Origin of the sequence: Acidovorax sp. SUPP2539 (genome assembly GCF_030158975.1) — a bacterium.
Lineage (GTDB): Bacteria > Pseudomonadota > Gammaproteobacteria > Burkholderiales > Burkholderiaceae_C > Paracidovorax.
The window spans coordinates 507,623-563,019 of record NZ_BQXJ01000004.1; the positions used below are offsets into that span (position 1 = coordinate 507,623).

Below are 55,397 nucleotides of genomic sequence, written 5' to 3' on the forward strand. Positions count from 1 at the left end.
CGAGGTAGAGCGCACGATCCAGATCCTGTGCCGGCGCCGCAAGAACAACCCGCTGCTGGTGGGCGAAGCCGGCGTGGGCAAGACGGCCATCGCCGAGGGCCTGGCCTGGCGCATCACGCAGAACGACGTGCCGGAGATCCTGGCCGAGGCGGTCGTGTATTCGCTCGACATGGGCGCCTTGCTGGCGGGCACCAAGTACCGTGGTGATTTCGAGCAGCGCCTGAAGGGTGTGCTCAAGTCGCTCAAGGACAAGCCCAACGCGGTGCTGTTCATCGACGAAATCCACACTCTGATCGGCGCCGGTGCGGCCTCGGGCGGCACGCTGGACGCTTCCAACCTGCTCAAGCCGGCGCTCTCCAGCGGCCAGCTCAAATGCATCGGCGCGACCACGTTCACCGAATACCGCGGCATCTTCGAAAAAGACGCGGCCCTGTCGCGCCGTTTTCAGAAGGTCGACGTGGTGGAGCCGACCGTGCAGGAAACGGTGGACATCCTCAAGGGCCTCAAGTCGCGTTTCGAAGAGCACCACAGCGTGAAGTACGCTGCGGCGGCACTGCAAGCGGCGGCCGAGCTGTCGGCCAAGTACATCAACGACCGTCACCTGCCCGACAAGGCGATCGACGTGATCGACGAAGCCGGCGCGGCGCAGCGCATCCAGGTCGCCAGCAAGCGCAAGAAGACCATCGGCAAGGCCGAGATCGAGGAAATCGTGGCGAAAATCGCGCGCATTCCGCCCGCGAACGTGTCCAACGACGACCGCAGCAAGCTGCAGACCATCGAGCGCGACCTCAAGAGCGTGGTGTTCGGCCAGGACAAGGCGCTGGAGGTGCTCGCTTCCGCTGTGAAGATGGCGCGTTCGGGCCTGGGCAAGGGCGACAAGCCGATCGGCTCGTTCCTGTTCAGCGGCCCCACCGGCGTCGGCAAGACCGAAGCGGCCAAGCAGCTCGCCTACATCATGGGCATCGAGTTGATCCGCTTCGACATGTCCGAGTACATGGAGCGCCATGCGGTGAGCCGCCTGATCGGTGCGCCTCCGGGCTATGTCGGGTTCGACCAGGGTGGGTTGCTGACCGAGGCGGTCACGAAGAAGCCGCACTCCGTGCTGCTGCTCGACGAGATCGAAAAGGCGCATCCGGACATCTTCAACGTGCTGCTGCAGGTGATGGATCACGGCACGTTGACCGACAACAACGGGCGCAAGGCCGACTTCCGCAACGTCATCATCATCATGACGACGAACGCGGGTGCCGAGACCATGAACAAGGCCACCATCGGGTTCACGAACCCGCGGCAGGCGGGCGACGAAATGGGCGACATCAAGCGCCTGTTCACGCCTGAGTTCCGCAACCGGCTGGATGCCATCGTGAACTTCAAGGCGCTGGACGAGCAGATCATCCTGCGCGTGGTGGACAAGTTCCTGCTGCAACTCGAAACCCAGCTGAGCGAGAAGAAGGTGGAGGTGACCTTCACCGACACGCTGCGCAAGCACCTGGCCAAGAAGGGCTTCGATCCGCTGATGGGCGCCCGCCCGATGCAGCGCCTGATCCAGGACACCATCCGCCGTGCCCTGGCCGACGAACTGCTCTTCGGCCGCCTGACCGAAGGTGGCCGTCTCACGGTGGACATCGAGGTGAAGACGGACGAAAAAGGCGTGGAAACGCCCGAGGTGCTGCTGGACATCCAGCCGCTGCCCAAGCGGGAGCGCTCGGCGAAATCCGAGCCGGCCGAGCCGGAAGAGGCCACGGCAGACTGATCGGCCGATGGATTACCCGGCCGCCCATGGTGGCCGCCTGATGTGAAAAAAGCCCGCGTTCGCCGCGGGCTTTTTCTTTTCCACCCTTGCTCTGGCTTGCAGGCCGCTCAGGGCAAGGTCATGCGGCGCCGGCCCGCATCACGGCGCCATCAGCCGCTGCAGCAACTCCAAGGTGGGATAGCCGTCGGCCACCACGCCGATGCTCTGCTGGAACTGGCGCAGGCCGGCGCGCGTGGCGGGTCCCATCACGCCGTCCGCCGTGCCGGCGGAAAACCCGCGCTGGTTCAATGCTGTCTGCAGGTCTTTCACCTGGCTGCGCGACAGGGGTTGGAAATCCCGCGGCCAGGGGGCCACCACGCCCGTGCCGCCCTCGATCTGCCGCGCCAGCAGGCCCACCGCCAGGGCGTAGTTCACCGAGTTGTTGTAGCGCAGGATGCTGCGGAAGTTGTCGCCCACCAGGAAGGCTGGCCCGCGCGCACCCGCGGGGGCGATGACATACGCCGCACCCAGGTCGGGCAGGGGTTGCCGGTCGATGGCCACCACCCCTTCCGCGGTCCACTGCGCGGACGACTGGCGCACGGTGTTCTCGGCGCGGGCGTGATCGAAACCCGGCGGCAGCTGCACCTCGATACCCCAGGGCTGTCCGCTGCGCCAGCCGGAGCTGGCCAGGTAGTTGGCGGTGGACGACGCCACATCGGGGATGCTGCCCCAGATGTCGCGGCGGCCGTCGCCGTCGGCGTCGACCGCGTAGGCGAGGAACACGGATGGCAGGAACTGCGTGTGGCCCATGGCGCCCGCCCACGATCCGATCATGCGGTCGGCCGCGATGTCACCCTGGTCCAGGATGCGCAGCGCCGCCAGCAGTTCGTTGCGGGCCCATTGGGCGCGGCGGCCCTCGAACCCCAGCGTGGCCAGCGCATCGACGGCACGGAAGGTGCCGAAATTGCCGCCGTAGTTGCTCTCCATGCCCCAGATGGCGGTGACGATCGAGGCCGGCACGCCGTACCGCGCAGCGGCGGCTTCCAGGGGCACCGCGTATTCGGCCCGCTTGGCCTGGCCCTGGGCGATGCGCTGGGCAGAAACAGCACTGTCCAGGTAGGCCCATGGGGTGCGCGTGAACTCGGGCTGCGCGCGGTCCAGCTCGATCACCCGCTGTTGCAACTGCGCGCCGGCCAGGGCCGTCTGCACGGTGTCGGGCCGGATGCCCGCCGCCAGTGCTTCCTGGGTGAATGCCGCGATCCAGGCCGTGAAATCGGCCTGTTCGGCCGCAGCGGCTTCTTCGGGGCTGACCGCAGGCGCCGCGGTGTCCTGGACCAGGGGAGGGGGCGGGGCAGAGGAGATCGCAGCCGGTGGGGGCACTGCGGGCTGCGGAGGCGGCACGGCGGGAGCGGCGTGGGCCGGGGCCGGGGCCGCTTCCGGAGGCTGGGCGCGCGGCGCCGATGCACAGCCTGCGAGGGTCGCCGCAGCGGCCAGGGGAACCAGCCAGTGGGCTGCGCGGGTTCTGGTGGAGGGGCGGAGGGGCGATGGGGGGGCAAGGCGTCGTTGCATCCCTTATTGTCCCGCGCCCCGGCATACTTGCGGGCTTCGGTGTTACCGGCTGCACGATTTCATGCATACCTTTTTCTGGCACGACTACGAAACCTTTGGCGCCAACACGCGCCGTGACCGCCCCGCCCAGTTCGCGGGCATCCGCACCGATGCGGACCTGAACGAAATCGGCGAACCGCTGATGGTCTATTGCCAGCCCGCGCCCGATTACCTGCCTGACCCGGTGTCGTGCCTCATCACCGGCATCACGCCGCAGGTCGCGTTGGAGCGTGGCCTGCCGGAGCACGCATTCGCCGCGCGCATCGAGGCCGAGCTGGCGCTGCCCGGCACCATCGGCGTCGGCTACAACACCATCCGGTTCGACGACGAGATCACGCGCTTCATGTTCTGGCGCAACCTGATGGACCCCTATGCCCGGGAATGGCAGAACCAGTGCGGCCGGTGGGATCTGCTCGACGTGGTGCGCATGGCCTACGCGCTGCGCCCGGATGGCATCATCTGGCCGAAGAAGGAAGACGGCTCCCCCAGCTTCAAGCTGGAGCACCTGTCCAAAGCCAATGGCCTGGCGCACGAGGCCGCGCACGATGCGCTCTCCGACGTGCGCGCCACCATCGCCCTGGCCCGGCTGATCCGCGACCGGCAGCCCAAGCTGTTCGAGTTCGCCCTGGGGCTGCATAAAAAAGACCGCGTGGCCGCCGAATTGCGCCTGCCCGCCACGGCCGACACCGCACGGCCTTTTTTGCACATCTCGGGCATGTTTCCTGCCGAGCGCGGCTGCGTCGCGGTGATGTGGCCGCTCGCCAGCCACCCCACCAACAAGAACGAACTGATCGCCTGGGACCTGGCCCACGATCCGTCCGAACTGGCCCTGCTGGGCGCCGATGCGATCCGCGAGCGGCTGTTCAGCCGGGCGGATGCGTTGCCCGAAGGCGTGACGCGCCTGCCCATCAAGACCGTGCACCTGAACAAGTCGCCGATGGTGGTGGGCAACGTCAACACGTTGACGCCCCAGATGGCCCAGCGCTGGTCCGTCGATCTGGAGCGGGCCGCCGGCCATGCCGAGGTGGCGCGCGCCTTGCCCGACATGAGCGCCATCTGGGCCAGCGTGTTCGCGCGGCCGCAGGAAGCCGCACCGGACGTGGACCAGGACCTGTACGGCGGCTTCGTCGGCAACGAGGACCGTCGCCGGCTGAACCGCCTGCGTGCCCTGCCGCCCCAGGAACTCGCCTTGGCCAAGACGGGCTTCGACGACGAGCGGCTCGAAGAGCTGGTGTGGCGCTACCGTGCGCGCAATTTCCCGCATACGCTGGACGGGGCCGACCAGGAGCGCTGGGAGGGCCACCGCGTGGCCTGTCTGATGGAAGGGGCAGGCGGCGCGCTCACCTTCGACGAATTGTTCGCCAAGCTGGACGAACTGGGCGTCGAGGCGGACGAGCGGGGCGAGGAAATTCTGGGCGCGCTGTACGACTACGCGGAAAGCATCGCGCCCGCGATGTAGCGGGAGGCTTTGATGTCCACGACTCCGTCCCCTTTGAATAGCACCACCACGCCAAACCCGGCCGAGGCCATGGCCGCCACCGCCGAGGCCGGCGTGCAGGCGCTGGCGGAGTTCATGGCGGCGCACCCGCGGGTGTTCGTGCTCACCGGGGCGGGCTGCAGCACGGCGGCGGGCATTCCCGATTACCGCGATGGCAATGGCGACTGGAAGCGGCCGCCGCCCCTCACGTTCCAGGCCTTCATGGGCGACGAGGCCACGCGCCGGCGCTACTGGGCGCGCAGCTTCATCGGCTGGCGTGTGATGGGGCGGGCGCGCCCTGCACCGGCGCACCATGCGCTCGCCGCGCTGGAAGCGGCCGGCCGGGTGGAACTGCTGCTCACGCAGAACGTGGACGGCCTGCACACGACTGCGGGGAGCCTTCGCACCATTGATCTGCATGGCCGCATCGACACCGTGCGCTGCATGGCCTGCGAAGCCCGTTTGCCACGCGCCGAGCTGCAAGACGAGTTGCTGCGCCGCAATCCCGATTGGGCCGCGCTGCATGCGCATGCGGCGCCCGATGGCGATGCCGACCTGGAAGACCAGGACTTCAGCGCGTTCGATGTGCCGCCGTGCCCGCGCTGCGGCGCCGGCCCGCTCAAGCCCGATGTGGTGTTCTTCGGCGAAAGCGTGCCGCGCGATCGCGTGCAAGCCGCCCGCGATGCGCTGCTGCGCGCCGACGCCATGCTGGTCGCCGGCTCGTCGCTCATGGTGTATTCGGGCTTTCGCTTCGTGCAGATGGCGGTGGACGCGGGCAAGCCTGTGGCGGCCGTCAACTGGGGCCGCACGCGGGCCGATCCGCTGCTGTCGCTCAAGGTCGAGCAGGATGTCGGAACGGCGCTGGGCGCGGTGGCCCGGGCGCTGGCTGAAGGGGCTGCCGGTCTACTTTGATCAAGGGCTGCATGCTGCATGGGAGCGCGCGGATTGGGGTCTTCAGGATGATCCGAGGGCGCCGCCAGGGCTTTGGAAACATCCTGGCCCTGCCATTGGTGTAAGGTGCCAGTCGCCCAAGCAACACCCTGGCGCCATGCAGCGCCGGGCGATGACAGAGCCCCAAGGAGACAGCATGCAGACGAACGCATCCCTCGGTGCGCCCGGCCCGACGCCGGGCGAGGTGGCCGCTTCGGCGGCGCAGCGGATCACGCAGGCGCACGAGCGCTCCACTGCCTTCGGCCTGCGGCGGCACGAGTCGGCGGACCTGCGGCCCCTGGATGCCGAAGCCCTGGCCTGGATGGTGGCCCGCAACGAAGCGCTGTTCGCCCACGCCCGCCCCGTGATGGAAACGCTGTCGGCCCAGATCGCTGGCACGCAGAGCATGGTGCTGCTGACCGATGCGCAGGGCGTGGTGCTGCACGCCCTGGGCGACGATGAGTTCCTGGACCGGGCGAGCCGGGTCGCACTGCGCCCCGGTGCGGCGTGGTCCGAGCGCAGCAAGGGCACCAACGCCATCGGCACGGCCCTGGCGCTGGGCGAGGCGCTGCAGGTCAACGGCAATGAGCACTTTCTGCAGGCCAACCATTTCCTGACCTGCTCCTGCGCGCCCATCCTCGACCCGCACGGGCATGTGATCGGCGCGCTCGACGTGAGCGGCGACCACCGCAGCCAGAGCGCCCACACCATGGCGCTGGTGCGCATGTCGGCCAAGATGGTGGAGAACCACCTGTTCGGCAAGATGTTCGAAGACGCCGTGCGGCTGCGCTTCCATGCACGGCCGGAGTTCCTCGGCACGCTGGTGGAGGGGCTGGCCGCGTTCACGCCGGACGGGAGATTCCTCGCTGCCAACCGCAGCGGGCAGTTCCAGCTGGGCATGTCGGCCAATGCGTTGCAGGCGCACACGTTCTCTTCGCTGTTCGGCATGCCCATGGCGGCGCTGCTGGCGCATGCCCGCCAGGCCGTTCAGGAGCCGCTGCGCCTGCAGCTACCGGGCGGCGTGGCGGTGCAGGCACTGGTGGAGTGTCGGCCGCGTGCCGGCACGCTGCTGCCCTGGGTCGATCCGGGCAGCGGGCCAGATCGGCCCGATAAGGCCGGGGCGCCAGCGGCGACTTGGCCAGGGGAGGGCGATGCACCGGGCGCGCCGCCCGCCCGTCCGCGCCCGGCCAAGCTGGCCCGGCTGTCCAGCCTGCGCTACCTGGACACGGGCGATGCCCAGCTCGCCCAGGTGATCGACCGGGTCACGCGGCTGCTGGGCAGCGACGTGTCCACGCTGATCCTGGGCGAGACCGGCACGGGCAAAGAGCTGCTGGCCCGCGCCATCCACCAGGACGGGCCACGGCAGGGCGGCCCTTTCGTGGCGGTCAATTGCGCGTCGATTCCCGAGACGCTGATCGAGTCCGAGCTGTTCGGCTACGACGAGGGTGCCTTCACCGGTGCACGGCGCAAGGGCCATCCCGGCAAGATCGTGCAGGCCCATGGCGGCACGCTGTTCCTCGACGAGATCGGCGACATGCCGCTGTCGATGCAGGCGCGCCTGCTGCGCGTGCTGCAGGAGCGCAGCGTTTCGCCGCTGGGCGCCGCGCGGCAGGTGCCGGTGGATGTGGCCGTGGTCTGCGCCACGCACCGAAACCTGCGCGAGATGATGGCGCAGGGCACTTTCCGCGATGACCTGTATTACCGGCTGAACGGGCTCGTGGTGCGGCTGCCCGCGCTGCGCGAGCGCACCGACCTGGCCGTGATCGTCGAGCGCATCCTGCGTGCGCAGGCCGACGCCCCCGCCAGCGCGGTGCCGCGCGTCGCGCCCGAGGCCATGGCGCTGTTCGCCGCGCATGCCTGGCCGGGCAACTTGCGCCAGTTGAGCAGTGTGCTGCGCACCGCGGCGCTGATGGCGCGGGGCGAGGCCGGGGTGATCCAGCGGGTGCATTTGCCCGAGGATTTCCTGGAGGACTGCGATCTGCTGCTGGCGCATGCCAACGGCACTGCAGGCAATGCAGGAGGGCCTGCCCCGACCCAGGCCCAGGCCTTGCCGGGCGAGCACTCGGTTGCACACAGCCCTGTCGCCGTGCCGCGCCTGGGCGATACCACCGCAGCGGCCCTGGCGCAGGCACTCGCGGCCCATGGCGGCAACGTATCGGCCGCAGCGCGTGCGTTGGGCGTGTCGCGCAACACCGTGTACCGGCACCTCAGAGCGGCGCAGGCCGCGATCAGCCCCTGAGGTCCCTACGCCGGCGGTCCTAGCGCGCTGACAGCCTCCCATTCTGCGTCGCTGTACAGCCGCGATCGCGTCAGGAAGCGCAGGCCCGTGGGCCGTTCCAGCGAGAACATGCCGCCGTTGCCGGGCACCGCATCGATGATGAGGTGCGTGTGCTCCCAATAGGCGAACTGCGAGCGGCTCATGTAGAAGGGCGTGCCCGCGATCTCGCCCAGCAGCACGTCCGAATCGCCCAGCAGAAACTCCCCCAGCGCGAAGCACATCGGCGCGCTGCCGTCGCAGCACCCTCCCGACTGGTGGAACATGAGCGGGCCGTGCTGGGCGACCAGGCGCTCGATGAGCGCGACGGCCGCTGGCGTGGCCGAGACGCGGCCCACGGAATCGGTTTCCGGGGGCGGTGTGGAGGGGGCGGCCGGCGTGTTCATGGGGATCAGGCCGCAGCCATGTCCAGCACGATGCGCCCCTGGATCTGCCCCTGGCGCATGCGGTCGAACACGTCGTTGATGTTCTCGAGCTTCTCCGTGGCCACGGTGGCCTTCACCTGGCCGCGGGCGGCGAAGTCGAGCGACTCCTGCAGGTCGAGCCGCGTGCCCACGATGGAGCCGCGCACCGTCACGCCGCGCAGCACCATGTCGAAGATCGGCAGGGGAAAGTTGCCGGGCGGCAGGCCGTTGAGCGCCACCGTGCCGCCGCGCCGCACCATGCCCAGGGCCTGCTCGAAGGCCTTGGGCGACACGGCGGTCACCAGCGCGCCGTGGGCGCCGCCGATCTCTTTTTGCAGGTGGGCGGCGGGGTCGGTGGTCTTGGCGTTCACGGTCACGCTCGCACCCAGCTGCCTGGCGAGGTCGAGCTTGTCGTCCTCCACGTCCACGGCCGCCACGTTCAGGCCCATGGCCTTGGCGTACTGCACGGCCATGTGGCCCAGGCCGCCGATGCCCGAGATGACGACCCAGTCGCCGGGCTTGGTGTCGGTCACCTTGAGGCCCTTGTACACCGTCACACCCGCGCACAGCACCGGCGCGATGTCCACGAAGCCGATGTCCTTGGGCAGGTGGCCCACGAAGTTCGGGTCGGCCAGGGCGTAGTCGGCGAAGCCGCCGTTGACCGAATAGCCGGTGTTGCTCTGCGACTCGCACAGCGTCTCCCAGCCGCCCATGCAATGCGTGCAGTAGCCGCACGCCGAGTGCAGCCAGGGCACGCCCACGCGGTCGCCTTCCTTCACGTGCTTGACGTTCTTGCCGACGCCGGCCACGAAGCCCACGCCTTCATGGCCCGGGATGAACGGCGGGTTCGGCTTGACGGGCCAGTCGCCTTCGGCGGCGTGCAGGTCGGTGTGGCACACGCCGGAGGCCTCGATCTTCACGAGGATCTGGTCGTCCGAAGGCGTGGGCACGGGCACTTCCTCGATGGTGAGCGGCTGGCCGAATGTGCGAACGACAGCGGCCTTCATGGTCTTGGAGGTCATGGGTGGGGAAATCCTTTCGTCTGCAGCGGATGTGCAGTGGGTTCAACGGGGTGTCGGGCCTTCACGGTAGGCCCGACACCCGGTGGCTGGGCTGATGCAGATCAAGCGATCAGAAGAAGCCCAGCGGCGCCTGCGAGTAGCTCACCAGCAGGTTCTTGGTCTGCTGGTAGTGGTCCAGCATCATCTTGTGGTTCTCGCGGCCGATGCCCGATTGCTTGTAGCCGCCGAAGGCCGCGTGCGCGGGATACTGGTGGTAGCAGTTGGTCCACACGCGCCCGGCCTGGATGCCCTTGCCCATGCGGAAGGCGCGTGCGCCGTCGCGGCTCCACACGCCGGCGCCCAGGCCGTAGAGCGTGTCGTTGGCGATCTCCAGCGCCTCTTCCTCGGTCTTGAAGGTGGTCACCGACAGCACGGGGCCGAAGATCTCCTCCTGGAAGATGCGCATCTTGTTGTGGCCCTTGAACACCGTGGGCTTCACGTAGTAGCCGCCGGCCAGGTCGCCGTCCAGTTGGTTGCGCTCGCCGCCGATCAGGCACTGCGCGCCTTCCTGCTTGCCCAGATCCAGGTACGAGAGGATCTTTTCGAGCTGCTCCTGCGAGGCCTGCGCGCCGATCATGGTGGCCTTGTCCAGCGGGTGGCCCTGCTTGATGGCCGCCACGCGTTTCAAGGCGCGTTCCATGAACCTGTCGTAGATCGATTCCTGCACCAGCGCGCGGCTGGGGCAGGTGCACACCTCGCCCTGGTTGAGCGCGAACATCGCAAAGCCTTCCAGCGCCTTGTCGAAGAAGCCATCGTCGGCCGCCATCACGTCTTCGAAGAACACGTTGGGGCTCTTGCCGCCCAGCTCCAGCGTCACGGGGATGATGTTCTGGCTGGCGTACTGCATGATGAGCCGGCCCGTGGTGGTCTCGCCCGTGAAGGCTATTTTTGCGATGCGCGGGCTGCTGGCCAGCGGTTTGCCGGCTTCGAGGCCAAACCCATTCACCACGTTGACCACGCCGGGCGGCAGCAGGTCGCCCACCAGTTCCAGCAGCACGAGGATGGAGGCGGGCGTCTGCTCGGCGGGCTTGAGCACCACGCAGTTGCCGGCGGCCAGGGCCGGGGCGAGCTTCCATACCGCCATGAGGATCGGGAAGTTCCACGGAATGATCTGCCCCACCACGCCCAGCGGCTCGTGGAAGTGGTAGGCCATGGTTTCGTGGTCGATCTCGCTGATGCCGCCTTCCTGCGCGCGGATGCAGCCGGCGAAGTAGCGGAAGTGGTCGATGGCCAGGGGAATGTCGGCGGCCATGGTCTCGCGCAGCGGCTTGCCGTTGTCCAGCGTCTCGGCCACCGCGATGGTGAGCAGGTTGGCTTCCATGCGGTCGGCGATCTTCAGCAGGGCGTTCGCCCGGTCGGTGGTGGAGGTCTTGCCCCAGGCAGCCTTGGCCTTGTGGGCAGCATCCAGTGCGGCGTTGATGTCCTTGTCGTTGGAGCGGGGGATGGAGGTGAACACTTGGCCGTTGATGGGCGAGGTGTTCTCGAAATACTGGCCGTCGATGGGCGGCACCCACTGCCCGCCGATGTAGTTGCCGTACTGCTTCTTGTAAGGGTTGGCGATGCCGAGGCTGGCGATTTCTGCCATGTTCATGGTGCATGTCTCCTGTGGTCGGTTGGGGTGTTCCACGCCACCGGGGCGGCGCGGGCCTCTTTGTTGGCGCAATGCACGTGCCAGCCTGGTCAGGGCAGGCAAGCCGTCAAAATGGATAGCAGGAAAGCCAAGCGGGGAAAGCGGTGGTGGCCGATTTCTCTTCGATTCGTTCAAAGCCGTATAGAACGCGGTTGCGCGCCGTGACGCAACGGGTGTTCCGTTGCGGAACAGTTCGCGGGTCGATGTGGAACACCTCCGAGCCCCGCACAATGGGCGTATTTCTCCCTCCCGACCGCTGCACGCCTCTCCGATGAAAAAGCCGCCTTCCGCTCCCGTGAGTGCCTTCGCCCAGGAACTCCCCGGTGTCTTCGCGCCTTGGGGTTCCGTCCGGTTGCGGCGCATGTTCGGCGGCTGGGGCGTTTTTCACGAAGGCCGCATGCTGGCGCTGGTGGTGAACGATGCGCTGTACCTCAAGGCCGACGCGCTCACCGCGCCGGTGTTCGACGCCCGTGGCCTGCAGCCTTTCGTCTATGAGCGCCATGGCCGGCCGGTGGCGCTGTCGTACCGGCAGGCCCCGGCGGAGATGTACGAAGGCCCGGCCGAAGCGGTGGAGTGGGCCGGCCGGGCCTGGGAGGCCGCCCTGCGGTCGGCTTCCCGGCCGGGGCCGGCGGCAAGCCGCAGGCCGGGTGGTTCGGTGGACAAAAAGGGGCGGTGAGCCACCGCGCCGTTCGGCGCTATTGATTTGATAGCTACCAGGGCAATCAAAATCCCGGCATGGGCTCTTTTTCGCCTCAAAGGTGGCGGTAACCGCGGCGGCGCGGGGTCGCGGGTGTATAACCGATGCCCTCCGGGTCGGGCGCCCGTGCAGCGCCTGCGGGCGCGGGGGGCATTCGCCCCATGCCGTCGCCCGGCCCATCCAACCAATCGATCAATCAACGACGCGGGACGCCTGGAGCGCCGCAAACCAAGGAATCGTCACGATGGGCGCGCAGTGGAAAGCAAAGGGCAAGGCACAGGTCGCGGATGCCAAGGGCAAGCTGTTCGGCAAGCTGGTCAAGGAAATCATGGTCGCGGCGCGAGGCGGCGCCGATCCGGCGGGCAATGCGCGGCTGCGCCTGGTGGTGGAGCAGGCCCGCAAGGTGTCCATGCCCAAGGACACCCTGGAGCGCGCCATCAAGAAGGGCTCGGGCCTGTCCGGCGACGCGGTCAATTACGAGCGCGTGATCTATGAAGGCTTCGCCCCGCACCAGGTGGCGGTGATGGTGGAGTGCCTCACTGACAACGTGAACCGCACGGCGCCGGAAATGCGGGTGCTCTTTCGCAAGGGCCAACTGGGCACGTCCGGCTCCGTGGCCTGGGACTTCCACCATGTGGGCATCATCGAGGCCGAGCCGGCGTCTGCCGATGCGGACCCCGAAATGGCCGCCATCGAGGCGGGTGCTCAGGATTTCGAGCCCGGCGAGGAAGAGGGCAACACTACCTTCTGGACCGATCCCACCGACTTGGACCTGGTGTGCCGCGCGCTGCCGGCGCAGGGGTTCACGGTGCTGTCGGCCAAGCTGGGCTACCGGCCCAAGAACCCGGTGAACCCGGCCAATCTCAGCGCGGAGCAACTGGAAGAGGTTGAATCGTTCCTGGCCGCCATCGACGGCAACGACGACGTGCAGAACGTGTTCGTGGCGCTGGCGGGCTGAGTGCCTCCGGCACGCCTGCCTTCCCAAAAAGAAAGCCGCCCCGGCCGTGAGGCCGGGGCGGCTTTTTCAATGCGCCAGGAGACGCTTCAGAAGTCCAGGATGTTGGACTGCACCACGGTCGGAATGTGCGACTGCACGAACGACTGGATGGTGCTGCAGGGCAGGAAGAACGGCCGCTGGGTGATCGTCACGGTGCAGGTCTGGCCGTTCACAGAAAACGTGCCAGCCACCGTACCCAGTGGCGTGCCCACCGAAAAGCTGCCACCCGCGGGACCGCCCGAGATGACGCCGCCATTCTGGTGAATGAGGGCGGCGATCTTGACAAACAGGTCCTGGGCACTGCCCGTGAAGCTCACATTGAAAGGGCTGCATGAAGCCATGGTTTTTCTCCTGCGTAATGAAAAATGGCCGAATTGGTTTGATTTTTGATTCGGCCCCTCCCTTGGTGGCAAATCAGCAGCGGCCCACCACCGTGCCGCTGTAAATGGGATTGCCGTTGAGGTAAATGGTGACTTTCAGACCCGTGGGAATGAGAGAGCCGCAAGTCTGGGCGCACGCCTTCAGTTGGCCGCCGACGGGAATGCGGATCGGAGAGGTAATGCACAGGTTGCCGTAGATCGGCACCGAGAAGCAGATCTGGTTGGTGGCCGGGTTGTAGCTGGCGCCCACGCAGACGGACAGCTTCAGGGCTTCCACGCCTTCCAGGTTGGGACCGGCGGCAGCGTTGCTGAGCAGTGCAGGTGCGTGGCTGCTGCCCTCGGCGAAACCCACGGCCGTGAAGTTCGGCACATGGGTCGAGTCGTCTTGGGCGCCGTTTTGGTTGCAATTACAGTCGGACATTATGTTTCCTAGAGGGTTTGTTTTCTCTGAACAAAATACCGGCTTCAGCAAGATTGCGTGGCCGGTTGCTTTCTCATGACGCCCCTCGATTATTTTTTTAATGGCGTTTTTAACGCCGCTTAAAAATCCCCCTCGGTTGCGATTCATGAGTGGGCGGATTTTGTTCTTCGCCCCCTTTTATTGCCCTTAAAGCGGCCTTGGAAAACCTGAAGCGTTCTGAAACAATCTTGGTGTAGAGTGAGAGACCCGCCGGGGAGGCTGGGTTGTTAGAGGCGACAAGAACTTGCGGGCCATGACCACTGAATTCACGTTTTCCCACTTCACGCTGAGGGTCCACGAGCGCCAGTTGCTGGCCCACGGTAAGCCTGTCCTGCTGGGAGCCCGCGCTTTCGACGTGCTGTGCGCCCTGGTCCACAAAGCCGGCGCGCTGGTGACCAAATCGGAGCTGTTCAACCTCGTCTGGCCGGGCATGGTGGTGGAGGAAAACAACCTGCAGGTGCATGTCTCCTCGCTGCGCAAGCTGCTGGGCTCCGACTTGATCATGACCATACCGGGGCAGGGCTACCGGTTCGTCGCGCGCGTCGCGCCGGTGGCCATTGGCACCCAGGTGCCCGAGCCGCTGCCGGCCGCGGTGGTGTCCAGCGCCTCCCGCTCGGTAGCGGTGCTGCCGTTCGGCGTGGCGGGTGGTCTGGCCGAAGACGGCTACCTGGCCGACGGCATGGCCGAAGACATCATCAACCGCCTGTCCCGCTCGCGCTGGCTGTACGTGATCGCCCGCAGTTCCTCGGTGAGCTACCGGCATCCGTTGCCGCCCAATGGCACCATAAGCCAGGAACTGGGCGTGCGCTACCTCGTGTCAGGCCTGATCCGGTTCAACGGCAACCGGTTGCGCGTGACCGCGGAGCTGATCGACGGGCCGCGCAATGAAACCATCTGGGCGCAAAGCTTCGACCGGCCGGTGGACGACCTCTTTCAGGTGCAGGACGAGATATCGGCCGCCATCGTGAGCGCCATCGAGCCGGTGTACCTGCGGCGCGAGGAATGGGTCAGCAGCCAGACCACGCCCCGCGACCGCGAGCATTGGGAACTGCTGATGCGCGCGCGCTGGCATTTCTGGCGCTCCACGCGCGACCACATGGAGAAGGCGGAGTACTTCGCGCAAAAGGCGCTGGACACCAAGCCCGACGATCCCCCGACCCTGGCCCTGCTGGCATTCATCCTAATGTCACGGGTGTGGGCCGGCTGGTCCGAATCCGCCCGCATGGACATCGCCGAAGCCAACCGCCATGCCCTGCAGGCGGTGAGCCACGACGACACCGACGCCTTCGCCCATTTCACGCTGGGCACGGTGCTTTCGTTCTCGCGCAATTTTCCGCAGGCGATTTCCGAGCAGGAGCACGCCCTGTCGATCTATCCGCAGTTCGCCGCGGCGGCGGGCGAACTGGGGCGCCTGCTGGCGTTTTGCGGGCGCACGCAGGAGGCCGCGAGCTACGCATTGCAGGCCTGCGAGGCCAGCCCGCTCGATCCCCACCTGAGCCTGTGGATCCGCACACGGGCGCTGGCGAGCTTCATCGAGGGCGATTACCAGGCCGCGCTGGGCTTCGCCCTGCAGGCGCTGTCCAAGCGCCCGGACTGGTTCTTCAACCACTATCTGCTGGCTGCGTGCCAGGTCGCGTCCGGCCGCCCGGAGGACGGGCAGCAGACCCTGCGGCAGGCCCAGAAGTTCGGCCCGTACTCCCTGCAGGCGTTGAAGGCCGGCCACCCCTTCGTGCATGACGAGCATCTGAACCATTACACCGACTGCCTGCGCCAGGCGGGCTGGAGCGAGTGAGCCGCGCATCCACCCGGTCGTCCACGAGAAACCCAACCATCGGCAATCCAAAAGAGAGAGGGAAACGGTATGTCTGAAGCGAATGCACCCCAGAAAATCGCCATCCTGGGGGGCGGCCTGGCCGCCCTGACGGCGGCCTACGAACTGACCAGCCAACCCGGCTGGCAGGAGAAATACGCCATCACGGTGTACCAGATGGGCTGGCGGCTCGGCGGCAAGTGCGCCACCAAGCGGGGGCCCAACAACCGCATCGAGGAGCACGGCATCCACGGGTTCCTGGGCAGCTACTACAACGCGCTGCCGATCATGGCCGACTGCTACAAGGCCCTGGGCCGCCCGGCGGACGCCAAGCTGGCCACGTTCGAGCAGGCCTTCATTCCCGAGAGCTTCGTGCTGATGTGGGAGTTCGAGAACGGCGGCTTCAAGCGCTGGCCCATGACCGTGCCGACCAATTCGCTGACCCCGGACGATGCCTCGTCGCTGCAGACCATCCGCCAGTGGATCGGTGGGCTGATCGAGACCACCCAGGGCCTGATCGACCCCGAGGCCACGCCCGGCCTGAGCGAGATCCACAAGCTGGAGCTGCGCGCCGGCCAGGACATCCTGGAACGCCTGCAGACCGCGATCCTCGACGAGAACGCCGAGCTGGGCACCAGCCACCCCGCGCTCGATGAGGTGTGGGGCTGGCTGCACGCGCGGCTCAAAAGCCTGATCGACGAGAACGACGACCTGCGGCGCCTGTACATCCTGCTCGAATACCTGATGGCCATCGTGCGCGGCGTGCTGGCCGACCGCATCATCGAGCGCGGCTTCGACGCGGTGGACAACGAGAATTTCAGCGACTGGCTGGCGCGCCACGGCGCTTCGGTGATGACGGTGTCGTCCCCGCTCGCGCTCAACACGGTCAACCTGTCCTACCAGTACCCGCAGGGCGACACGGCCCGCACCGCCAGCATGGCGGCAGGTGCCTACCTGCACTGGTCGCTGCGCAGCTATGCGTACATGGGCGCGTTCGCCTGGCTGTTCGCGGCGGGCACGGGCGAGACGGTGATCGCGCCGCTGTACCTGGTGCTGCGCCAGCGCGGCGTGCAGTTCGAGTTCTTCCACAAGGTCGAGAACCTCGCGCTGTCGGCGGACGGCCAATCGGTGGCTGCCGTGGAGATGGGCGTGCAGGCCACCCTGGTGAAGCCGGATGCGCCCTACGAGCCGCTCGTGCCGGTCGAGGGCCTGCCATCCTGGCCGTCCGGCCCCTGCTACGACCAGCTGGTGGAGGGCGATGCGCTGCGCGAGCAGGACATCGACCTGGAGTCGTACTGGACGCCCTGGAAGAACGTGGGCCAGAAGACCCTGAAGGCCGGCGAAGATTTCGACCAGGTGATGCTGGCCATCGCGGTGGGCGCCGTGCCCTACCTGTGCAAGGAGCTGCTGGCCGCGCGTCCCGAATGGCGCGCGATGGTCGAGAAGGTGCCCACTGTGCAGACGCAGACCATGCAGGTCTGGCTGAACCGCAGCACCACCGACCTGGGCTGGGACATTCCCCTCAAGAACCCCACCGACACGGTGATCGGCGCCACATACATGAACCCGCTGGATGGGCAGGTGGACTTCACCCACCTGCTGCAGTGGGAATCGTGGCCGGCCAGCCAGATGCCCAAATCGCTGTGGTACTTCTCGGGCGCCATGGCCGACTACGAGCCGCCGCCGCCCCTGACCGACACCGGCTACCCCGCACGGGCCCACGCCCGGGTGAAGGCCCAGTGCATCCAGTACCTGCAGGTGTGCATGGGACCGCTGCTGCCGAAATCCACGACCAACGTGGTCTCGCCGCCGGGCGACCCGACGGGCATGGATTTCAGCCTGCTGCAGGACCACGACCCGGCCAATGCCGGGCTGGGCGTGCAGCGCTTCGACCAGCAGTTCTGGCGCGCCAACATCGACCCGTCCGAGCGCTATGTGATCAGCCCGCCGGGCAGCACCGCCGCGCGGCTCAAGGCCTGGGAGTCCGGCTTCAGCAACCTCGTGCTGGCGGGCGACTGGATCTACACCGGGCTGAACGTGGGCAGCGCCGAGGGTGCGACCATGGGCGGTCGGCTGGCGTCGTACGCCATCAGCGGCTATCCGGCGCTGACGGACATCGTGGGGTATCCGGTCTCGGCCGAAGCCCCTTGCGCACCGCCTGCGGCGCCCCCCGCCGCTGAATAAGGCAACAGGGCCAGCGTGAAACCGGGCTGCGGCGGCGCAGCCCGCGCGCCGGTCAGCCGAGCAGGAAGTCCGCGTGGCCGGGCCGGCCCGGCAGATGCAGCGCCGCCACGGGCGCCGGGCTGCCCGCCACCCGCCGGCCGCGCCGCCACACCCCCAGGCGCGCGGCGCGCAGCCGGATCGCCTCGGCCGGATCGCGTGCATGCAGCAGCACGAAGTCGGCATGGCAACCGGCCTGCAGGCCGTAGCCCTCCAGGCCCAGCAGCCGGGCCGGGTTCGTGGTCACCGCCTCGAAGCACTGGCGCATGGCCTGCTGGCCGGTCATCTGCCCCACGTGCAGGCCCATGTGGGCCGCCTCCAGCATGTCGCCGCTGCCGCCGCCGTACCACGGGTCCATCACGCAATCGTGGCCGAAGGCCACTGTCAGGCCCGCGGCCATCAGCTCGGGCACGCGGGTCATGCCGCGGCGCTTGGGGTAGGTGTCGTGGCGGCCCTGAAGGGTGATGTTGATGAGCGGGTTGGCCACCACGCCCAGCTGCGCCTCGGCCATCAGGGGGATGAGCTTGCTCACGTAGTAGTTGTCCATGCTGTGCATGGAGGTGAGGTGCGAGCCCGTCACCCGGCCGTGCAGGCCCAGGCGCTGGGTTTCGAAGGCCAGCGTTTCGACGTGGCGCGAGAGTGGGTCGTCCGTCTCGTCGCAGTGCATGTCCACCCGCTTGCCCCGATCGGCGGCCAGCTCGCACAGGATGCGCACGCTCTCCGCTCCCTGTGCCATGGTGCGTTCGAAATGGGGAATGCCGCCCACCACGTCCACGCCCAGGTCCAGCGCGCGCTGAAGGTTGTCCAGGCCGCCCGCGGCGCGCAGTACGCCGTCCTGCGGGAAGGCGACCAGTTGCAGGTCGAGGTAGGGCGCCACGCGGCGCTTCACGTCCAGCAGCGCGTGCACGGGCAGCAACCGCGGGTCGCTGGTGTCCACGTGCGAGCGGATGGCCAGCAGGCCGCGCGCCACCGCCCAGTCGCAGTAGTGCATCGCCCGCTCCACGATGGCCTCGTGCGTGAGCTGGGGCTTCAGTTCGCCCCACAGTGCGATGCCCTCCAGCAGCGTGCCGCTCTCGTTCACGCGGGGCTGGCCGTAGCTCAAGGTCGAGTCCATGTGGAAGTGCGCATCGACGAACGGCGGGCTCAGCAGCAGGCCACCCGCATCGACGGTCTCGTGCGCTGGGGCCTGCAGGCCCTCGGTCACTTCGGCAATGCGCCCGTCCTGCACGGCCACGGAAACGTTCGTGCGGCCATCGGGCAGGGTGGCGTTGTGGATGAGCAGGTCGAGCATGGTGTGTGGGGCCGGGCAAGGGTGAGAGGGGGGCTGCCAGAAGCGGTGCAGGCCGGCATGCAAAACGCTTGCCTGCGGCGCCACCGGGCCTGCCAGTGTAGGCCGCGGGGGATGCCGTTGCGCAGCCCGATGGCCGGGCCGGGTGCGCCGGCCGGAATGACGGGGCCATGTCGGATTTCTTCCAGACCGCACGGAAAAGGCCGCCTATGCTGCGGGCACGTTCGATCCACCCTGTCTTTTGCTGAAGGAGACCCCATGCAGTTCGGCTACACCATTCTTTACGTCGAGGACGTGCCTGGCACCGTCGCTTTCTACGAGGCCGCGTTCGGTCTTTCGCGCCGTTTCGTGCACGAGGCGGGCGATTTCGGCGAGATGGAGACCGGCGCCACCGCGCTGGCGTTCTCGTCGCTCCAGCTGATGGCCCAGCTGGGCAAGAACCCGCAGCGGGCGGTGGCGGGCGCGCCCCAGTGCGAGATCGCTTTCACCACGGCCGATGTCGCCGCGGCCGTGGACCGCGCGATCCAGGCCGGCGCCACCCTGGTGCAGGCCCCAGAGTCCATGCCCTGGGGCCAGACGGTGGCCTATGTGCACGACTGCAACGGCTTTCTGGTGGAGCTGTGCACGCCGATGGGCGCGGGCAACTGACGGGGGGCGGCGCTGCGCCGTTCAACGCGGCTGGTTCGATGTGGCCGATGGCAAGGCAGCGTTCAGCCGTAGCCGCTGGACTGCACGGAGGCCAGCAGGTCCTTCGATGCCCGCAGCCGGGCGGGCGTCTGTCCCAGCCAGTGCCGGCATTCGCGGCCGAAGTGCGCCTGGTCGGCGTAGCCATGGTCCGCCGCGATGGCGGCCAGGGGCGGGCCACCATCGCCCGCCAGAGCCTGGGCCGCTCGGCGCACCCGCGCGAGGCGCGCCAGTAGCGTGGGGGCTCGCCGGTTGCGGTGCGGATCAGCCGCTCCAGCGTGCGTTCCGACACGCCCAGCGCCCGCGCGGCGGCCCCCACGGTCGGGGCCTGCGCCAGGGCGTCCAGTGCCTCCTGCACGCGCGCGTCGCACCGCGTGAAGTCGGCCAGCGCCGCGTGCACGCGGGCGGCGGTCTCGGCCGGATCGCGGGCCAGGTCGATGGCCTGCACCCACTGCAGCAGCGCGTCGGAATCCACCCCCACGCCGGGATGCAGCCGAAAGCCCAGCCAATCCTCGCCGGCGCTGGCGGGCACGCCATAGGCCTGCTGCGGCAAATGCGACACCGTCCAGTGCACGGCACCGTGTGCGTCGATCTGCACGATGAGGTCGCGGCACCCGTCGGGCAGCACGCAGGTCACGCCGGCTTCGGTGCCCTGGTGCTGCCAGCGTTCCAGCACCGTGGGCGGTAGCCACACCGCGGTGGGACAGGCGGGCAGCAGGGGCGTTCCATGGGAGGCCGTGGCCCTTCAGCCGCGATGCGCGCCGGCCAGCCAGTCGGTGCGGGCGAGCCGGTACAGGCAATGCGGGCGCACCGGGTGGCCCACCGGCACGGCCGGGTGGTCGAACGCTTCGGTGGGGTTTTCGCGCATGCCCAGGCGCTCCATCACCGCGCGCGAGCGCTGGTTGCGCAGGGTGGTGAACGACACGATCTCCGCCAGGCCCAAGTCTTCGAAGCCTGCACGCAGCGCCAGGCGCGCCGCCTCGCTGGCCAGGCCCTGGCCCCAGAAGGGCCGGGCGAGCCGCCAGCCGATCTCCACGCACGGCGCGAAGGGCAGTTCGACCGAGGGCGTGTGCAAGCCGACGAAGCCCATGAAGCGCGGGCCGCCGTCGCCCGCCAGGCAGTCCGCGGCCCAGAAACCCCAGCCGCGCTGCGCGATCAGCGCCTGGATCCGGTCGGCCATGGCATCGCTGGTGTCGCGGGCCAGCGGCGCGGAAAAGTGCGCCATCACCGCCGGGTCGGCATTCATGGCGGCGAAGGGCGCGCGGTCGGCGGCGGTCCATGGCCGAAGGCGCAGCCGCGGCGTGGCCAGGGACTCCGGGGCGATGGGGACGAAGGTGTCCGGGGGCAGGGGTGTCGGCATGCGCCGATGTTATGGGAGACAAGAGGGGGCCGAGGCCCGGCCGCCCGAGGTTCGCTACCGCTCGCCCTTGCGGTAGGGCTTCATCAGCGCCTGCGGATACGCCGCCTTGCGGGCCACCAGCACCAGCGCCAGGATCGACAGCAGGTAGGGCAGCATCAGGTACACCTGATACGGCAGCCACGCATCGCCCGCCTGCTGCAGCCGCAGCTGCAGCGCATCGAAAAAGGCGAACAGCAGCGCGCCCAGCAGCGCCTTGCCGGGCCGCCACGAAGCGAACACCACCAGCGCCACGCAGATCCAGCCACGCCCGTTGACCATGTTGAAGAAGAACGCATTGAACGCCGACAGCGTGAGAAACGCGCCCGCCACGCCCATCAGGGCCGAGCCCGCCACCACCGAAGCGGTGCGCGTGGCCGCCACCGGAATGCCCTGGCCCTCGGCCGCCTGGGGGTTCTCGCCCACCATGCGCACCGCCAGCCCGAGCGGGGTGCGCAGCAGCACCCAGGCCAGCAGCGGCACCAGCAGCAGGGCCAGCAGCGTGAGCGGCGTCTGGGCCGACAGGATGGGAATGCCCAGCCAGGCCATGGGCGCGAACGGCTCGATCGTGGGGGGCGTGGTCACCTTCGGAAAACCCACGCGGTAGCCGTAGTAGCTGAGCGAGGTGGCCAGCAGCGTGATGCCCAGCCCCGACACGTGCTGCGACAGCGCGAGCCCCACGGTCAGCCAGGCGTGCAGCAGCCCGAAGACCGCCCCGGTGAGCGCAGCCACCAGCACGCCGGTCCACAGGCCATGGCCGGCATACACCGTGAGCCAGCCCGTGAAGGCGCCTGCCACCATGATCCCCTCGATGCCCAGGTTCAAAACGCCTGCGCGCTCGCACAGCAGCACGCCCAGCGTGCCCAGGACGAGCGGCGTGGCCACCCGCAGCGTGGCGATCCAGAACGCCGGGTTGGCCAGGATGTCCATCAGCTCGGTCATGCGGGCGGCGCCTTTTGGGTATTTGCTATTTTTTTAATAGCATCGGGGGCAATCATGACTAGGGCATGGGGGCGATTCGGCTTGAAACCGGTCATGGCATGCTCCCGCATCACTTCCAGCGCACCCGGTACTGCGCGAGCAGCCCCGCCACCAGCACCGCGATCAGCGAGGCCGCCACGATCACGTCGGCGATGTAGGTGGGAACGCCCACCGCTCGGCTCATGCTGTCGGCCCCCACCAGCACCCCCGCCACGAAGATGCCCGCGGCCACCACGCCCAGCGGGTGCAGGCCCGCCAGCATGGCGATCACGATGCCGCTGTAGCCATAGCCTGGCGACATGTCCAGCGTCACGTAGCTGGTGCGGCCCGCCACCTCGATGGCGCCTGCCAGCCCTGCCAGGCCGCCCGAGAGCAGGGCCACCAGCACCACCGTGCGCGTGATCGGCACGCCGGCGAACGCCGCCGCGCGGGCATTGGCCCCCGCCGCGCGGATCTCGAAACCTGGCACCGTGCGCGTGAGCAGCGCCCACAGCAGCACGGCCAGCCCCACGGCCCACAGCAGTCCGGTGTGCAGCCGCGTCTGCGGCACCAGGCGCGACAGTTCCAGCTCGCCTTGCAGCGCCACGCTTTGCGGCCAGCCGAGGGCGAGGGGGTCTTTCATCGGACCGTCGAGCAGGGCGGACACCAGCAGCAGCATCACGAAGTTCAGCAGCAGCGTGGTCACCACCTCGTCGACGCCGAGCCGCGCCTTCATCAGCGCCGGCCCCAGCAGCAGGGCGGCCCCGGCCAGCGCGGCGGCCAGCATCATGAGCGGGAACAGCACCGGCACGGGCCACTGCAGGCCGGTGCCGCCGTGCATGCCGCCCACCGCCACCGCCGCGATCGCGCCGGCATACAGCTGGCCCTCCGCGCCGATGTTGAAGAGCCGCGCGCGGAACGCCACGGCCGCGGACAGCCCCGTCAGGATGAGCGGCGTGGCGCGCGTCAAGGTCTCGGTCAGCGCGAACACCGAGCCGAACGCGCCCTGCGCCAGCAGCGCGTAGGTGCGCCCCACGGGGGCGCCGGCCCACAGCACCAGCAGGGCGCTCACCAGCAGGGTGAAGGCCACCGCGCCGACCGGGGCCGCCACATAGGCCAGCGCCGAAGTGCGCTCGCGTTTTTCCAGTCTCATGGGGTGTCGCTTTCAGGCGCGGGCGCCACGGTGGCCGGTGCGGCGTCGGCGCTGCCGCGGGCCCCGCCGGGGTCTGCCCCGGCCATGGCCAGGCCGATGGCCTCGCGCGTCCAGCCCTCGGCGGGGCGGGCTTCGCTCAGGTGCCCGGCGTGCATCACCGCCACGCGGTCGCCCAGCGCCAGCACCTCGTCCAGGTCGTCGGAGATCAGCAGCACGGCCGCGCCGGCATCGCGCGCCGCCACCAGCTGCCGCTGCACGAACGTGACCGCGCCGATGTCCAGGCCCCAGGTGGGCTGGTGCGCCACGATCAGGCGGGGGGCCGGCTGCGTTCCGTCGCCCGGCGGCAGCAGGGCCCGGCCCAGGATGAGTTTTTGCATGTTGCCGCCCGACAGCGACCGCGCCGGCGCGTCCAGCCCGCCGCCGCGCACGTCGAACGTCTCGGCCACGCGCCGGGCATGCTGGCGCGCCACGCCGCGCCGTATCCAGAAGCCGGCGAACGCGCCGCGCGAGAACCCGCGGCTGGACAGGCGCTCGGACACCGCGTTCTCCCACACCGGCAGATCGCCCACCACGCCCACGGCATGGCGGTCTTCAGGAATGCGGGCCACGCCCTGCGCCACCAGCCGGGTGGGCCGGGCGGCCAAAGGGGCGCCCAGCAGCGTGGCGGTGCCGCCCGTGGGGGCGCGCACGCCGCACAGCACATCGGCCAGCGCCACCTGGCCATTGCCCGACACGCCCGCGATGGCCACGATCTCGCCCGCATGCAGCGTGAGGCTCACGCCCCGCAGCGCGTCGTGCGCCGACCGCGCCGACGCCTGCGTCCGCACGTCGTCCAGGGTGCACACCGGCGCACCCACCGCGCGGGCCGGGCTGCGCGCGGCCACCTCCACCGCGTGGCCCACCATCCACTGCGCGAGCTGGCCCTGCGTGGTGCCCCGAGCGGGCGCCTCCGCCACGAGCCGGCCCTGCCGCAGCACGGCGATGCGGTGCGACACGCGCAGCACCTCGCCCAGCTTGTGGCTGATGAACACGATCGACAGGCCCTGCGCCACCATCTGGGCCAAGGTGTGGAACAGCGCCTCGCTCTCCTGCGGCGTGAGCACCGCGGTGGGCTCGTCCAGGATCAGGATGCGGGCGCCGCGGTACAGCGCTTTCAGGATTTCCACGCGCTGCCGCTCGCCCACCGAAAGGCTGCCCACGCGGGCATCGGGCGCCACCGGCAGGCCGAACCGGGCCGAGACGTCCAGCAGCCGCGCGCGGGCCGCGGCCCGGCGCGAGAACGGCTGCCACAGCGGCTCGCTGCCCAGCATCACGTTGTCGAGCACGCTCAGGTTGTCGGCCAGCGTGAAGTGCTGGTGCACCATGCCGATGCCGGCCGCCAGCGACGCCCGGGGCTGGCCCGGCGGCAGCGGCTGGCCGAAGACCTCGATGTGCCCCGCATCGGCCCGGTAGTGCCCGAAGAGGATCGACATCAGCGTGGACTTGCCTGCGCCGTTTTCGCCCAGCAGCGCCAGCACCTCGCCCCGGGCGAGGGTCAGGTCGATGCTGTCGTTGGCCACCAGCGGGCCGAACCGCTTGGTGATGCCGCGAAGGCGCAGCACGGGCGGCGAGGCCTCGGTGGAAGGCGGGCGGGCGGCGGACTCACCCACGCAGCGTGCTCCGCCCGGCGCAGCGCGCACGCATCACTTGGCCGTGGATTTGGGCTGGCTGTCGTCCACCTTCACGGTGAACTTGCCCGCCAGGATGTCGGCCTCCCTGGCCTTCACCTTGGCCACGACCTCGGCCGGCACCTTCTTCTCGAAAGTGCCCAGCGGCGCGAGTTCGGAGCCCTTGTGCTTCATCATCGAATAGGGGCCGTAGTCCTCGGCGGCGAACTTGCCTTCCTTGACCAGCGCGATCGCGCGGTCCACGCTGGGCTCCATGTGCCACAGCGCCGAGGCCACCACCGTGTCCGGGTACTGGGCCTGCGTGTTGATCACATTGCCGATGGCCAGCTTGCCCTTTTCCTTGGCGGCGTCGGACACGCCGAAGCGCTCGGCATACAGCACGTCGGCGCCCTTGTCGATCATGGCGAAGGTCGCCTCCTTGGCCTTCGGCGGGTCGAACCAGCTGTTGATGAAGGTGATGGTGAATTCGGCCTTCGGGTTCACCTCCTTCGCGCCGGCCATGAAGGCTTGCATCAAGCGGTTGACCTCTGGAATCGGAAAGCCGCCCACCATGCCGATCTTGTTCGTGCGGGTCATGCCGCCTGCCACCATGCCGGACAGGTAGGCCGGCTCCTGGATGTAGTTGTCGAACACGCTGAAATTGGGCGCCTGCGGCTTGCCCGAGGAGCCCATCACGAAGGCCGTCTTGGGAAAGTCCTTGGCCACCTTGCGCGCGGCGGCCTCCACGCCGAACACCTCGCCGAAGATCAGCTGGTTGCCCCCGGTGGCGTATTCGCGCATCACGCGCTCGTAATCGGCATTGGCCACGTTCTCGCTGCTCTTGTATTCGATCTCGCCACGCGTTTCCGCCGCCTTGAGCGCCTTGTGGATGCGGCTCACCCATTGCTGTTCATAGGGCACCGTGTAGATTGCCGCCACCTTCAGCTTGGCCTGCGCGAAAGCCAGCGTGGGCGCCAGGCCCAGGGTGGCGGAGATGGCCAGGGAGGTGCAGAACAGGCGGCCGGTGAAGAGGCGGCGAGAGGTCATGGAGCGTCCTTTTGCAGGGGAAAAGAGGTCGATGCAGGAAACCAGCGGCGCATGCAAAATGCGCGCCAGTCGTTCACCCCGTGATTCATTTCGTCCCGAAGATCCGATCCCCGGCATCGCCCAGCCCGGGCAGGATGTAGCCGTGGTCGTTCAGTTCGCGGTCGATCGCGGCGGTGTAGATCGGCACGTCGGGGTGGGCCTTTTGCAAGGTGGTCACGCCTTCCGGTGCGGCCAGCAGGCAGACGAACTTGATCGAGCGGGGGTTGAGTTTCTTCAGGCGGTCCACTGCGGCCGCGGCGGAGTTTCCGGTGGCGAGCATGGGGTCCACGACGATGATGTCGCGCTCTTCCATCTCGGAAGGCATCTTGAAGTAGTACTCGACCGGCTGCAGGGTCTGCGGGTCGCGGTACAGGCCGATGTGGCCCACGCGGGCGCCCGGGATCACGTTGAGCATGCCGTCCAGAAATCCGTTGCCGGCGCGCAGGATGGACACGAGCACCTGCTTCTTGCCGTCGATCACCTGGCCCGTCATGGTTTCCAGCGGGGTTTCGATCTGCACGTCCTGCAGCGGCATGTCGCGCGTGACCTCGTAGGCCATCAGGGTGCTGAGTTCGCCGAGCAGGCGGCGAAAGCTGTTGGTGCTGGCGTCCTTCTTGCGCATCAGGGTCAGCTTGTGCTGGACCAGAGGATGGGTGATGACGTGGACATTGCTCATGGGCTGGGGCCTCTTGTTGGGAAAGTGAAAAGCTGGAAAACCGGTCTGCAGGGGGCAGGGGAAAGAAAAGGTGCGTGCGTCGCCGCGCAGGGGCGGCGCGGGGCGCGGATCAGTCTGCCAGAAAGCGTGCGTACCGCGCCAGGTCGACGTTGCCGCCGCTCACGACGATGCCCACGCGCTTGCCGTGCAGGTCCACGCCGCCGTGCAGGGCGCCCGCGAAGGCGAGGGCGCCGGTGGGCTCCACGACGATCTTCATGCGTTCGGCGAAAAAGCGCAGGGCCTGGACCAACTGCTCGTCGGTGGCGGTGACGATGTCGGCCACGTCGCGCTGGATGATGGGAAAGGTGATGCTGCCCAGCGCCTGGGTCTGCGCGCCGTCGGCGATGGTGTGGGGCGTGTCGATGCGCACGATGCGGCCGGCGCGCAGCGATTGCTGGGCGTCGTTGCCGGCGGCCGGCTCCACGCCGATCACCTGGCAGTCGGGGGCCAGCGCCTTCGCGGCCAGAAGGCTGCCGGACAGCAATCCGCCGCCGCCCAGGCACACGAACAGGTAATCGAGGTCGGGCACTTCTTCGAGCAGCTCCTTGGCGGCGGTGCCCTGGCCGGCGATGACATGCGGATGGTCGAACGGCGGCACCAGGGTCATGCCGCGCTCCTGTGCGAGCCGGTGGCTGATGGCCTCGCGGTCTTCGGTGAAGCGGTTGTAGGTGACGACCTGGGCGCCGTATTCGCGCGTGGCGGCCATCTTGGCGGTGGGCGCATCCTCGGGCATGACGATCAGGGCGGGCATGTCCAGCAGGCGGGCCGAGAGGGCGATGGCCTGCGCGTGGTTGCCGGAAGAAAAAGCCAGCACGCCGCCTTCGCGCTGGGTGACGTCGAACTGCGCCAGGGTGTTGTAGGCGCCACGGAACTTGAAGGCGCCCATGCGCTGCAGGTTCTCGCACTTGAAAAAGAGCTGGGCGCCGCACTGCTGGTCCGCCGTGCTGGAGCGCGCCACGGGCGTGCGGTGCGCGACGCCCTGGAGCCGATGGGCCGCGTCGGCGACGTCGGTGTAGGTGGGCAGGGCCGGGATGTGCGTAGGCATGGCTGCGTCCTCGCGTAGACGGGATCGGAAAGAGCACGCATCATAGCCCGCCAGCGAGCGGCGAAGCGCCGAAATGGGCTGCAGCGCAAGCCCAGCAAGCGCAGGCAGCTATCGAATTTGATAGCAAACGCCCGCCTGCCGCGGCCCGCAGGCGGGGCGGACCGATCGCTCACTCTCCATCGCTGAAGCGCTGCAGCGGCGCGAGCGGAGGAAAGGCGCCCTCGCGCCTGCCACGCATCGCGTCCACGGCCTCGCCCACATGCCGGTTGCTCCAGATCGCACCCTGCAGCCAGCCCATCTGGCGCAGGCTGTCGTCCACCGAGTGGTCGCGCGCATAGTGCACGGCCTGCTTGGTGCCCCAGATGGCGACCGGCGGCTTGGCGGCGATCTCGCGGGCGCAGGCCAGGGCCGCGTCCAGCATCGCCGCCTGCGTGTCGAACAGTTCGTTGACCAGCCCGCAGGCCAGGGCGCGTGGTGCGGGCAAGCGCCGGCCGGTGTAGGCCAGCTCCTTGACGATGCCCAGCGGAATCAGCTTGGGCAGGCGCTGCAGCGTGCCCACGTCGGCCACCATGCCGATGTTGATCTCCTGGATGCAGAAGAACGCGTCCTGCGTGGCGTAGCGGATGCAGGCGGCCGTCACCATGTCCACCGCGCCGCCGATGCAGCCGCCGTGGATGGCGGCGATCACGGGAATGCGCAGCGATTCCATGCGCGTGAACGTGGCCTGCATGTCGGTCAGCAGGTCGAAAAGGGCGGCGCGGCCTTCGGGGCTCTGGTCGTCCATGGCGATGGCGCCACCGAACGTATCCAGCGCCATGCCGGCCGAAAAGTGCTTGCCCGTGCTGCTGATGACCAGCGCGCGCGCCTCGCCCGACCGGTGCAGCCGCGCCAGCACGGTGTCCAGCTCGCGCCAGAACGCCGGGTGCATGGTGTTCAGGGCCTCCGGCCGGTTCAGCACCAGATGCGCCACCTGGTCGGTGATGGCGAGCGAAAAGCAGGTGAGGGCGGGGAGGTCGGTGGTATCGGTCATGCGGCGCACTCTAGGCGGGTTGGCGCCAAGGCCGCCGTCACCTGTGCGACGGCGGCGTTGGGCGGCACCGCAAGGAAGGCACGGGGGGCCGGCCGATATACTTCCCGGTCCTGTTTCCGGGCTTTCCCGCCCCATCTCCCCATGCAAATCTCCCGCCGCCTTTTCGCCCTGGGCCTTGGCCTGGCTGCCGCAATGACTGCTCCGCTGGCTGCCCACGCGCAGGACCGCGAGTTGACCGTGGCCTCCAGCGCCACCTACGCGCCGTTCGCCTTCGAAAACAAGGACAAGCAGATCGTCGGTTTCGACATCGACATCATCAACGCCATCGCGAAGAAGCAGTCGCTCAAGATCAAGGTGGTGAACACCCCCTGGAGCGGCATTTTCGCGGCGCTGAACAACGGCGATGTGGACCTGGTGATCTCCGGCGTGACCATCAACGACAAGCGCCGCCAGAGCTACGACTTCACCGAGCCGTACTTCGCCGCCCAGCAGCTGATCGCCGTGCCCAAGGCGAGCAGCGTGGCCTCGCTGAAGGACCTGGCTGGCAAGAAGATCGCCGTGGTGAATGCCTCCACGGCGGACGACGTGGCCTCGCGCGAGTTCGGCAAGACCAGCCCGAACATCCGGCGCTTCGAGAGCACGCCGCTCATCATTTCCGAACTGGCGGGCGGCGGTGTGGATGCGGCCATCGGCGACAACGGCGTGATCGCCTACCGCGTGGCGCAGAACGCCGCGCTGAAGACGGTGGAAGACCCCGCGTTCCCTGTCGAGGGCTTCGGCATCGTCGTCAAGAAGGGCGACAAGGCGCTGCAGGACAAGCTCAACGCCGGCCTGGCCGCCGTGCGGGCCGATGGCAGCTACAACGAGATCTACAAGAAGTGGTTCGGCAAGGAATACAAGCCACGCTGATCGCTGATCGGCACGCCGCTTTTCGGCATGACACCACGGCCGCGCTGCGGCCGTTTTTGCGGGCGCCTATGCGCCCGACGCGACCAATGAGAGGAAGAGGCCATGGAGCCTGTTGAGTGGTTTGGCTGGTTCCGGCCGGACATCCTGGTGGAATACAAGGACCTGTTCATCCAGGGCGCGTGGATGACGATCGGCGTGACGGTGGTGTGCGTGCTGCTGGGCGGCACATGGGGTCTGTTGCTCGCGCTGGCCCGCCTGGCGCAGGCGCGCCATGCGCCGCTGAGCTGGGTGTGCCGCTATCTGCTGCGGTGGCCATCCACCGTGTATGTGAGCTTCTTTCGCGGCACGCCGTTGTTCGTGCAGATCCTGCTGATGCACTTCGCGGTGCTGCCGCTGTTCATCCATCCGACGTCGGGCCTGCTGGTGACGGGCGACTTCGCGCGCACGCTCAAGCAGGAGCATGGCGCGCTGATCTCGGGCATCGTGGCGCTCACGCTCAATTCCGCCGCGTACATCTCGGAGGTGTTCCGCGCGGGCATCCAGTCGATCGCGCGTGGGCAGTCCGATGCGGGGCGCTCACTGGGCTTCACGCCCGGGCAGGTAATGCGCTACGTGGTGCTGCCGCAGGCTTTTCGCCGCATGCTGCCGCCGCTGGGCAACAACGCGATCGCGCTGCTGAAAGACACCTCGCTGATCTCCGCCATCGGCCTGGCCGAGATGGCCTATGCCGCGCGCACCGTGGCCGGGGCCTATTCGCGCTACTGGGAGCCGTATCTGGCGATTGCCCTGGCCTACTGGATCATGACGCTCGCGCTGACCGGCGCCCTGCGCAGGCTGGAAAGCCACCTGGCGCGCAGCGACCGGGTCTGACGCCGCTGCTGGAAGGCACTGGCGGTTTCAGCGCCGCACGGTGCTGGCGTCCTGCCCGAACAGCACCTTCTTCGCATCTTCGTCCACGGTGGGGGCGGTGTTGATGCGCTGGACCAGGTCGTACGCCCGTACGATGGCGGGGCGCTCGCGGATGCGTTCGAACCATTGCGCCAGGTGCGGGAAGTCCTTGAGGTTCTGCCGCTGGCGCTCGTGCGGCACGATCCAGGGGTAGCAGGCCATGTCGGCGATGGAATAGGTGCCGGCGATGTACTCGCGCCCATCGGACAGGTGCTTGTCCAGTACGCCATACAGGCGCCCAGTTTCCTTCACGTAGCGGTCGATTGCGTAGGCGATGGGCTCCGGCGCATATTGCGTGAAGTGGTGGTTCTGCCCCGCCATGGGCCCCAGGCCTCCCATCTGCCAGAACAGCCACTGCAGGGCTTCGGTGCGGCCGCGCAGGTCCTGGGGAACGAACTTTCCCGTCTTGTCGGCCAGGTACAGCAGGATGGCGCCGGACTCGAACACCGAAATGGGCTCGCCGCCCCCCGTGGGCGCATGGTCCACGATGGCGGGAATGCGGTTGTTGGGCGCGATGCGCAGGAAGTCGGGCTGGAACTGCTCGCCCCGGCCGATGTTCACGGGCAGCACGCGGTAAGGCAATGCGGCCTCTTCGAGGAACATCGTGATCTTGTGGCCGTTGGGCGTGGTCCAGTAGTGCAGGTCGATCATGGCAGGGTTCCTTGGGTTTTCTGGCGAGGGCGGATTCATCAGCGCTTGCGGCCGCCGAACAGGCTGCCCAGCACGCCGCGCAGGATCTCCTTGCCCAGCGAGGTACCCATGGTGCGCACGGCGGATTTGGCCATGGTCTGCACCAGCCCGTCGTGCTTGCCGCCGCGTGGGCCGGTCGAGCCGAACAGCACGTCGTTCAGCCCACCCATGACACCGCCGCCCGCGCCATCGGTGGCGCCGCCCTTCGTGCTGGCGGGCGCCGTGGCGGCGGCTTCGGTGCGGCCCTGGAGCTTTTCGTAGGCGGATTCACGGTCCACGGCTTTCTCATACACGCCGGCGACGAGCGAACCGGCCAGCAACCCCTGCCGCTGGGCGGGCGTGATGGGCCCCAACTGGCTGGCGGGGGGCAGCACGAACACGCGCTCGGTCACGCTGGGCCGGCCCTTGGCGTCCAGGAAGCTCACCAGCGCCTCGCCCACCGCCAGTTCGGTGATGGCGGTTTCGATGTCCAGGCCCGGTTTCTGGCGCATGGTGGTGGCCGTGGCCTTCACCGCTTTCTGGTCGCGCGGTGTGAAGGCGCGCAGCGCGTGCTGCACGCGGTTGCCCAGCTGGGCCAGGACGCTGTCGGGAATGTCGAGCGGGTTCTGGGTGACGAAATACACGCCCACGCCCTTGGACCGCACCAGCCGCACCACCAGTTCGATGCGCTCGACGAGCACCTTGGGCGCTTCGTTGAACAGCAGGTGGGCCTCGTCGAAGAAGAAGACGAGCTTGGGGACTTCCGGGTCGCCGATCTCGGGCAACTGCTCGAACAGTTCCGACAGCATCCACAGCAAGAAGGTGGCATACAGGCGCGGCGAATTCATGAGCTTGTCGGCGGCCAGGATGTTCACGATGCCTCGCCCGTCCACCGTCTGCATGAGGTCGTTGATGTCGAGCATGGGCTCGCCGAAGAACTGGGTGCCGCCCTGTTGCTCGATCTGCAACAGGCCCCGTTGGATCGCGCCTACGCTGGCGGCGCTGATATTGCCGTACCCTGTCGTGAATTCCTTGGCGTTGTCGCCGACGTACTGGAGCATGGCCCGCAGGTCTTTGAGGTCGAGCAGCAGTAGTCCGTTGTCGTCGGCGATCTTGAAAACCAGGTTGAGCACGCCCAGTTGGGTCTCGTTCAGGTTGAGCATGCGGCCCAGCAGCAGCGGGCCCATGTCGGACACCGTGGCGCGCACCGGGTGGCCTTGCTGGCCGAACACATCCCACAGGGTGGTGGGGCAGGCCAGGGGCTCCGGCAGCGGAAGGTCACGCTCCTTGAGCGTGGCCGCCAGCTTGTCGCCGATACTGCCCGGTTGGCTGATGCCGGTGAGGTCGCCCTTGATGTCGGCCATGAACACCGGCACCCCGATGCGCGAGAAGCCTTCGGCCAGCGTCTGCAGGGTGACCGTCTTGCCCGTGCCGGTGGCACCGGTGATGAGGCCGTGGCGGTTGGCCAGGCCGGGCAGCAGGTGGCATTCGGTGGTGCCGTGCTTGGCAATGAGAAGAGGTTCGGCCATGGCGTCAGGGTGCGGAGTGGGGTGGATGCGTCAAAAGTAAAATCGCGGGCAGTAGATTAAATCAATACCAGAAGGACTCCTGTGGCAGGACACAGCAAATGGGCAAACATCCAGCACCGCAAAGGTCGGCAGGATGAAAAGCGCGGCAAGATCTGGACCCGGATCATTCGAGAGATCACGGTGGCGGCACGGGCGGGCGGGGGCGATGTCTCCGCCAACCCCCGGTTGCGTCTGGCCATCGAGAAGGCCAAGGCCGCGAACATGCCGGCCGACCGCATCAAGTACAACATCGACAAGGCCACCGGCAATGCCGAGGGTGTGAGCTACGAGGAAATCCGCTACGAAGGCTACGGCATCGGCGGTGCGGCCATCATCGTGGACACCATGACCGACAACCGCGTGCGCACCGTGGCCGAAGTGCGTCATGCCTTCAGCAAGCATGGCGGCAACATGGGCACCGAAGGCTCCGTGGCCTTCCAGTTTAAGCACTGCGGCCAACTGATCTTCGCACCCGGCACCAGCGAGGACCAGGTGATGGAAGTGGCCCTGGAGGCCGGCGCGGAAGACGTGGTCACGGGCGAGGACGGCGCCATCGAAGTGCTCACCGCCTACGCCGATTTCGAAGCGGTGAAGAACGCGCTGGAGGCCGCCGGCCTGGTGCCCGAGGTGGCCGAGGTCACCATGCGCGCCGAAAACACCATCGAGCTCGAAGGCGACGACGCCGCGCGCATGCAAAAACTCCTCGACGTGCTGGAAGACCTGGACGACGTGCAAGAGGTCTATCACAACGCTGCCTTATGAACATGAGCCTGAACCTCTGCAATCGATCCCTGCCCGCCGAAGGGCCCACCTGCCTGCCGCCAGCGGCCCATCGGAGTCCGGTATGAAAGTCCTTGTGATTGGCGGCGGTGGCCGTGAACACGCCATGGCCTGGAAGCTTTCGCAGTCTCTCAAGGTCACGAAGGTCTATGTGGCGCCGGGCAACGGCGGCACGGCCCTGAACCCCAAGCTCGAAAACGTGGCCATCACCGATGTGCGCGAACTGCGCGCCTGGGCGCACGACCAGAAGATCGCGCTGACCGTGGTCGGCCCCGAGGCGCCTCTGGCCGCCGGCGTGGTGGACGAATTCCGCGCGCACGGGCTGCGCATCTTCGGCCCCACGAAGGCTGCCGCGCAGCTTGAAAGCTCCAAGGCGTTCTCCAAGGCCTTCATGCGCCGCCATGGCATTCCCACGGCGGACTACGACACGTTCACCGACCCGGCGGCGGCCCATGCCTTCGTGGAGCGGCTGGGCGCCCCGATCGTCATCAAGGCCGACGGCTTGGCGGCCGGCAAAGGCGTGGTGGTGGCCATGTCGCTGCAGGAGGCCCACGACGCGGTGGATTTCATGCTGGTGGACAACAAGTACGGCGTGACGCACAACGAAGGCGGCGCACGCGTCGTGATCGAAGCGTTCCTGCAAGGCGAGGAAGCCAGCTTCATCGTGCTGTGCGACGGCAAGAACGTCACCGCCCTGGCGACCAGCCAGGACCACAAGCGCCTGAAGGACGGCGACCAGGGCCCCAACACCGGTGGCATGGGCGCGTATTCGCCCGCGCCCGTGGTCACCGCTGACGTGCACGCCCGCGCCATGCGCGAGATCATCCTGCCCACCATCCGTGGCATGGAAAAGGATGGCATTCCATACACGGGCTTCCTGTACGCCGGCCTGATGATCGATTCGACCGGCCACCCCAAGACGCTGGAGTTCAACTGCCGCATGGGTGACCCCGAGACGCAGCCGATCCTCATGCGCCTCAAGAGCGATTTCGTCGATGTGCTGGGCGCCGCGGTGGACGGCAAGCTCGACCAGGTCGAATTGCAATGGGACCGCCGCACCGCGCTGGGCGTGGTGATGGCCGCGCACGGCTACCCGGAAGATCCGCGCAAGGGCGATGCGATCACGGGCCTGCCTGCGGACGCCGACGAAGCCATGGTGTTCCATGCCGGCACGGCGCTGAAGGACGGCGTGCCGCACACCACGGGCGGACGCGTGCTGTGCGTGACCGTGCTGGCCGACAGCGTGAAGCAGGCGCAGCAGCGTGTGTACGACGTGGCCCGTGGCATCCATTTCGATGGCGCGCAGTACCGCCGCGACATCGGCCATCGCGCGGTGAAGAGCTGATGGCGGCACCCGCACCGGCGCCTGCCCTGAACGCGGCCGACACGGCCACCCGCGTGCGGGCCTACCTGGAAGGGCTGCAGGCGCGCATCACCTCGGCCCTGGAAGAGATCGAAGGGCCCGCGGCGCGCGGCGGTGGCCGGTTCCTGAACGATGCGTGGCGCAAGGCGCCGGGCGAACCGCTGCAGGGCGACGGCATCACCCGCATCCTGGAGGGCGGCCGCGTGTTCGAGCGCGCGGGCTGCGGCTTCTCGCACGTGCGGGGCGCCACGCTGCCGCCATCGGCCACGCAGCACCGGCCCGAGCTGGCTGGCGCGCCGTTCGAGGCCATGGGGGTATCGCTGGTGTTCCACCCGGTCAACCCCTATGTGCCCACGGTGCACATGAACGTGCGCATGATCGTGGCGGCTCCGGCCGAAGGCGCTCCGGTGTGCTGGTTCGGCGGTGGCATGGACCTCACGCCCTACTACGGTTTCGAGGAAGACGCGGTGCACTTTCACCGCGCCTGCCGCGATGCGCTCAATCCCTTCGGCGAGGGCCTGTACCTGCGTTTCAAGCGCTGGTGCGACGAGTACTTCTACCTCAAGCACCGCAACGAGCAGCGTGGCGTGGGCGGCATCTTCTTCGACGACTTTTCCGAGCTGGGCTTCGAGCGCAGCCTGGGCATGGTGCAGTCCGTGGGGGACGCGTTCCTGGGCGCCTACCTGCCCATCGTGCATCGGCGCCAGGCGATCCCGTTCGGTGATCGGCAGCGCGAGTTCCAGTGCTACCGGCGCGGTCGCTATGTGGAGTTCAACCTGGTGTGGGACCGGGGCACGCACTTCGGCCTGCAGTCGGGCGGGCGCACCGAATCGATCTTGCTGTCGATGCCGCCCATGGCGGGCTGGTCGTACCAGCGCCAGGAGGCTCCGGGCTCGCCCGAGGCTGAGCTCACACGGCGCTTTCTGGTGCGGCGGGACTGGCTCTGAACCCAGCCCGTGCGTTCGCAAAAAGGCCGAAAGCTATAATTTCAATAGCTGCTCGCGCTCATGCCATGAGCGCCGAAGGCCAAAAACACCCTTGATGTGCGCGGGATGGCCGAATCGCCACCCGGGCCCGCCGCATTGGCCGATGCCCGGGTTGCACGCTATATTGGCCCCATCCTTTTTAGACAAACGCCTGATGACCACCTCCTCCAAATCGGAATCCGCTGCCAAAAAAGACGTCACCAAGCTCCAGCGCGCCATCGTCGATGGCCTGGAAGACGTCAAAGCGCAAGACATCCAGGTGTTCAACACCGAGCACCTCTCGCCGCTGTTCGAGCGCGTGATCGTGGCTTCGGGCACCTCCAACCGCCAGACCAAGGCGCTGGCGGCCAGCGTGCGCGATGCGGTGCGTGAAGCGGGCTTCGGCAAGCCCCGCATCGAGGGTGAGGACAACGGCGAGTGGATCATCGTGGACTGCGGCGCCGCCGTGGCGCACATCATGCAGCCGGCCATCCGCCAGTACTACCGCCTGGAAGAGATCTGGGGCGATACCCCCGTGCGCCTGAAGCTCGGCGCTGCCAAACCCAAGGCCGTGGAAGGCGCGGCAGGCACTGCGAAGAAAAAGCCCGCCGCCAAGAAGGCCGCCGCCGCTCCCGAACAACCCGCCCGCAAGCCCGGCGTGAGCAAGGTCGCCGCCAAGGCCCCCGCTGCGAAAGCCCCGGCCAAGACTGCAGCCAAGACGACCGGAAAGCCGGCCGGCCGTGGCGCCGTGAAGCAGGCCGCGCCTGCAAAGACGACCGCGAAGACGGCGGCCAAGACGACCGCCAAGCCGGTGTCCAAGGCGCCCATCAAGACCCTGGTGGTCAAGCCCATCGCCAAGAAGACGGCGGGCAAGCCCGCCGCCAAAAAGGCTCCGGGCCGCTCCACCGCCGCTGCGGCCCCCAAGGCGGCGCCCCGTGCTGGCACCGTGAAGACGGCGGCCAAGCGCCCCGCCGCCAAGAAGTCGCCGACCCGCAGGGGCTGAACCAGCGCCTGAGCGATCGATGAAGTTGCTGATCGTGGCCGTGGGCCAGCGGGTGCCCGACTGGGCGCAGACGGCCTACGACGACTACGCCAAGCGGTTTCCTCCGGAACTGAAGGTCGAGCTCAAGGCGGTGAAGACCGAGCCGCGCGGCTCCAAGACGCTGGAGACGCTCTACGCCGCCGAGCGTGAGCGCATCGAGACGGCCATACCCCGCGGCACCCGCGTGGTGGCGCTGGACGAGCGGGGCACGTCCCTCACCACCAAAGCCCTCGCAGAGCGCCTCAAAGGCTGGCAATTGGGAGGCGACGATGTGGCCCTGGTCATCGGCGGACCCGATGGCCTGGACCCCGCCTTTCGGCAGGCTGCGCACGAGCGCATACGCCTGTCCGACCTGACCTTGCCGCACGCCATGGTGCGGGTGCTGCTGATCGAGCAGCTTTACCGGGCGTGGTCGGTGAACGCGGGGCACCCCTACCACCGCGAATAAGCGGCTGACGACCCGGCGGTGTCAGGCCTCGGCCAATTCTTCGGCCCGTGCAGCCGTTGCGCTGAGGGTGGCGGCTTGTCCTTGCGCCTGCAGGGCATAGGCGGGCGCGAACTCCGTGGCCAGCAGGCTGAAGGACAGCAGATCATGGTGCCGTCCGCTCCAGAATCCTGCACTGCGCAGCAGCCCTTCCCGCTGGAACATCCAGCGCTGCAGAATGCGGATCGATGGCAGGTTGTCGGGATGCACCGTGGCGCTGATGCGCATCAGCTGGAGATGAAGGAAGCACCAGTTCAGCACCCTGCCGATCGCTTCGTTCATGAAGCCCCGGCCCTGGTAGGGCGCCGCCAGTTCATAGCCCAGTGCGGCGCTGAGCGTGGCGGCGTCGCATTGCGTGAAGTTGCATTGCCCGATCATGCCCGGCGCGTCCTTGCGCTCGATGGCCCAGCAGAATCCCGGGACGGGCCGCTGCGTCAACTGATCGGTCCAGTTCACGAAATCCAGCGCACCCTCCAGGTCTTGGATCGCGTTGTAGCCGGCCCACTGCCTCGACTCCGCATCCGCATGCATGGCGAGCATGGCCGGGGCATCGGCCGCCACCATCTTGCGCAGCCTGAGCCGCGGTGTCTCCAATGTGGGAAAGAAGGTCATGCGCCATTCTTGAAAAGGCCGGCAGCGCAGGTCCGCCGGTTCCCGAAGCAGCCGACGTCGAACCGAAGCGGCGCAGCGAGAACGATCGGCTATCCTCGCGCCCCGTGCCGTCCTCTATTCCTTCCTTCATCTATCTCGCATCCCAAAGCCCGCGCCGCCGCCAACTGCTCGATCAGTTGGGGGTTCGCCATGAACTGCTGCTGCCCAATGCCGATGGCGATGTGGCCGAAGACGCAGAGGCCATCGAGGTGCTGCTGGCCAGCGAGCCGCCCGCCCGCTATGTGCAGCGCGTCACGGGGCTCAAGCTTGATGCGGCCGTCGCCCGCCGTGCCCGGCGCGGGTTGCCGGATGCGCCCATCCTTTGCTCGGACACCACGGTGGCCTGCGGCCGCACGATATACGGCAAGCCAGAGGATGCCGCCGACGCGCGCCGCATGCTGGGCGAGTTGTCGGGGCGTACGCACCGCGTGCTCACGGCGGTGGCCCTGCAGCACGGCGAAACGCGGTCGGTCGCGCTGTCGGTCTCTAACGTGACCTTTGCCGCGCTCACTCCCGCCCAGATCGCGGCATATGTGGACAGCGGCGAGCCCATGGGCAAGGCCGGGGCGTATGGCATCCAGGGGCCCGCGGCGCAGTACGTGTCGCACTTGGCCGGCAGCTATACCGGCATCATGGGATTGCCCCTGTTTGAGACGGCGCAACTGCTGCGCTCGGCCGGCATGCTGCGCGACTGAATGGCGATGTGGGTTCGGTGAGCCCGCCATTCAGGCGGGTTTCAGGCATCATGGGTGGCCACTTTTTTCCGACCCCATGCAACAAGACATCCTGATCAACTGGTCCCCCCAAGAAACCCGCGTGGCGGTGGTCGAGCACGGCGCGGTGCAGGAACTGCACGTGGAACGCACCCTGGAGCGGGGCCTGGTGGGCAACGTGTATCTGGGCAAGGTCTCGCGCGTGCTGCCCGGCATGCAGTCGGCATTCATCGACATCGGCCTGGAGCGCGCGGCGTTCCTGCACGTGGCGGACGTGTGGCACCGGCAGGAAGGCGGCGAGGCACCCATGTTCGCGCGCAAGGGCGAGCCACCGGTGCCGATCGAGAAACAGGTGTTCGAAGGTCAGTCGCTCATGGTGCAGGTCATCAAGGACCCCATCGGCACCAAGGGCGCGCGCCTGTCCACGCAGATCAGCATTGCGGGACGGCTGCTGGTGTTTCTGCCCCAGGACGACCATGTGGGCGTGTCGCAGAAGATCCCCGCCGACGAGCGCGATGCCCTGCGTGGGCGGCTTCAGGCACTGGTGGGCGACAAGGCGTCGGGAGGCGGCGGCGGGTTCATCCTGCGCACCAATGGGGAAGACTCCACCGACGCCGAACTGGCCGAAGACATCGCCTACCTGCGCAAGACCTGGGCGCGCATCAAGGACGCCTCGCTGCGCCTGCCACCCATGTCGCTGCTGCACCAGGACCTGAGCCTGCTGCAGCGCGTGCTGCGCGATCTGGTGGGGGAGGAAACGGCCACCATCCGCATCGACTCGCGCGAACAGTTTTCCGCGCTGCAGGCCTTCGGCCACGAGTTCATGCCGGCTGCGGCGCCGAAGCTGCAGCTGTACAAGGGCGAGCGGCCCATCTTCGACCTGTATGGCATCGACGAGGAAATCGGCCGCGCCCTGGGCCGGCGCGTCGATCTGAAGTCGGGCGGCTACCTGATCGTGGACCAGACCGAAGCACTGACCACCATTGATGTGAACACGGGCGGTTATGTGGGCGCGCGCAATTTCGACGACACCATTTTCAAGACCAACCTGGAGGCGGCGCAGGCCATCGCACGGCAGTTGCGGCTGCGCAATCTGGGCGGCATCGTGATTGCGGACTTCATCGACATGGCGCGTGAAGACCACCAGCAGGCCGTGCTCGCGGAGTTCAAGAAGCAGCTCGCTCGCGACCGGGTCAAGACCATGGCCGGGGGCTTTTCGCAATTGGGCCTGGTCGAGATGACGCGCAAGCGCACCCGCGAATCCCTGGCCCACATGCTGTGCGAACCCTGCGAGCATTGCAAGGGCAAAGGCATCGTGAAGACCGCGCGCAGCGTGTGCTACGACATCCTGCGAGAAATCTTGCGCGAGGCGCGCCAGTTCAACCCGCGCGAGTTTCGCGTGGTCGCCTCGCCGCGCGTGGTGGAATTGTTCCTCGACGAGGAGAGCCAGCATCTGGCCGGGCTGTCGGATTTCATCGGAAAGCCCATCTCGTTGCAGGCCGAAACGGCGGTGGGGCAGGAGCAGTACGACATCGTGCTGCTTTGAGACACGGGCTTGCCGCCCCAACCAGCCAACTTGCAATCCTTATCGGGGCGCGGTCAAGCGGCCCCTGGATCAGCCCCGGAAAACACAATGGTTTTTATGTATGTCTGAAGCCCATAAACGCCTGAAACAACCCGAATGGGTGCGAACCCAGTTGCTTGCCGTGGCAGCCGATCTGCTGGTGCAGGATGGCCCGGAAGCGGTCACTCTGGACGCCGTCGCGCACCGTGCCGGTGTGACCAAAGGCGGCTTGCAGCACCACTTTCGCACCAAGCAATCGCTGCTGGATGCGCTGTGCGATCAGTTGTTCGATGCATTCGACGTGTTCTACGCCGCGGCACTCGAATCCGAGCCCGAAGCTCCGGGTCGGCACGCGCGGGCCTACCTGAAGACCTGTTTCCAAGGCGGCCAGACTGCCGAAGAGCGCCTCACGCAGCGTGCCATTGCCCTGCTGGCCTTGGCGTTGCCGGCCTGCCGCGAGCGCTGGAGCGCCAAGATGCGCGTCCTGCTGGCCGAGGACCGTGTCGACCCCGCCGCCACGGACCGATTGTTCCTGTGCCGCCTGGCGGCCGACGGCTTCTGGTTCGACCAGTTGCTGGATGTCTACGGCACGCCGCCAGACCGCAAGGACCGCCTTCTTTCCCTTCTGCTCGAACTCACCCAAGGAACCGCGCCATGACCGTGCACCCCAGCTATCTCATCTTGGGACTGGCCATCGCTTTGGAGGTGGTGGGCACCACCGCGCTCAAGGCGTCGGACGGCTTCACCCGCCTGGTGCCCAGCCTGATCACTGGGGTGGCGTATGCCGCCTCTTTCTATGCACTCTCGCTGGCCTTGAAGACGATTCCGGTGGGGGTCGCCTATGCCATCTGGTCGGGCGTTGGCATTGTGCTGATTTCGGTGGTGGGCTGTGTGGTGTTTCGGCAGCGGCTCGATGCGCCGGCGATGGTCGGCCTGGGGCTGATCATCGCGGGGGTGCTGGTGGTCAATCTCTTTTCCAAGAGCACGGGGCATTGAATCGTGATGGCCCGTTCCGACATGGATTCCGCGCTTTTCAGCGACCAGGTTTTTTCGCGCGGTGCGCTGGTGGCGGCCCTCGCAGGGCCGCATGGCCCGCTGGCGTTCGAGCACTGCCGGTTCGACGGAGAAGACCTTTCCGGCCTGGACCTGGGTGGTGCCCGGTTCCTGGATTGCACCTTCGCCGAGACCCGCTTCGAGAAGGCGATGCTGGCGGATTCGCGCTGGCTCGATTGCAAGGCGCGGCAAGCGGATTTCAGCTTGGCCGATCTGTCCGGCGCCCGGCTGTGCAGCAGCGATTTCAACAACACGCGTTGGACCGGCACCAAGCTGGCGGGCGTGCTGTTCACCGAGGCCAAGCTGACGGGGGCGCATTTCAATCAGGCGACCACCTTGGGGCTGGAGTTTCACCAGTGCCGACTGGTGGGCGCGGACCTGCGCGGCCTTTCGTTCCGCAAGCGCAGCCTGGAGCAATTGGATCTGTCCGAAGCCGACCTGGCTGGATGCGATTTCCGCGACGCGGTCTTCGAAGGCGGCAGCCTGCGGGATGCGAACCTGAAGAATGCGCGCTTCGACGGCGCGGACCTGCGCTCGGTGGACCTGGGCGGCCTGACGGTGACCAACGTGGCCCAATCGTTCAAGGGTGCGATGCTGTCGATGGATCAGGCCGCTGCACTCATCGGTGGCCTGGGCGTCCGCGTGGGCTGAACGGGCAGGGCGGGCCATCAGCGCTTTTGGCAAGCCATCGAATGCGCGCCAGCCTCCTGCTCGCGCCTTGCCTGCGGGACTGGCTGGCCGACTGAATTCGCTGGTTTTCGCGCGGCAGGACATTCACGGACGGCGCATGTCACTCAATGCGGGCAGCCGCCACGGGGGCCGGTGCATGGCAGTGGACCCGGCTGAATGCCCCTGGCGTGGCGGTGGTGCAAAAAAGCCATGAGCCCTGCCATGCCAGCGGCTGCCAGGAGCAGCAGCGCCACATAGACGCCAAGCGCATGTTCGAACGCCACGGTGTCGTTCCATGAACGTGCGATACCGAGAAACGAGGCGTACAGCCACGAGATCGAAGACACGGTGGCAAACCCGGTCAGCAGCAGCACCCGGCCCAGAGGCCACTGCAGGAAGACCGTGCCCTGCTGCATGTGCGGAAATGCGAAATGGTGCATGAGCATTCCGTTCAGCGTCAACACGCACACGGTGAGCACCTTCATCCAGAGTTTCTCGTTGGCCAGATACCCGGGGTACTGTGCTTGGCCGACGTAGAGAAAGCCCAGCCCGGTCACCCACAGCACGCCCAACGCCACCGTCATCGTTCGCTTGGTATGGAGCAGGTTCTCCCACTGCTGCGCTGAAATCGGGCGGTGGACGGAGCGAAGAAACCGGAAGTCATACTCCAGCATCTTTCCCACGGCAACGGCCGTGGCGAGCAGGTGAACGAAGACGAGCGCATTCTTGAGGAGCATGGCGTGACGCACGGGGCGCCTTGAGAGGTGTCGCAGCGTGAGTGCCCCAACGGTCCGTCTTTGGTTGCCTGCAGGTCCACAGAATTTGCAGAGGACACCTCACGGCTTCCATTCGCCCCCTTTGGCGCGGGGGCCCATTGCGCCCCATGGCGCCTTTGCTGATGCCCTGTCGCACAGGGCCGGCTTTTCTCGACTGGCTGCGCGACGCGTTGGCGGGTCAACCAGAATGATCGCCTTTTGTGATCAGAGCTTGCGCAGCCGCTGCAGTGCCTGGCGCAGCGTGTCGTCCTGCTTTGCAAAGCAAAACCGCACCACGCGCTGGTCGAACCCGTCGCCATAGAAAGCCGACAGCGGGATCGCCGCCACGCCCACCTCGCGGGTCAGCCACTGGCAGAAGTCGGACTCGTTCAGATCGCTCACTGTCGAAATGTCCACGCACTGGAAGTAGCTTCCCGTGCTGGGCAGCAACCGAAGGCGCGAGCCTTCCAGCCCCTGGCGGAACAGATCGCGCTTGGCCTGGTAGAAAGCGGGCAGTTGCAGGTAGGGCGCCGGGTCCTGCAGATAGGCCGCCAAGCCGTGCTGCACCGGCGTGTTCACGGTGAACACGTTGAACTGGTGAACCTTGCGAAACTCCGCCGTCAGCGCGGCCGGGGCCGCGACGGTGCCGACCTTCCAGCCGGTGACGTGGAAGGTCTTGCCGAAGCTCGACACGATGAACGCGCGTGCTGCCAGGCCGGGAAAGCGTGCCGCGCTCTCGTGCTGCGCGCCGTCGAACACCATGTGCTCGTACACCTCGTCGCTGATGAGCAGCACATCGGTGGGAGCGAGCAGTTCTTCCAGCGTGCGCATGTCCTCGGCCGTCCAGATGGTGGCGCTGGGGTTGTGCGGGCTGTTGATGATGAGCGCGCGCGTGCGCGGCGTGATGGCCGCGGCGATCTTGCTGAAATCGGGCCGGAAACTGCCCGGCGTGAGCGGCACCCGCACCACCGTGCCACCTGCCAGTTCCACATTGGGGGCGTAGCTGTCGTAGCAGGGGTCAAGCACGATCACTTCGTCACCCGCATGCACCGTCGCCAGGATGGCGGTCAGGATCGCCTGCGTGGCGCCAGCGGTGATGGTGATTTCCGTGTTGGCGTCATACCGGCGGGCATGGAGCGCTTCTATCTTGGCAGCCACGGCTTCGCGCAGCGCAGGCACGCCTGCCATGGGCGGGTACTGGTTGTGCCCGGCGCGCATGGCGCGGTCCACGGCATCGATCAGTGACGGGTCGCAGTGGAAGTCCGGAAAGCCCTGGCCCAGGTTCACGGCGCCATGCTCGGCCGCCAGGGCCGACATCACCGTGAAGATGGTGGTGCCCACCTGGGGCAGTTTGCTGGGAAAGGCGGGTGTGCGCGGTGCGATGTCGGTGGAAGTCATGGCGCGAGGGGCTGGCTGGAAAGACGGTCTGGGAAAAGAGCGGTTTCGATGCGGAACGAAAGCTGCTCGGTATGCGGGCGGTGCGGGTTCAGAGTTCGTAATCGTTCACGTGGCCGGTCATGGCCCGGGCGATGAGTTCGCGGTTCAGTCGGTCGCTCAGCAGCTCGGCGAACTTGTAGACGAAGTTGCGCAGGTAGGCGCCACGCTTGAACGCCACGCGTGCCACGCTCTGGCCGAAGAGGTGACCCACGGGCCGCACCACCAGGTCGCCCAGCGGGTCGTCGCGCATCGCCATCTCGGCCACGATGCCGATGCCCAGGCCCAGGCGCACGTAGGTCTTGATCACGTCGGAGTCGATGGCCTCCAGCACGATGCGCGGCTGCAGCTTGCGGGCGGCGAACGCCTGGTCGATCTTGCCCCGGCCGGTGAACGACGGGTGGTAGGTGATGAGGGCTTCGTGCGCGATGTCGTCCAGGCCCAGGCGCTCCTTTTGCGCCAGCGGGTGGGCGGTGGGCATCACCAGCACATGCTGCCATTCATAGCAGGGCAGGGTGACCAGATCGGGATAGTCGGCCAGCGACTCCGTGGCCATGCCGATCTCGGCCACCTCGTCGATCACCATGCGCGCCACCTCGTGCGGCGTGGCCTGGTGCAGGCTGATGTTCACCTTGGGGTACGCTTCACGCAGCTTGGCCACGGGCAGGGGCAGCACGTAGCGCGCCTGCGTGTGGGTGGTGGCGATGCTGAGGGTGCCGCTGTCCTGCGCACTGAACTGCTCGCCGATGCGCTTGAGGTTGCCGACCTCGCGCATGATCAACTCGATGCTCTTGAGCACGTGCTGGCCCGGCTCGGTGATGCGCTTGAGCCGCTTGCCGTGGCGCGCGAAGATGTCCACGCCCAATTCCTCTTCCAGCTCGATGATGGCCTTGGACACGCCGGGCTGCGAGGTGTGCAGCGCCTTGGCGGCTTCGGTCAGGTTGAGGTTGCGGCGCGCGGCTTCCTGAACGAAGCGGAATTGGTGCAGATTCATATCGTATCGCTGCTAAAGAAGGCGATCATTATGCTGCAGCTGTCTAAGGATCAAAACAGCGGCTGTCCAATTTTTGAAAGGGCCCGGGTCGCGTCCGGAAGGCTACCTTCCCGCCTGGATGTCCGCGTCAGGCCGAGCCGGCGATCTCCGCCATCAATGCGGTCATGCGCGGGTCCTCACCGATGGCGCCCTGGACTTCGAAGTGCACTTCGGGGTGCGTGGCGCGCAGGGTCTGTACCAGGAGCGGAAGGTCCTCGCGGGCGTGCTTGCCCGTGCCCAGGAACATCGGCACCACCGTCACATGCCGGGCACCTTCGTCCACCAGCGACTGCACGGCCTCCGCGAGGTCGGGCGTGGTCAATTCGAGATAGGCGCAGCGCACCCGCAGTTCGGGGCGATGCTGCTGCAGGTGGGCCTGGACGGCCTCCATGGGGGCGCGCCACAGCGGGTCGCGCGAACCATGGGCGAACAGCACGACGCCTCGGGGTGGATTAGCAGTCAACGCGTGCGCTCCTTGGGTCACCGGCGCAGCACCAGCCAGCCGAAGGCGGCCAGCGAAAGCACCGAATAGATCAATCCCGGCGCCGCCGCAGTGAGCCAGGGCGACCAGTTCTGCAGGTTGCCCGCGTAGCCGAAGACGTTGTTCAGCAGGAAGAAGCTGATGCCAGCCATCACCCCGCCGAACACGTAGCCCGCGATGCCGCCGGAGCGGAAATGCAGGTAGGCGAAGGGCAGCGACAGCACCACCATCACCAGGCAGCTGAGCGGGTAGAACACCTTGCGCCAGAACTCGATCTCATAGCGCTGCGCCGACTGGCCGTTGGCCTCCAGATGGCGGATGTACTGGAACAGGTCGATGGTGGCCATGCGGTCGGGCTTGAGCAGCGCCGCGGACACCATGTCGGCGCTGATGCGCGTGGGCCAGCGCAGTTCGGCCTCCTGCAGGCGCTCGACTCGTGCCTCCGCCTCACCGCTGCGATGGAACACGCTGCGCTTGACCTGTTTCAGCTCCCATTGGTCGCTGCCGACCGTGCCGCTGGCGGCCTGCAGGGTGGAGGCCACCCGGCCATCCGCATCGAACTCGAACACGCGGATGTTGAGCATGCCGCCATCGGGGCTGAGCGCACGCACGTTCACCGCCATCGAATGGGTGCCCTGACGCTCCTTGAGCCAGGCGCCCGTCGCGCCGGTGGTCAGTTGCCCCAAGTGCCGCGCCTTGACCAGCTGCGCCGCGCGGTCGGTCATGGGGGCGATGTAATCGCCGACAGCGAAGGTCAGCATGACGAACCCCAGGCCCAGCACCAGCAGCGTGCGCAGCGCGCGCCAGGGCCCCAGGCCGCTGGTGCGCATGATGGTGAACTCCGAGCTTTGCGCCAGCCGCGCCATCACGAAGATCGTGCCGATCAGCACCGTGATCGGCAGCAGCTCGTAGAGATGGCTGGGAATGCTGAGCGCAACGAACAGCATGGCATGGGACAGCTGGTAGCCGTCCGGCCCTGTGCGGCCCACCCAGCGCAGTTCATCGACCATGTCGAAGAAAAAGAACAGCGCGAGAAAGCCCAGCGTGACGAAAGCCACGGCCGACAGGGCTTCTCGGTAGATCAGGCGGCGGATGGTTTTCATGCGCGGCCTCCGCGGCGCCACAGCATGCTGGGCGACCAGCGATGGTGGCGCGCCGTCAGCAGCGCCAGGCCCAGGGCCAGCGTGCCCCCGTGCAGCAGCAGCATGAACGGCACCACGCCGAGCCGTCCGGAACTGATCCAGCTTTGTCCCAGGGTCATGAGGTTGTAGTAGACGACGAAGGCGAACAGCGCCAGCACCAGGCTGCTGCTGCGACCGGCGCGGGGGTTCACGCTGGCCAGCGCGAGCCCCATCACCACGAAATTGAGGGCGGCCACCGCCAGACCGAAACGCCAGCCCAGTTCGGCGCGGAAGGCCGGCTCGGCCGAGGCCAGCAGGGCAGGGGTGGAGATGGTCTTGACGGCCTGCTCATCCTGCGCGCCCGGGGGCGCCGATCCGATGCGCGTGCCGTACTCGATGAACTCGCTCACCTTGAGCCCGGGCTTGTCCACGGTGGTCTCCAGGCGCTGGCCGTCGCTCAGCAGCACCATGCGCTCGCCGTTGCGCGTCTCCAGCCGGGCGCTGCGGGCGGATGTCACGGTCTCGCGGCCGCGCTCGGTCGAGGCGATGAAAACGTTGCTGGCCTGTTCGTTGTCCGGGCTTTCTCGGTCGATGAAGAACACGCGGCTGCCGTTGGCGGACTCCTGGAATTCACCGGGCGCGATGCGGTCCACGTCCCCGCGCTGTTCGTACTGCACCTTGAGGGCCTGGATCTGCTGGTTGGCCCAGGGCCAGATCACCAGGGCCAGGGTCGCGATGACCAGCATCACCGGCCAGGCAAAGCGCAGCAGCGGGGTGAGCAGGTTGATGAGCCCGCGGCCGCTGGCGAACCAGATCACCATCTCGCTGTCGCGGTACATGCGCGAGAGCGTTCCGACCACGGCCACGAACAGGCTCAGGCTCAGGATGGTGGGCAACTGCCCGAGCACGGTGAAGCCCATGACGAGCATCACGTCGGAGGGATTGACGCTGCCGCGCGAGGCCTGGCCGAGCGTGCGGATCAGCATCATGGTCATGACCACGGTGACCAGCACCACCAGGGTCGCGCCGAAGCTGCGCGCCAGCTCCTTGCGAATGGATGAATCGAATAACATTGGCTCGAAGGAAAACACCGATTATGAACTTCGATCTGAAGACCCTGAGCCTTGACGGCGCCGCCGCCGAGAAATGCGACCTGCTGGCCATCGTGGTGGCCGACGGCGCAAAACCCGCCGGCGGTGCGTTGCCCAGCCTGATCGCGCATGCCCTCAAGAACGGCGACTTCGACACCAAGGCCGGCAAGAGCCTGCAGCTGTACCAGATGCCCGCCGTGTCTGCACGCCGCGTGGTGCTGCTGGGCGGTGGCGACGGCTCCGCGCGCGCCACGCGCCAGGCCATCCTGGCGGCGGCTTCTTTGTTTAAATCTCCCCAGGTCAAGCGCGCTGCGGTGTGCTTTGCCGCGCCCCCCGCCAGGGGGGCCGTCTACGCCGCCGTGCAGGCGCTGGCCGAAGCGACCTACATCTACACCGCCACCAAATCCAAGACCGAGCCCCGCGTGCTGTCACGCGTGGTGGTCGGCGTGGCGGACGCCGCTGCGGCCAAGTCCGAGTTCGCGCGTGGCACGGCCCTGGTGTCGGGTATCGAATACGCCCGTGAATGGGCCAACCGCCCGGCCAACCATGCCACGCCCACGCTGCTGGCAGGCGCCGCGAAGGCCCTGGCCAAGTTCCCGTCCATCCAATGCAAAGTGATGGGCCCCGCCGAAGCCGCCAAGTTGGGCATGGGTGCCTTCCTGGCGGTGGCGCGCGGCTCGGAAGAGCCGCTGCGCTTCATCGAGCTGCGCTATGACGGCGGCGCGCGGGGGCAGGCGCCCACGGTGCTGATCGGCAAGGGCATCACCTTCGACACGGGCGGCATCTCGATCAAGCCCGCGGCCGAGATGGACGAGATGAAGTTCGACATGGGCGGCGCCGCCAGCGTGCTGGGCGTGTTCCGCGCACTGGCCGAACTCAAGCCCTCCATCAACGTGGTGGGCCTCATTCCCGCGTGCGAGAACATGCCCGATGGCCGTGCGGTCAAGCCCGGCGACGTGGTCACCAGCATGAGCGGCCAGACCATCGAAGTGCTGAACACCGACGCTGAAGGCCGGCTGGTGCTGTGCGATGCCATCACCTACGCCGCGCGCTTCAAGCCGGCGGCGATGGTGGACATCGCCACCCTGACCGGCGCCTGCGTGGTCGCGCTGGGCGGCCTGCGCAGCGGCCTGTTCGCCACCGACGACGCGCTCGCGCAAAGCCTGCAGGCGGCTGGTGACGCGGCGCTCGACCCCTGCTGGCGCATGCCGCTGGACGACGAATACGGCGACGGGCTCAAGAGCAACTTCGCCGACATGGGGAACGTGGCGGGGCGGGCTGGCGGCGCCATCACGGCGGCCAAGTTCCTGCAGCGTTTCGTGGGCGACACGCCCTGGGCGCATCTGGACATCGCCGGCACGGCCTGGAAGGGCGGTGCCGCCAAGGGCGCCACGGGCCGGCCGGTCGGCCTGCTCGTGCAATACCTGCTCGATGCGGCTGCGCAACCCCGCGCCAAGGCGCCTGCCCGCAAGCCGGCGGCCAAGGCCGCACGCGCGCCGCGCGTGTCGGCCCGCTGATCGCGCCGACCGGTTGGCCATGACGGAAATCGCCTTCCACTTCAATGCGCCGGACAAGCTGGCCTATGCCTGCCGCTTCGCGCGCAAGGTGCTGCGCAGCGATGCCAGGCTGGTCATCACGGGGCCGGAGTCCGCGCTCGACGGCCTGGACCGCGCGCTCTGGGCCATGGCCCCGCAGGATTTCGTTGCCCACTGCAACGAGCGCGACGGCGAAGACCTGCGCGATGCCTCGCCCGTGCTGCTGGCGCAGGACCTGCGCTTGGCGACCCACCATGAGGTGCTGCTGAACCTGGGCGGCACGGTGCCGCCAGGTTTCGAGCGGTTCGGCAAGCTGGTGGAAGTGGTGAGCGCGCACGACGAGGCCGACCGCAGCGGTGCGCGCGACCGGTGGCGCCACTATGCGTCGCGCGGCTACCAGATCGTGCGGCACGACCTCGTCCTGAAAGGCGCGTGATGTCTTCCCCGCCCAAGGCACCCCCCAGATTTGTGCCCACGCTCACCGATGTGGTGCAGCTTTCGGACGGCGTACCCGGCGTGGGGCAGCCGGACCCCGCGGCGCCCGGTTCTCCAGCCCCCGCAGCGCCTGCGGTTTCGCCTTCGTTTCCGAAGCCCCCGGTGGTCGCCGGGTTGCCGCCCCGGCCGGTGCTGTCCCCTGTCGTGGCGCCGTCCATGGCGCGGCCCGTGGTGTCGCCCGCTGCGCCGGTAGCGCCCCGCGCCCCGGTGCCTTCGCCCATGGACTTCGGGCGGTCGGCGGAAGGCCTCAAGGACATCGAAGAGGTGGTGATCCACCGTGTCATGCAGCGGGTCGACGTGGTGCTGGATCAGCGGCTGCGCGAGGCGATCGCCACCGTTGTCCTGGAGCAGACGCGCTCCATCGTGCCCCGGTTGCGCGAAGAGGTGGAGTCGGTGGTGCGCCATGCGGTGTACGAAGCCGTGGCCGAAGAGCTGGCCGGACACGCCGGAACGCCCCCCGTTTGACCTCTGCTGCAGGTGCGTTGGGTCAGTGACAGGGTATTCCCCTGTGGTTTCTGCCGCATGTCATCGTGTTTCCTAGTGATCTGGCCCATAAATTGCGATATGTTTCCGGCGTTGAGACACAACAATACTTCTCAGCGCTCACCCCTTAATGGAGATTCATATGCAACTGAAGTTGAAACTGACCGTGGTTGCCGCTATCGCGGCTTTTGCCGGCGCGGCCTCTGCACAAGAGCAGGTGGTCAAGATCGGTCACGTGGGACCGGTCTCCGGCCCACAAGCTCACTACGGCAAGGACAACGAAAACGGCGCCCGCATGGCAGTTGAAGAACTGAATGCCCAAGGTGTCACGATTGGCGGCAAGAAGATCAAGTTCGAACTGCAGGCGGAAGACGATGCTGCAGATCCGAAGCAAGGCACCGCCGCCGCACAGAAGCTGTGCGATGCGAAGGTTGCTGGCGTGGTGGGCCATCTGAATTCCGGCACGACCATCCCTGCCTCCAAGGTGTACAACGACTGCGGCATTCCGCACGTCACCGGCGCCGCCACCAACCCCAACCTGACCAAGCCAGGCTACAAGACGACGTTCCGCATCATCGCCAACGACAACGCCCTGGGCGCTGGCCTGGCGTTCTATGCGGCCGACACGCTGAAGCTCAAGACCGTGGCCATCGTCGATGACCGCACGGCCTACGGCCAGGGCGTTGCCGACGTGTTCAAGAAGACGGCGGCTGCCAAGGGCATGAAGGTGGTGGACGAGCAGTTCACGACCGACAAGGCCACCGACTTCATGGCCATCCTGACGGCCATCAAGTCCAAGAACCCCGATGCGGTGTTCTACGGCGGCATGGACCCCCAAGCCGGCCCGATGCTGCGCCAGATGGAACAGCTGGGCATGGGCAACGTGAAGTACTTCGGTGGCGACGGTATCTGTACTGCTGAAGTGGCCAAGCTGGCCGCCGGCGCCAAGACGCTGAACAACGTGGTTTGCGCCGAAGGCGGCGCTTCGCTGGCCAAGATGCCTGGCGGCACCGCATGGCGCGCCAAGTACGACGCCAAGTACCCCAACCAGTTCCAGGTGTACAGCCCCTACACCTACGACGCCACCATGCTGCTGGTCGATGCCATGAAGCGTGCCAACTCGTGGGATCCTAAGGTCTACATCCCTGAACTGCAAAAGTCCAACTACAAGGGCGTGACGGCCAACATCGCCTTCGAACCCAATGGCGAACTGAAGAACCCCGCCATCACCCTGTACGTGTACAAGGACGGCAAGAAGACGCCTCTGAACTGAGCGCGCAGCGGCACCGCCGGTTGAAAGACCGGTGGTCCGCGCCAAGCAAAAGGCCTCCGGTTCGGAGGCCTTTTTTCATGGTGCGGGCGAAACGGGCCGCGCTCGATTCCGGTGTGGCCGGGGGATTGGCGCTTCAGCGCCGGACCTGCAGCGCGCCCGGGTTCACGATGTTGGTGGGCGTGCCCCGGATGTAGTTGACGACGTTGTCGAACGCGGCCCCGAAGTAAAGCTCATAGCTGTCCTGCTCCACGTAGCCGATGTGCGGCGTGCAGATGCAGTTCTCCAGCCGCAGCAGGGCATGGCCCTGCAGGATCGGCTCGCTCTCGAACACGTCCACGGCGGCCATGCCGGGGCGGCCGCGGTTCAGGGCGGCGATCAGGGCATCGGCCTCGATCAGTTCGGCGCGCGAGGTGTTCACCAGCAGCGCGGTGGGTTTCATGCACGACAGGTCTTCCAGCCGGATGATTCCGCGCGTCTCGTCGTTCAGGCGCAGGTGCAGCGAGATCACGTCGCACTGGGCGAAGAACTCCTCGCGCGTGGTCGCCACCTGCAGCCCGTCGCTCAGGGCCTGGGCGCGCGAGGCCTCGCGGCCCCACACCCGCACGTTCATGCCGAAGGCCCGGCCGTAGCCGGCGACGATCTGCCCGATGCGCCCATAGCCCCACAGGCCCAGCGTCTTGCCCCGCAGCACGGTGCCGACGCCGAAGTTGGGCGGCATCGACGCCGCGCGCAGGCCCGACTGCTGCCAGGCGCCATGCTTGAGGTTGGAGATGTACTGGGGCAGGCGGCGCATCGCGGCCATGATGAGCGCCCAGGTCAGTTCGGCTGGCGCCACCGGCGATCCCACGCCTTCGGCCACCGCGATGCCGCGCTCGGTGCAGGCCGCCACGTCCACGTGCGGGCCGATCTTGCCGGTCTGCGCGATGAGTTTGAGGCGCGGCAGTTTCTCGACCAGCTGGCGCGAGATGTGAGTGCGTTCGCGCACCAGCACGATGATGTCCGCGTCCTTCAGGCGCACCGAAAGCTGGCCCAGCCCCTTGACGGTGTTGGTGTACACCTTGGCGTTGTAGGGGTCCAGGCGTGCGGCGCAATGCAGCTTGCGCACTGCGTCCTGGTAGTCGTCGAGAATGACAATGTTCATGTTGTCCGTAAAACCCGCAAGCTGCGGGGCAGGGCCTGTGGGAGGGCCCTGCCGCAGAAATCGAAAGAATCGTGCCGCGCGGCCTGCCGGGCCCGGGCGGTGCCGGCGGGGCAGGGCGCTTGGCCCAGCCGTACATTGTCGTTGATGCGCGCGGCCGCGTCGCCGCGCAAGCCCGCTCAAAGCGCCGGTGCGGGACACGCGGTTACAAAAGTCTCCGTCCTGGCACCATTGCCGTCCCTCGGCGGGCCATGGGCAGACCGGGTCGCCCACGCGACCGGCCGTAGGGGGCATCCCCGATGCCGGGCCCGGGGCAGGTCACTAGGCTGCAAGCGAAAGGAACCGAATCGCCCATGCCTGCCCACCACGCCTTCTGGCCCCGACGCCTGCCGCACGCGCTCACGCCGCCCGCCACCTCCCTCTGGGACAACCTGGCGATCAGCGCCCGCCGCTACCCGGACAAGCCGGCGCTGGTGTTCTTCGGACGCACGCTGACCTACCGCGCGCTCGCCGACGGCGCCGAGCGGATGGCCGCGCAGCTGCATGCCCTGGGCGTGCGTCAGGGCGACCGGGTGTTGCTGTGCATGCAGAACTGTCCACAGTTGGTGCTGGCGCACTTCGCCATCCTGCGGGCCAATGCGGTGGTCGTGCCGGTCAACCCGATGAACCGGGCGCAGGAACTCACCCACTACATCACCGACCCCGACGCACGCGTGGCCATCACCACGGCCGACCTGGCCCCCGAGCTGGTGCAGGCCAGCGATGCGCTGGCGCCGGGCGCGGGCTTGGCCCACCTGGTGGTGGCGCAGTTCACCGATGCGTTCTCGCCCGAGGAGGCCGGCGCCGACGCGATTCCGCCGGCGTGGCGCGACTGGCTCTGCACCCGCCACCCGCTGCCGATCCTGGCCGGCGGCCAGGTGCATGCCTGGACGGATGCGCTGGCCTGCACGGCGCCCGCCCCGGATCTCACGGTCGGGCCCGAAGACCTGGCCGTGCTGCCCTACACCAGCGGCACCACCGGCCTGCCCAAGGGCTGCATGCACCCGCACCGCAGCCTGATGCACAACGCCGTGGCCAGCAGCCTGTGGGGCACGGCCACGCCCGAGAGCGTGACGCTGGCCGTCGTGCCCATGTTCCACATCACCGGCATGGTCAGCGTGATGCATTCCTGCATCTACGTGGGGGCGACCCTGGTGCTCATGCCGCGCTGGGACCGGGACCTGGCCGGGCGGCTCATCTCCCGCTACCGCGTGAGCAACTGGACCAACATTCCCACGATGGTGATCGACCTCATGGGCAGCCCGAACTTCGGCCAGTACGACCTGTCCAGCCTGGTGTACATCGGCGGCGGCGGCGCGGCCATGCCGCAGGCGGTGGCGCAGCGGCTGTTCGAGCAGTACGGCCTGCGCTACACCGAGGGCTACGGCCTCACCGAGACCGCCGCGCCGTCGCACACCAACCCGCCGGACCATCCCAAGCAGCAATGCCTGGGCATTCCGTTCATCAGCACCGATGCCCGCATCATCGACCCCGACACGCTGCAGGAGCTGCCCGCCGGCGAGCAGGGCGAGATCGTGATCCACGGACCGGGTGTTTTCAGCGGCTACTGGAAGCTGCCAGGGCCCACGGCCTCGGCCTTCATCGACCTGGACGGCAAGCGGTTCTTCCGCTCGGGCGATCTGGGGCGGGTGGACGACGAAGGGTATTTCTTCCTGACAGACCGGCTCAAGCGGATGATCAACGCCAGCGGCTTCAAGGTCTGGCCGGCCGAGGTGGAGGCGCTCATGTTCCGCCACCCGGCGATCCAGGAGGCCTGCATCATCGCCGCGCGCGACAGCTACCGCGGCGAAACGGTCAAGGCCGTGGTGGTGCTGCGCCAGGAGCACCGCGGGCAGGTGACCGGCGAGGACATCATCGCTTGGTGCCGCGACCACATGGCCGTGTACAAGGTGCCGCGCGTGGTGCAACTGGTGGACGCGCTGCCCAAGAGCGGCAGCGGCAAGGTCATGTGGCGGGCCTTGCAGGAGGCCGAGCTGGTGGCCAGCCCTGCCGCCGCCTGATGGGCAGCGCCGCGCCTATTGCGCCGCGTGCGCGGCAATGAGTTCCGCCAGGTCCCGCTCCAGCAGGGCGGGGTCACCCAGCTGCAGCTCGATCACGCGGCGCAGGTGGGTCACGCTGTCCAGGTCCATCGTGCGGCACTGCAGGCCGGCATGCGGGCCTTCGATGTGCACGATGTCGCCGGTCATGGCGATGTGGTCGTTGTCGGCCGACAAGGCGATCACCAACTGGCACGGCGCGCCGGCTGGCAGTTGGGCGGCGGCGGGCTCCGTACCCAGGGCGAGCAGCGCGCCTTGCAGCGACAGGTCCAGCACCTGCACGTCGAACGTGCCCAGGCCGGTGGTGAGCAGCGCGGGTGCATCGAAAGCCACACGGACGTAGTGGCGGCGTTCATGGGGCATGGCGGATTCCTGGAATGGCGAAGGCCCCGCCATGCTA

Annotated in this window: 53 protein-coding genes (1 of these 53 cut by a window edge); 26 read left to right on the forward strand and 27 right to left on the reverse strand. The window is 67.7% G+C overall.

Annotation, left to right across the window (positions count from 1 at the left end; translation table 11 throughout):
* On the forward strand, positions 1–1,753 hold the 3' portion of the coding sequence (clpA, locus tag AVTE2539_RS16975; RefSeq protein ID WP_272563802.1) for an ATP-dependent Clp protease ATP-binding subunit ClpA. The gene continues 599 nt to the left of window position 1, outside the view; only the last 1,753 of its 2,352 coding nucleotides appear in the window; its start codon lies beyond the left edge, outside the window; the stop codon is at positions 1,751–1,753.
* A 138-nt stretch (positions 1,754–1,891) separates the two neighbouring features.
* On the opposite strand, the gene AVTE2539_RS16980 is transcribed toward clpA, so the two are convergent.
* Positions 1,892–3,301 (reverse strand): lytic murein transglycosylase, encoded by a 1,410-nt coding sequence (locus tag AVTE2539_RS16980; protein ID WP_284412298.1) that lies wholly within the window; start codon positions 3,299–3,301, stop codon positions 1,892–1,894.
* A 61-nt stretch (positions 3,302–3,362) separates the two neighbouring features.
* Between AVTE2539_RS16980 and sbcB the strand changes: the two genes are divergently transcribed.
* The 3 genes from sbcB (at position 3,363) to AVTE2539_RS16995 (ending at position 7,986) form a co-directional block, all read left to right on the forward strand.
* Positions 3,363–4,799: an exodeoxyribonuclease I gene (sbcB, locus tag AVTE2539_RS16985; protein WP_284412300.1), complete on the forward strand. Its 1,437-nt coding sequence runs from the start codon at positions 3,363–3,365 to the stop codon at positions 4,797–4,799.
* 69 nt (positions 4,800–4,868) lie between these two features.
* Positions 4,869–5,729 carry an NAD-dependent protein deacetylase gene (locus tag AVTE2539_RS16990; protein WP_284412516.1) on the forward strand — a complete coding sequence of 287 codons (861 nt, stop codon included), beginning with the start codon at positions 4,869–4,871 and terminating at the stop codon, positions 5,727–5,729.
* A gap of 175 nt (positions 5,730–5,904) precedes the next feature.
* Positions 5,905–7,986 carry a sigma-54-dependent Fis family transcriptional regulator gene (locus tag AVTE2539_RS16995; protein ID WP_284412302.1) on the forward strand — a complete coding sequence of 694 codons (2,082 nt, stop codon included), beginning with the start codon at positions 5,905–5,907 and terminating at the stop codon, positions 7,984–7,986.
* 5 nt (positions 7,987–7,991) lie between these two features.
* Here AVTE2539_RS16995 and AVTE2539_RS17000 read toward each other — a convergent pair whose 3' ends face one another.
* The 3 genes from AVTE2539_RS17000 to adh all read right to left on the reverse strand — a co-directional run bounded on the left by AVTE2539_RS17000 (position 7,992) and on the right by adh (position 11,078).
* Positions 7,992–8,408, reverse strand: a complete 417-nt coding sequence (locus AVTE2539_RS17000) for a DUF779 domain-containing protein (protein ID WP_284412304.1) — start codon at positions 8,406–8,408, stop codon at positions 7,992–7,994.
* 5 nt (positions 8,409–8,413) lie between these two features.
* Positions 8,414–9,448, reverse strand: coding sequence for an alcohol dehydrogenase AdhP (adhP, locus tag AVTE2539_RS17005; RefSeq protein WP_284412306.1), 1,035 nt, complete (start codon positions 9,446–9,448; stop codon positions 8,414–8,416).
* Between the two features lie 109 nt (positions 9,449–9,557).
* Positions 9,558–11,078 (reverse strand): aldehyde dehydrogenase, encoded by a 1,521-nt coding sequence (gene adh / locus AVTE2539_RS17010; protein WP_284412308.1) that lies wholly within the window; start codon positions 11,076–11,078, stop codon positions 9,558–9,560.
* Between the two features lie 334 nt (positions 11,079–11,412).
* On the opposite strand from adh, the gene AVTE2539_RS17015 reads away from it, so the two are divergent.
* Positions 11,413–11,793, forward strand: coding sequence for a TfoX/Sxy family protein (locus tag AVTE2539_RS17015; protein ID WP_284412310.1), 381 nt, complete (start codon positions 11,413–11,415; stop codon positions 11,791–11,793).
* Between the two features lie 265 nt (positions 11,794–12,058).
* Complete coding sequence (locus tag AVTE2539_RS17020; protein ID WP_284412312.1) at positions 12,059–12,772, forward strand: YebC/PmpR family DNA-binding transcriptional regulator; 714 nt, start codon at positions 12,059–12,061, stop codon at positions 12,770–12,772.
* A gap of 86 nt (positions 12,773–12,858) precedes the next feature.
* On the opposite strand, the gene AVTE2539_RS17025 is transcribed toward AVTE2539_RS17020, so the two are convergent.
* Together AVTE2539_RS17025 and AVTE2539_RS17030 are read right to left on the reverse strand one after the other, a co-directional pair.
* Positions 12,859–13,152, reverse strand: coding sequence for a hypothetical protein (locus tag AVTE2539_RS17025; RefSeq protein WP_272563793.1), 294 nt, complete (start codon positions 13,150–13,152; stop codon positions 12,859–12,861).
* 73 nt (positions 13,153–13,225) lie between these two features.
* Positions 13,226–13,759 (reverse strand): hypothetical protein, encoded by a 534-nt coding sequence (locus AVTE2539_RS17030; protein WP_284412314.1) that lies wholly within the window; start codon positions 13,757–13,759, stop codon positions 13,226–13,228.
* Positions 13,760–13,904: 145 nt separating this feature from the next.
* On the opposite strand from AVTE2539_RS17030, the gene AVTE2539_RS17035 reads away from it, so the two are divergent.
* Positions 13,905–15,443 (forward strand): winged helix-turn-helix domain-containing protein, encoded by a 1,539-nt coding sequence (locus AVTE2539_RS17035; RefSeq protein ID WP_284412316.1) that lies wholly within the window; start codon positions 13,905–13,907, stop codon positions 15,441–15,443.
* 69 nt (positions 15,444–15,512) lie between these two features.
* A complete protein-coding gene (locus tag AVTE2539_RS17040) occupies positions 15,513–17,645 on the forward strand; it encodes an NAD(P)/FAD-dependent oxidoreductase (RefSeq protein WP_284412318.1) in 2,133 nt (710 codons plus the stop codon).
* 52 nt (positions 17,646–17,697) lie between these two features.
* Here the strand turns inward: AVTE2539_RS17040 and AVTE2539_RS17045 are convergent, their stop codons facing one another.
* Positions 17,698–18,972, reverse strand: coding sequence for an amidohydrolase family protein (locus AVTE2539_RS17045; RefSeq protein ID WP_284412320.1), 1,275 nt, complete (start codon positions 18,970–18,972; stop codon positions 17,698–17,700).
* Between the two features lie 255 nt (positions 18,973–19,227).
* Between AVTE2539_RS17045 and AVTE2539_RS17050 the strand changes: the two genes are divergently transcribed.
* Positions 19,228–19,617 (forward strand): VOC family protein, encoded by a 390-nt coding sequence (locus AVTE2539_RS17050; protein ID WP_272563788.1) that lies wholly within the window; start codon positions 19,228–19,230, stop codon positions 19,615–19,617.
* Between the two features lie 62 nt (positions 19,618–19,679).
* Here the strand turns inward: AVTE2539_RS17050 and AVTE2539_RS17055 are convergent, their stop codons facing one another.
* The 9 genes from AVTE2539_RS17055 to AVTE2539_RS17095 form a co-directional block, all read right to left on the reverse strand.
* On the reverse strand, positions 19,680–19,868 hold the full coding sequence (locus AVTE2539_RS17055) for a helix-turn-helix domain-containing protein (protein WP_284412324.1): 189 nt from the start codon (positions 19,866–19,868) through the stop codon (positions 19,680–19,682).
* A gap of 530 nt (positions 19,869–20,398) precedes the next feature.
* Entirely contained in the window at positions 20,399–21,013 is a 615-nt protein-coding gene (locus tag AVTE2539_RS17060) for a GNAT family N-acetyltransferase (protein ID WP_284412326.1), read from the reverse strand.
* A 54-nt stretch (positions 21,014–21,067) separates the two neighbouring features.
* Positions 21,068–21,991: an ABC transporter permease gene (locus tag AVTE2539_RS17065; protein WP_284412328.1), complete on the reverse strand. Its 924-nt coding sequence runs from the start codon at positions 21,989–21,991 to the stop codon at positions 21,068–21,070.
* Positions 21,992–22,100: 109 nt separating this feature from the next.
* Positions 22,101–23,162, reverse strand: a complete 1,062-nt coding sequence (locus tag AVTE2539_RS17070) for an ABC transporter permease (protein ID WP_284412330.1) — start codon at positions 23,160–23,162, stop codon at positions 22,101–22,103.
* Complete coding sequence (locus AVTE2539_RS17075) at positions 23,159–24,811, reverse strand: ABC transporter ATP-binding protein (RefSeq protein ID WP_284412331.1); 1,653 nt, start codon at positions 24,809–24,811, stop codon at positions 23,159–23,161. The genes AVTE2539_RS17070 and AVTE2539_RS17075 overlap by 4 nt, the downstream gene beginning before the upstream one ends.
* Positions 24,812–24,844: 33 nt before the next feature.
* Positions 24,845–25,855 carry a BMP family protein gene (locus AVTE2539_RS17080; protein WP_284412334.1) on the reverse strand — a complete coding sequence of 337 codons (1,011 nt, stop codon included), beginning with the start codon at positions 25,853–25,855 and terminating at the stop codon, positions 24,845–24,847.
* Between the two features lie 85 nt (positions 25,856–25,940).
* A complete protein-coding gene (gene upp / locus AVTE2539_RS17085) occupies positions 25,941–26,570 on the reverse strand; it encodes a uracil phosphoribosyltransferase (protein ID WP_284412335.1) in 630 nt (209 codons plus the stop codon).
* A gap of 109 nt (positions 26,571–26,679) precedes the next feature.
* A complete protein-coding gene (locus tag AVTE2539_RS17090; RefSeq protein ID WP_284412337.1) occupies positions 26,680–27,654 on the reverse strand; it encodes a threo-3-hydroxy-L-aspartate ammonia-lyase in 975 nt (324 codons plus the stop codon).
* Positions 27,655–27,823: 169 nt separating this feature from the next.
* Entirely contained in the window at positions 27,824–28,684 is an 861-nt protein-coding gene (locus tag AVTE2539_RS17095) for an enoyl-CoA hydratase-related protein (protein WP_284412339.1), read from the reverse strand.
* A gap of 141 nt (positions 28,685–28,825) precedes the next feature.
* On the opposite strand from AVTE2539_RS17095, the gene AVTE2539_RS17100 reads away from it, so the two are divergent.
* Together AVTE2539_RS17100 and AVTE2539_RS17105 are read left to right on the forward strand one after the other, a co-directional pair.
* Positions 28,826–29,593 (forward strand): basic amino acid ABC transporter substrate-binding protein, encoded by a 768-nt coding sequence (locus AVTE2539_RS17100; protein WP_272563770.1) that lies wholly within the window; start codon positions 28,826–28,828, stop codon positions 29,591–29,593.
* Between the two features lie 102 nt (positions 29,594–29,695).
* The gene (locus tag AVTE2539_RS17105) at positions 29,696–30,463 is read left to right on the forward strand and encodes an amino acid ABC transporter permease (protein ID WP_272563769.1); all 768 of its coding nucleotides are present in this window, start codon (positions 29,696–29,698) and stop codon (positions 30,461–30,463) included.
* A 27-nt stretch (positions 30,464–30,490) separates the two neighbouring features.
* Here the strand turns inward: AVTE2539_RS17105 and AVTE2539_RS17110 are convergent, their stop codons facing one another.
* Both AVTE2539_RS17110 and AVTE2539_RS17115 read right to left on the reverse strand, forming a co-directional pair.
* Positions 30,491–31,192: a glutathione binding-like protein gene (locus AVTE2539_RS17110; RefSeq protein ID WP_284412345.1), complete on the reverse strand. Its 702-nt coding sequence runs from the start codon at positions 31,190–31,192 to the stop codon at positions 30,491–30,493.
* Between the two features lie 38 nt (positions 31,193–31,230).
* Positions 31,231–32,739: a helicase HerA-like domain-containing protein gene (locus AVTE2539_RS17115; protein WP_284412348.1), complete on the reverse strand. Its 1,509-nt coding sequence runs from the start codon at positions 32,737–32,739 to the stop codon at positions 31,231–31,233.
* 81 nt (positions 32,740–32,820) lie between these two features.
* On the opposite strand from AVTE2539_RS17115, the gene AVTE2539_RS17120 reads away from it, so the two are divergent.
* From AVTE2539_RS17120 to rlmH, 5 genes are all read left to right on the forward strand, one after another.
* Positions 32,821–33,540 carry a YebC/PmpR family DNA-binding transcriptional regulator gene (locus AVTE2539_RS17120; protein WP_284400361.1) on the forward strand — a complete coding sequence of 240 codons (720 nt, stop codon included), beginning with the start codon at positions 32,821–32,823 and terminating at the stop codon, positions 33,538–33,540.
* A gap of 82 nt (positions 33,541–33,622) precedes the next feature.
* Positions 33,623–34,903, forward strand: coding sequence for a phosphoribosylamine--glycine ligase (gene purD, locus AVTE2539_RS17125; protein ID WP_284412350.1), 1,281 nt, complete (start codon positions 33,623–33,625; stop codon positions 34,901–34,903).
* Complete coding sequence (hemF, locus tag AVTE2539_RS17130) at positions 34,903–35,868, forward strand: oxygen-dependent coproporphyrinogen oxidase (protein WP_284412352.1); 966 nt, start codon at positions 34,903–34,905, stop codon at positions 35,866–35,868. Before purD ends, hemF begins: the two co-directional genes overlap by 1 nt.
* Positions 35,869–36,061: 193 nt before the next feature.
* Positions 36,062–36,889, forward strand: a complete 828-nt coding sequence (gene rsfS / locus AVTE2539_RS17135; RefSeq protein ID WP_284412354.1) for a ribosome silencing factor — start codon at positions 36,062–36,064, stop codon at positions 36,887–36,889.
* Between the two features lie 19 nt (positions 36,890–36,908).
* Positions 36,909–37,376: a 23S rRNA (pseudouridine(1915)-N(3))-methyltransferase RlmH gene (gene rlmH / locus AVTE2539_RS17140; protein WP_284400351.1), complete on the forward strand. Its 468-nt coding sequence runs from the start codon at positions 36,909–36,911 to the stop codon at positions 37,374–37,376.
* 21 nt (positions 37,377–37,397) lie between these two features.
* Here the strand turns inward: rlmH and AVTE2539_RS17145 are convergent, their stop codons facing one another.
* Complete coding sequence (locus AVTE2539_RS17145; protein ID WP_284412356.1) at positions 37,398–38,024, reverse strand: GNAT family N-acetyltransferase; 627 nt, start codon at positions 38,022–38,024, stop codon at positions 37,398–37,400.
* A gap of 116 nt (positions 38,025–38,140) precedes the next feature.
* Between AVTE2539_RS17145 and AVTE2539_RS17150 the strand changes: the two genes are divergently transcribed.
* The 5 genes from AVTE2539_RS17150 (at position 38,141) to AVTE2539_RS17170 (ending at position 42,044) form a co-directional block, all read left to right on the forward strand.
* Positions 38,141–38,758, forward strand: coding sequence for a Maf family protein (locus tag AVTE2539_RS17150; RefSeq protein ID WP_284412518.1), 618 nt, complete (start codon positions 38,141–38,143; stop codon positions 38,756–38,758).
* 76 nt (positions 38,759–38,834) lie between these two features.
* Positions 38,835–40,322 carry a ribonuclease G gene (gene rng, locus AVTE2539_RS17155; RefSeq protein WP_284412358.1) on the forward strand — a complete coding sequence of 496 codons (1,488 nt, stop codon included), beginning with the start codon at positions 38,835–38,837 and terminating at the stop codon, positions 40,320–40,322.
* Positions 40,323–40,422: 100 nt separating this feature from the next.
* A complete protein-coding gene (locus AVTE2539_RS17160) occupies positions 40,423–40,998 on the forward strand; it encodes a TetR/AcrR family transcriptional regulator (protein WP_284412360.1) in 576 nt (191 codons plus the stop codon).
* Positions 40,995–41,336 carry a DMT family transporter gene (locus AVTE2539_RS17165; protein ID WP_284412362.1) on the forward strand — a complete coding sequence of 114 codons (342 nt, stop codon included), beginning with the start codon at positions 40,995–40,997 and terminating at the stop codon, positions 41,334–41,336. The genes AVTE2539_RS17160 and AVTE2539_RS17165 overlap by 4 nt, the downstream gene beginning before the upstream one ends.
* A 21-nt stretch (positions 41,337–41,357) precedes the next feature.
* Positions 41,358–42,044 carry a pentapeptide repeat-containing protein gene (locus AVTE2539_RS17170; RefSeq protein WP_284400340.1) on the forward strand — a complete coding sequence of 229 codons (687 nt, stop codon included), beginning with the start codon at positions 41,358–41,360 and terminating at the stop codon, positions 42,042–42,044.
* 143 nt (positions 42,045–42,187) lie between these two features.
* On the opposite strand, the gene AVTE2539_RS17175 is transcribed toward AVTE2539_RS17170, so the two are convergent.
* The 6 genes from AVTE2539_RS17175 to lptF form a co-directional block, all read right to left on the reverse strand.
* Positions 42,188–42,811 (reverse strand): hypothetical protein, encoded by a 624-nt coding sequence (locus AVTE2539_RS17175; RefSeq protein ID WP_284412365.1) that lies wholly within the window; start codon positions 42,809–42,811, stop codon positions 42,188–42,190.
* Positions 42,812–43,042: 231 nt separating this feature from the next.
* On the reverse strand, positions 43,043–44,215 hold the full coding sequence (locus AVTE2539_RS17180) for a pyridoxal phosphate-dependent aminotransferase (RefSeq protein ID WP_284412367.1): 1,173 nt from the start codon (positions 44,213–44,215) through the stop codon (positions 43,043–43,045).
* Positions 44,216–44,303: 88 nt separating this feature from the next.
* The gene (locus AVTE2539_RS17185; protein ID WP_092743937.1) at positions 44,304–45,245 is read right to left on the reverse strand and encodes a CysB family HTH-type transcriptional regulator; all 942 of its coding nucleotides are present in this window, start codon (positions 45,243–45,245) and stop codon (positions 44,304–44,306) included.
* Positions 45,246–45,372: 127 nt separating this feature from the next.
* On the reverse strand, positions 45,373–45,747 hold the full coding sequence (locus AVTE2539_RS17190) for a sirohydrochlorin chelatase (protein ID WP_284412369.1): 375 nt from the start codon (positions 45,745–45,747) through the stop codon (positions 45,373–45,375).
* A 17-nt stretch (positions 45,748–45,764) separates the two neighbouring features.
* Positions 45,765–46,868, reverse strand: a complete 1,104-nt coding sequence (gene lptG, locus AVTE2539_RS17195) for an LPS export ABC transporter permease LptG (RefSeq protein ID WP_272563755.1) — start codon at positions 46,866–46,868, stop codon at positions 45,765–45,767.
* A complete protein-coding gene (lptF, locus tag AVTE2539_RS17200; RefSeq protein WP_272563754.1) occupies positions 46,865–47,959 on the reverse strand; it encodes an LPS export ABC transporter permease LptF in 1,095 nt (364 codons plus the stop codon). The genes lptG and lptF overlap by 4 nt, the downstream gene beginning before the upstream one ends.
* 23 nt (positions 47,960–47,982) lie before the next feature.
* Between lptF and AVTE2539_RS17205 the strand changes: the two genes are divergently transcribed.
* The 4 genes from AVTE2539_RS17205 (at position 47,983) to AVTE2539_RS17220 (ending at position 51,763) form a co-directional block, all read left to right on the forward strand.
* Entirely contained in the window at positions 47,983–49,494 is a 1,512-nt protein-coding gene (locus AVTE2539_RS17205; protein WP_284412372.1) for a leucyl aminopeptidase, read from the forward strand.
* A gap of 19 nt (positions 49,495–49,513) precedes the next feature.
* Positions 49,514–49,948, forward strand: a complete 435-nt coding sequence (locus AVTE2539_RS17210; RefSeq protein ID WP_284412374.1) for a DNA polymerase III subunit chi — start codon at positions 49,514–49,516, stop codon at positions 49,946–49,948.
* A complete protein-coding gene (locus tag AVTE2539_RS17215; protein WP_284412376.1) occupies positions 49,948–50,472 on the forward strand; it encodes a hypothetical protein in 525 nt (174 codons plus the stop codon). Before AVTE2539_RS17210 ends, AVTE2539_RS17215 begins: the two co-directional genes overlap by 1 nt.
* A gap of 160 nt (positions 50,473–50,632) precedes the next feature.
* The gene (locus AVTE2539_RS17220; protein WP_272563750.1) at positions 50,633–51,763 is read left to right on the forward strand and encodes a branched-chain amino acid ABC transporter substrate-binding protein; all 1,131 of its coding nucleotides are present in this window, start codon (positions 50,633–50,635) and stop codon (positions 51,761–51,763) included.
* Between the two features lie 133 nt (positions 51,764–51,896).
* Here the strand turns inward: AVTE2539_RS17220 and AVTE2539_RS17225 are convergent, their stop codons facing one another.
* Positions 51,897–52,904, reverse strand: a complete 1,008-nt coding sequence (locus tag AVTE2539_RS17225) for a D-2-hydroxyacid dehydrogenase family protein (protein WP_284412378.1) — start codon at positions 52,902–52,904, stop codon at positions 51,897–51,899.
* 350 nt (positions 52,905–53,254) lie between these two features.
* Between AVTE2539_RS17225 and AVTE2539_RS17230 the strand changes: the two genes are divergently transcribed.
* Positions 53,255–54,961, forward strand: a complete 1,707-nt coding sequence (locus AVTE2539_RS17230) for a long-chain fatty acid--CoA ligase (RefSeq protein WP_284412379.1) — start codon at positions 53,255–53,257, stop codon at positions 54,959–54,961.
* Between the two features lie 15 nt (positions 54,962–54,976).
* On the opposite strand, the gene AVTE2539_RS17235 is transcribed toward AVTE2539_RS17230, so the two are convergent.
* Positions 54,977–55,360, reverse strand: coding sequence for a PilZ domain-containing protein (locus AVTE2539_RS17235; protein ID WP_272563747.1), 384 nt, complete (start codon positions 55,358–55,360; stop codon positions 54,977–54,979).
* Positions 55,361–55,397: the final 37 nt, after the last annotated feature.

Excerpts from the sequence above, each read along its gene's own strand:
- AVTE2539_RS17040 (WP_284412318.1), top strand. The coding sequence starts at position 15,513 with ATGTCTGAAGCGAATGCACCCCAGAAAATCGCCATCCTGGGGGGCGGC.
- AVTE2539_RS17235 (WP_272563747.1), bottom strand. The coding sequence starts at position 55,360 with ATGCCCCATGAACGCCGCCACTACGTCCGTGTGGCTTTCGATGCACCC.
- AVTE2539_RS17060 (WP_284412326.1), bottom strand. The coding sequence starts at position 21,013 with ATGCCGACACCCCTGCCCCCGGACACCTTCGTCCCCATCGCCCCGGAG.
- AVTE2539_RS17170 (WP_284400340.1), top strand. The coding sequence starts at position 41,358 with ATGGATTCCGCGCTTTTCAGCGACCAGGTTTTTTCGCGCGGTGCGCTG.
- AVTE2539_RS16995 (WP_284412302.1), top strand. The coding sequence starts at position 5,905 with ATGCAGACGAACGCATCCCTCGGTGCGCCCGGCCCGACGCCGGGCGAG.
- adh (WP_284412308.1), bottom strand. The coding sequence starts at position 11,078 with ATGAACATGGCAGAAATCGCCAGCCTCGGCATCGCCAACCCTTACAAG.
- AVTE2539_RS16980 (WP_284412298.1), bottom strand. The coding sequence starts at position 3,301 with ATGCAACGACGCCTTGCCCCCCCATCGCCCCTCCGCCCCTCCACCAGA.
- AVTE2539_RS17035 (WP_284412316.1), top strand. The coding sequence starts at position 13,905 with ATGACCACTGAATTCACGTTTTCCCACTTCACGCTGAGGGTCCACGAG.
- AVTE2539_RS17000 (WP_284412304.1), bottom strand. The coding sequence starts at position 8,408 with ATGAACACGCCGGCCGCCCCCTCCACACCGCCCCCGGAAACCGATTCC.
- rlmH (WP_284400351.1), top strand. The coding sequence starts at position 36,909 with ATGAAGTTGCTGATCGTGGCCGTGGGCCAGCGGGTGCCCGACTGGGCG.
- AVTE2539_RS17160 (WP_284412360.1), top strand. The coding sequence starts at position 40,423 with ATGTCTGAAGCCCATAAACGCCTGAAACAACCCGAATGGGTGCGAACC.
- upp (WP_284412335.1), bottom strand. The coding sequence starts at position 26,570 with ATGAGCAATGTCCACGTCATCACCCATCCTCTGGTCCAGCACAAGCTG.
- AVTE2539_RS17180 (WP_284412367.1), bottom strand. The coding sequence starts at position 44,215 with ATGACTTCCACCGACATCGCACCGCGCACACCCGCCTTTCCCAGCAAA.
- AVTE2539_RS17210 (WP_284412374.1), top strand. The coding sequence starts at position 49,514 with ATGACGGAAATCGCCTTCCACTTCAATGCGCCGGACAAGCTGGCCTAT.
- AVTE2539_RS17065 (WP_284412328.1), bottom strand. The coding sequence starts at position 21,991 with ATGACCGAGCTGATGGACATCCTGGCCAACCCGGCGTTCTGGATCGCC.
- AVTE2539_RS17225 (WP_284412378.1), bottom strand. The coding sequence starts at position 52,904 with ATGAACATTGTCATTCTCGACGACTACCAGGACGCAGTGCGCAAGCTG.
- AVTE2539_RS17145 (WP_284412356.1), bottom strand. The coding sequence starts at position 38,024 with ATGACCTTCTTTCCCACATTGGAGACACCGCGGCTCAGGCTGCGCAAG.
- rsfS (WP_284412354.1), top strand. The coding sequence starts at position 36,062 with ATGACCACCTCCTCCAAATCGGAATCCGCTGCCAAAAAAGACGTCACC.
- AVTE2539_RS17185 (WP_092743937.1), bottom strand. The coding sequence starts at position 45,245 with ATGAATCTGCACCAATTCCGCTTCGTTCAGGAAGCCGCGCGCCGCAAC.
- AVTE2539_RS17215 (WP_284412376.1), top strand. The coding sequence starts at position 49,948 with ATGTCTTCCCCGCCCAAGGCACCCCCCAGATTTGTGCCCACGCTCACC.
- AVTE2539_RS17045 (WP_284412320.1), bottom strand. The coding sequence starts at position 18,972 with ATGCTCGACCTGCTCATCCACAACGCCACCCTGCCCGATGGCCGCACG.
- AVTE2539_RS16990 (WP_284412516.1), top strand. The coding sequence starts at position 4,869 with ATGGCCGCCACCGCCGAGGCCGGCGTGCAGGCGCTGGCGGAGTTCATG.
- AVTE2539_RS17030 (WP_284412314.1), bottom strand. The coding sequence starts at position 13,759 with ATGAATCGCAACCGAGGGGGATTTTTAAGCGGCGTTAAAAACGCCATT.
- sbcB (WP_284412300.1), top strand. The coding sequence starts at position 3,363 with ATGCATACCTTTTTCTGGCACGACTACGAAACCTTTGGCGCCAACACG.
- lptF (WP_272563754.1), bottom strand. The coding sequence starts at position 47,959 with ATGTTATTCGATTCATCCATTCGCAAGGAGCTGGCGCGCAGCTTCGGC.
- AVTE2539_RS17020 (WP_284412312.1), top strand. The coding sequence starts at position 12,059 with ATGGGCGCGCAGTGGAAAGCAAAGGGCAAGGCACAGGTCGCGGATGCC.
- AVTE2539_RS17105 (WP_272563769.1), top strand. The coding sequence starts at position 29,696 with ATGGAGCCTGTTGAGTGGTTTGGCTGGTTCCGGCCGGACATCCTGGTG.
- AVTE2539_RS17100 (WP_272563770.1), top strand. The coding sequence starts at position 28,826 with ATGCAAATCTCCCGCCGCCTTTTCGCCCTGGGCCTTGGCCTGGCTGCC.
- rng (WP_284412358.1), top strand. The coding sequence starts at position 38,835 with ATGCAACAAGACATCCTGATCAACTGGTCCCCCCAAGAAACCCGCGTG.
- AVTE2539_RS17230 (WP_284412379.1), top strand. The coding sequence starts at position 53,255 with ATGCCTGCCCACCACGCCTTCTGGCCCCGACGCCTGCCGCACGCGCTC.
- AVTE2539_RS17090 (WP_284412337.1), bottom strand. The coding sequence starts at position 27,654 with ATGCCTACGCACATCCCGGCCCTGCCCACCTACACCGACGTCGCCGAC.
- lptG (WP_272563755.1), bottom strand. The coding sequence starts at position 46,868 with ATGAAAACCATCCGCCGCCTGATCTACCGAGAAGCCCTGTCGGCCGTG.
- hemF (WP_284412352.1), top strand. The coding sequence starts at position 34,903 with ATGGCGGCACCCGCACCGGCGCCTGCCCTGAACGCGGCCGACACGGCC.
- AVTE2539_RS17165 (WP_284412362.1), top strand. The coding sequence starts at position 40,995 with ATGACCGTGCACCCCAGCTATCTCATCTTGGGACTGGCCATCGCTTTG.
- AVTE2539_RS17070 (WP_284412330.1), bottom strand. The coding sequence starts at position 23,162 with ATGAGACTGGAAAAACGCGAGCGCACTTCGGCGCTGGCCTATGTGGCG.
- AVTE2539_RS17050 (WP_272563788.1), top strand. The coding sequence starts at position 19,228 with ATGCAGTTCGGCTACACCATTCTTTACGTCGAGGACGTGCCTGGCACC.
- AVTE2539_RS17220 (WP_272563750.1), top strand. The coding sequence starts at position 50,633 with ATGCAACTGAAGTTGAAACTGACCGTGGTTGCCGCTATCGCGGCTTTT.
- purD (WP_284412350.1), top strand. The coding sequence starts at position 33,623 with ATGAAAGTCCTTGTGATTGGCGGCGGTGGCCGTGAACACGCCATGGCC.
- AVTE2539_RS17095 (WP_284412339.1), bottom strand. The coding sequence starts at position 28,684 with ATGACCGATACCACCGACCTCCCCGCCCTCACCTGCTTTTCGCTCGCC.
- AVTE2539_RS17110 (WP_284412345.1), bottom strand. The coding sequence starts at position 31,192 with ATGATCGACCTGCACTACTGGACCACGCCCAACGGCCACAAGATCACG.
- AVTE2539_RS17115 (WP_284412348.1), bottom strand. The coding sequence starts at position 32,739 with ATGGCCGAACCTCTTCTCATTGCCAAGCACGGCACCACCGAATGCCAC.
- AVTE2539_RS17025 (WP_272563793.1), bottom strand. The coding sequence starts at position 13,152 with ATGGCTTCATGCAGCCCTTTCAATGTGAGCTTCACGGGCAGTGCCCAG.
- AVTE2539_RS17080 (WP_284412334.1), bottom strand. The coding sequence starts at position 25,855 with ATGACCTCTCGCCGCCTCTTCACCGGCCGCCTGTTCTGCACCTCCCTG.
- AVTE2539_RS17205 (WP_284412372.1), top strand. The coding sequence starts at position 47,983 with ATGAACTTCGATCTGAAGACCCTGAGCCTTGACGGCGCCGCCGCCGAG.
- adhP (WP_284412306.1), bottom strand. The coding sequence starts at position 9,448 with ATGACCTCCAAGACCATGAAGGCCGCTGTCGTTCGCACATTCGGCCAG.